The 57,671-nt window shown below is 66.2% G+C and carries 44 protein-coding genes (2 of these 44 only partly in view); 34 read left to right on the top strand and 10 right to left on the bottom strand.

Annotated features, from left to right (window positions below; all coding sequences use genetic code 11):
* Window positions 1–734 carry the 3' portion of an eCIS core domain-containing protein gene (locus tag ACY65G_RS04405; protein WP_464996139.1) on the top strand. 259 nt of this gene lie to the left of the window's left edge, so 734 of the gene's 993 nt are visible here — the last part of the coding sequence; the start codon falls outside the window, past its left edge; the stop codon is at window positions 732–734.
* A 9-nt stretch (window positions 735–743) separates the two neighbouring features.
* Here the strand turns inward: ACY65G_RS04405 and ACY65G_RS04400 are convergent, their stop codons facing one another.
* Entirely contained in the window at window positions 744–1,778 is a 1,035-nt protein-coding gene (locus ACY65G_RS04400; protein ID WP_464996138.1) for a sigma-54 interaction domain-containing protein, read from the bottom strand.
* A 349-nt stretch (window positions 1,779–2,127) separates the two neighbouring features.
* Here ACY65G_RS04400 and ACY65G_RS04395 point away from each other — a divergent pair, with 349 nt between their 5' ends.
* The 19 genes from ACY65G_RS04395 (at window position 2,128) to ACY65G_RS04305 (ending at window position 27,652) form a co-directional block, all read left to right on the top strand.
* Window positions 2,128–4,146, top strand: coding sequence for a phage tail sheath C-terminal domain-containing protein (locus ACY65G_RS04395; RefSeq protein ID WP_464996137.1), 2,019 nt, complete (start codon window positions 2,128–2,130; stop codon window positions 4,144–4,146).
* 10 nt (window positions 4,147–4,156) lie between these two features.
* A complete protein-coding gene (locus ACY65G_RS04390) occupies window positions 4,157–4,675 on the top strand; it encodes a phage tail protein (protein ID WP_130189606.1) in 519 nt (172 codons plus the stop codon).
* Window positions 4,672–5,430 carry a hypothetical protein gene (locus tag ACY65G_RS04385; RefSeq protein WP_464996136.1) on the top strand — a complete coding sequence of 253 codons (759 nt, stop codon included), beginning with the start codon at window positions 4,672–4,674 and terminating at the stop codon, window positions 5,428–5,430. The genes ACY65G_RS04390 and ACY65G_RS04385 overlap by 4 nt, the downstream gene beginning before the upstream one ends.
* The gene (locus ACY65G_RS04380; RefSeq protein WP_464996135.1) at window positions 5,427–6,257 is read left to right on the top strand and encodes a hypothetical protein; all 831 of its coding nucleotides are present in this window, start codon (window positions 5,427–5,429) and stop codon (window positions 6,255–6,257) included. Before ACY65G_RS04385 ends, ACY65G_RS04380 begins: the two co-directional genes overlap by 4 nt.
* Window position 6,258: 1 nt before the next feature.
* The gene (locus ACY65G_RS04375; protein ID WP_464996134.1) at window positions 6,259–7,413 is read left to right on the top strand and encodes a Pvc16 family protein; all 1,155 of its coding nucleotides are present in this window, start codon (window positions 6,259–6,261) and stop codon (window positions 7,411–7,413) included.
* Entirely contained in the window at window positions 7,410–9,647 is a 2,238-nt protein-coding gene (locus ACY65G_RS04370; RefSeq protein WP_464996133.1) for an ATP-binding protein, read from the top strand. Before ACY65G_RS04375 ends, ACY65G_RS04370 begins: the two co-directional genes overlap by 4 nt.
* Window positions 9,644–9,910, top strand: coding sequence for a hypothetical protein (locus tag ACY65G_RS04365; RefSeq protein WP_464996132.1), 267 nt, complete (start codon window positions 9,644–9,646; stop codon window positions 9,908–9,910). Before ACY65G_RS04370 ends, ACY65G_RS04365 begins: the two co-directional genes overlap by 4 nt.
* Window positions 9,907–10,575, top strand: a complete 669-nt coding sequence (locus ACY65G_RS04360) for a hypothetical protein (RefSeq protein WP_464996131.1) — start codon at window positions 9,907–9,909, stop codon at window positions 10,573–10,575. Before ACY65G_RS04365 ends, ACY65G_RS04360 begins: the two co-directional genes overlap by 4 nt.
* Before the next feature lie 34 nt (window positions 10,576–10,609).
* Window positions 10,610–10,882, top strand: a complete 273-nt coding sequence (locus ACY65G_RS04355; RefSeq protein WP_464996130.1) for a LysM domain-containing protein — start codon at window positions 10,610–10,612, stop codon at window positions 10,880–10,882.
* Between the two features lies 1 nt (window position 10,883).
* Complete coding sequence (locus ACY65G_RS04350) at window positions 10,884–12,032, top strand: hypothetical protein (protein WP_464996129.1); 1,149 nt, start codon at window positions 10,884–10,886, stop codon at window positions 12,030–12,032.
* The gene (locus tag ACY65G_RS04345) at window positions 12,032–12,607 is read left to right on the top strand and encodes a phage baseplate assembly protein V (RefSeq protein ID WP_464996128.1); all 576 of its coding nucleotides are present in this window, start codon (window positions 12,032–12,034) and stop codon (window positions 12,605–12,607) included. The genes ACY65G_RS04350 and ACY65G_RS04345 overlap by 1 nt, the downstream gene beginning before the upstream one ends.
* Complete coding sequence (locus ACY65G_RS04340; RefSeq protein ID WP_130189616.1) at window positions 12,604–12,930, top strand: hypothetical protein; 327 nt, start codon at window positions 12,604–12,606, stop codon at window positions 12,928–12,930. Before ACY65G_RS04345 ends, ACY65G_RS04340 begins: the two co-directional genes overlap by 4 nt.
* A gap of 2 nt (window positions 12,931–12,932) precedes the next feature.
* On the top strand, window positions 12,933–13,328 hold the full coding sequence (locus tag ACY65G_RS04335) for a GPW/gp25 family protein (protein WP_464996127.1): 396 nt from the start codon (window positions 12,933–12,935) through the stop codon (window positions 13,326–13,328).
* Window positions 13,329–13,333: 5 nt separating this feature from the next.
* Entirely contained in the window at window positions 13,334–15,895 is a 2,562-nt protein-coding gene (locus ACY65G_RS04330) for a baseplate J/gp47 family protein (RefSeq protein WP_464996126.1), read from the top strand.
* Complete coding sequence (locus ACY65G_RS04325) at window positions 15,892–18,549, top strand: baseplate J/gp47 family protein (RefSeq protein WP_464996125.1); 2,658 nt, start codon at window positions 15,892–15,894, stop codon at window positions 18,547–18,549. The genes ACY65G_RS04330 and ACY65G_RS04325 overlap by 4 nt, the downstream gene beginning before the upstream one ends.
* Window positions 18,546–20,909 (top strand): phage tail protein, encoded by a 2,364-nt coding sequence (locus ACY65G_RS04320; RefSeq protein WP_464996124.1) that lies wholly within the window; start codon window positions 18,546–18,548, stop codon window positions 20,907–20,909. The genes ACY65G_RS04325 and ACY65G_RS04320 overlap by 4 nt, the downstream gene beginning before the upstream one ends.
* Before the next feature lie 116 nt (window positions 20,910–21,025).
* Window positions 21,026–25,513 carry a hypothetical protein gene (locus ACY65G_RS04315; RefSeq protein WP_464996123.1) on the top strand — a complete coding sequence of 1,496 codons (4,488 nt, stop codon included), beginning with the start codon at window positions 21,026–21,028 and terminating at the stop codon, window positions 25,511–25,513.
* A gap of 362 nt (window positions 25,514–25,875) precedes the next feature.
* Window positions 25,876–26,886, top strand: a complete 1,011-nt coding sequence (locus tag ACY65G_RS04310) for a fatty acid desaturase (protein WP_464996122.1) — start codon at window positions 25,876–25,878, stop codon at window positions 26,884–26,886.
* A complete protein-coding gene (locus ACY65G_RS04305; RefSeq protein WP_464996121.1) occupies window positions 26,879–27,652 on the top strand; it encodes a phosphate/phosphite/phosphonate ABC transporter substrate-binding protein in 774 nt (257 codons plus the stop codon). Before ACY65G_RS04310 ends, ACY65G_RS04305 begins: the two co-directional genes overlap by 8 nt.
* A 51-nt stretch (window positions 27,653–27,703) precedes the next feature.
* On the opposite strand, the gene ACY65G_RS04300 is transcribed toward ACY65G_RS04305, so the two are convergent.
* The 5 genes from ACY65G_RS04300 to ACY65G_RS04280 form a co-directional block, all read right to left on the bottom strand.
* Entirely contained in the window at window positions 27,704–28,885 is a 1,182-nt protein-coding gene (locus ACY65G_RS04300; RefSeq protein ID WP_464996120.1) for a tyrosine-type recombinase/integrase, read from the bottom strand.
* Between the two features lie 54 nt (window positions 28,886–28,939).
* The gene (locus ACY65G_RS04295) at window positions 28,940–29,311 is read right to left on the bottom strand and encodes a DUF2784 domain-containing protein (protein WP_464996119.1); all 372 of its coding nucleotides are present in this window, start codon (window positions 29,309–29,311) and stop codon (window positions 28,940–28,942) included.
* Between the two features lie 34 nt (window positions 29,312–29,345).
* The gene (locus ACY65G_RS04290; protein WP_464996118.1) at window positions 29,346–30,698 is read right to left on the bottom strand and encodes an acetylxylan esterase; all 1,353 of its coding nucleotides are present in this window, start codon (window positions 30,696–30,698) and stop codon (window positions 29,346–29,348) included.
* Window positions 30,699–31,062: 364 nt separating this feature from the next.
* Window positions 31,063–33,633: a cyanophycin synthetase gene (gene cphA / locus ACY65G_RS04285; RefSeq protein WP_464996117.1), complete on the bottom strand. Its 2,571-nt coding sequence runs from the start codon at window positions 33,631–33,633 to the stop codon at window positions 31,063–31,065.
* 60 nt (window positions 33,634–33,693) lie between these two features.
* On the bottom strand, window positions 33,694–35,871 hold the full coding sequence (locus ACY65G_RS04280; protein ID WP_464996116.1) for a cyanophycin synthetase: 2,178 nt from the start codon (window positions 35,869–35,871) through the stop codon (window positions 33,694–33,696).
* A 261-nt stretch (window positions 35,872–36,132) separates the two neighbouring features.
* Between ACY65G_RS04280 and ACY65G_RS04275 the strand changes: the two genes are divergently transcribed.
* Complete coding sequence (locus ACY65G_RS04275) at window positions 36,133–38,415, top strand: cyanophycin metabolism-associated ABC transporter (RefSeq protein WP_464996115.1); 2,283 nt, start codon at window positions 36,133–36,135, stop codon at window positions 38,413–38,415.
* Complete coding sequence (locus tag ACY65G_RS04270; RefSeq protein ID WP_464996114.1) at window positions 38,402–38,872, top strand: cyanophycin metabolism-associated DUF1854 family protein; 471 nt, start codon at window positions 38,402–38,404, stop codon at window positions 38,870–38,872. Before ACY65G_RS04275 ends, ACY65G_RS04270 begins: the two co-directional genes overlap by 14 nt.
* A gap of 76 nt (window positions 38,873–38,948) precedes the next feature.
* Here ACY65G_RS04270 and ACY65G_RS04265 read toward each other — a convergent pair whose 3' ends face one another.
* Window positions 38,949–39,659 (bottom strand): hypothetical protein, encoded by a 711-nt coding sequence (locus ACY65G_RS04265; protein WP_464996113.1) that lies wholly within the window; start codon window positions 39,657–39,659, stop codon window positions 38,949–38,951.
* Window positions 39,660–39,776: 117 nt separating this feature from the next.
* Between ACY65G_RS04265 and ACY65G_RS04260 the strand changes: the two genes are divergently transcribed.
* Both ACY65G_RS04260 and ACY65G_RS04255 read left to right on the top strand, forming a co-directional pair.
* A complete protein-coding gene (locus tag ACY65G_RS04260) occupies window positions 39,777–42,071 on the top strand; it encodes an FdhF/YdeP family oxidoreductase (protein ID WP_464996112.1) in 2,295 nt (764 codons plus the stop codon).
* Window positions 42,072–42,448: 377 nt separating this feature from the next.
* On the top strand, window positions 42,449–43,027 hold the full coding sequence (locus ACY65G_RS04255; RefSeq protein ID WP_464996111.1) for an FxDxF family PEP-CTERM protein: 579 nt from the start codon (window positions 42,449–42,451) through the stop codon (window positions 43,025–43,027).
* 136 nt (window positions 43,028–43,163) lie between these two features.
* Here ACY65G_RS04255 and ACY65G_RS04250 read toward each other — a convergent pair whose 3' ends face one another.
* From ACY65G_RS04250 to ACY65G_RS04240, 3 genes are all read right to left on the bottom strand, one after another.
* Window positions 43,164–43,859: a hypothetical protein gene (locus ACY65G_RS04250; protein ID WP_464996110.1), complete on the bottom strand. Its 696-nt coding sequence runs from the start codon at window positions 43,857–43,859 to the stop codon at window positions 43,164–43,166.
* A gap of 284 nt (window positions 43,860–44,143) precedes the next feature.
* Window positions 44,144–45,139, bottom strand: coding sequence for an aldo/keto reductase (locus tag ACY65G_RS04245; protein ID WP_464996109.1), 996 nt, complete (start codon window positions 45,137–45,139; stop codon window positions 44,144–44,146).
* A 145-nt stretch (window positions 45,140–45,284) separates the two neighbouring features.
* The gene (locus tag ACY65G_RS04240) at window positions 45,285–46,223 is read right to left on the bottom strand and encodes a site-specific integrase (RefSeq protein WP_464996108.1); all 939 of its coding nucleotides are present in this window, start codon (window positions 46,221–46,223) and stop codon (window positions 45,285–45,287) included.
* A 1,542-nt stretch (window positions 46,224–47,765) separates the two neighbouring features.
* Here ACY65G_RS04240 and ACY65G_RS04235 point away from each other — a divergent pair.
* The 10 genes from ACY65G_RS04235 to ACY65G_RS04190 all read left to right on the top strand — a co-directional run.
* On the top strand, window positions 47,766–48,056 hold the full coding sequence (locus ACY65G_RS04235; protein WP_464996107.1) for a Flp family type IVb pilin: 291 nt from the start codon (window positions 47,766–47,768) through the stop codon (window positions 48,054–48,056).
* A 211-nt stretch (window positions 48,057–48,267) separates the two neighbouring features.
* The gene (locus ACY65G_RS04230; protein ID WP_464996106.1) at window positions 48,268–49,773 is read left to right on the top strand and encodes a pilus assembly protein TadG-related protein; all 1,506 of its coding nucleotides are present in this window, start codon (window positions 48,268–48,270) and stop codon (window positions 49,771–49,773) included.
* A 26-nt stretch (window positions 49,774–49,799) separates the two neighbouring features.
* Entirely contained in the window at window positions 49,800–50,597 is a 798-nt protein-coding gene (locus ACY65G_RS04225; RefSeq protein WP_464996105.1) for a hypothetical protein, read from the top strand.
* 18 nt (window positions 50,598–50,615) lie between these two features.
* The gene (locus ACY65G_RS04220; protein ID WP_464996104.1) at window positions 50,616–51,611 is read left to right on the top strand and encodes an OmpA family protein; all 996 of its coding nucleotides are present in this window, start codon (window positions 50,616–50,618) and stop codon (window positions 51,609–51,611) included.
* Window positions 51,608–52,384, top strand: coding sequence for a hypothetical protein (locus ACY65G_RS04215; RefSeq protein ID WP_464996103.1), 777 nt, complete (start codon window positions 51,608–51,610; stop codon window positions 52,382–52,384). Before ACY65G_RS04220 ends, ACY65G_RS04215 begins: the two co-directional genes overlap by 4 nt.
* Before the next feature lie 4 nt (window positions 52,385–52,388).
* Complete coding sequence (locus tag ACY65G_RS04210) at window positions 52,389–53,060, top strand: hypothetical protein (protein ID WP_464996102.1); 672 nt, start codon at window positions 52,389–52,391, stop codon at window positions 53,058–53,060.
* Between the two features lie 187 nt (window positions 53,061–53,247).
* A complete protein-coding gene (cpaB, locus tag ACY65G_RS04205; RefSeq protein WP_464996101.1) occupies window positions 53,248–54,324 on the top strand; it encodes a Flp pilus assembly protein CpaB in 1,077 nt (358 codons plus the stop codon).
* 30 nt (window positions 54,325–54,354) lie between these two features.
* Complete coding sequence (locus ACY65G_RS04200; RefSeq protein WP_464996100.1) at window positions 54,355–55,848, top strand: type II and III secretion system protein family protein; 1,494 nt, start codon at window positions 54,355–54,357, stop codon at window positions 55,846–55,848.
* Window positions 55,845–57,548 carry an ATPase, T2SS/T4P/T4SS family gene (locus ACY65G_RS04195; RefSeq protein WP_464996099.1) on the top strand — a complete coding sequence of 568 codons (1,704 nt, stop codon included), beginning with the start codon at window positions 55,845–55,847 and terminating at the stop codon, window positions 57,546–57,548. Before ACY65G_RS04200 ends, ACY65G_RS04195 begins: the two co-directional genes overlap by 4 nt.
* On the top strand, window positions 57,548–57,671 hold the beginning of the coding sequence (locus ACY65G_RS04190) for a type II secretion system F family protein (protein ID WP_464996098.1). Its footprint extends 731 nt past the window's final position; 124 of the gene's 855 nt are visible here — the first part of the coding sequence; its start codon is at window positions 57,548–57,550; its stop codon lies beyond the right edge, outside the window. The genes ACY65G_RS04195 and ACY65G_RS04190 overlap by 1 nt, the downstream gene beginning before the upstream one ends.

Below are 57,671 nucleotides of genomic sequence, written 5' to 3'. Positions count from 1 at the left end.
TCGTGTTCGACAGCGGCCAGCTGGCACCGCACACGCCTGCGGGCCGGCAACTGCTGGCGCACGAGCTGGCGCACGTAGTGCAGCAATCCGCCGTGGGTCCGGGCGCCGCGCGCGTGCAGCGGCGCGTGCGGCGCGAGAACGTGAGCTGCCAGGCCACGGGGCTCACGAATCCCGACCTGACGGGCGACGAAGTGGTCGCGGCGCTCGAAGCGGCGGACACGGAAGCCATCGGGCTGGCACAGCTTGCCGAGGACGAGCTGACGGCGCAGCTGGCCAGTGTCCAGGGCGGCGCCGCACCGGATGCGGCTTTCGACACCATCCTGCAGGAAGAACTCGGGCTGACGCTATCGAACCCGGCCCATTTCCCGCTCGTGCGGCAGATGGCCAGCCGCTATCGCCGTGTCCGCGAAACGCTGGAAAGCGGCTTCCTGCGCTACATGTGCCGGGGCGGCACCAGTACGAAACTGGTAGGTTGCACGGCGGGCGACTGCACGAACAATTTCGCCTTCACGTGCCCGGGGAATCGTCTGATGGTGCTGTGCCAGGCCTTCTGGGACAGCCCGGGGGACCGCGGGCTCACACTGCTGCATGAACCTTTCCACATCTGGTTCCATATGCCGCAGCATGCGCCGAATGCCCTGCGTCGTGCCGATGCGCTGTGCTACGAGTCCTTCGTGCTGCGCGTGGCCGGGCAGGCAGCGCCCAACTCCTGCGCGGGGCATACGGCTGGGTGACCTTGCGCCTCAGTGGATACTGCCCGTGGCGCCCTGGATGGCGCCGAGGGCGGAGAATTCGCCGCTGCGGTATTTCTTGGCCATCCGGCTGAGCGTGGCCCGCTCCATATTGCACAGCCGCGCTGCCTCGCTGATATTGCCGTTGGTCTGCGCCAGCGCGCTTTCCACGAAGCGCCGTTCCACTTCGCGCACCGCGCGCAGCTTCTCGTTGCGCAGCAGATTGCTGTCGATCTTCATGCCCTGCACGGGAACGCTACGCAACGCCGCGCAGCACCGGCGCAGGTCCTCCGCATCGATACAGGCGCCACTGCTGAGCAGGTGGGCGCGCAGCAGAACGTGCTCCAGCTCGCGCACGTTGCCGGGCCATGGGTGCGTGCACAGCAGGTCGAGAGCCGCGGCAGACAGGCCTTTCGGCTTGCCGCCCTCCCCGCGCGCCGCCTTGGCCAGCAGGTGCGGAACGAGGATGCCCAGGTCTTCCACCCGTTCGCGCAGCGGCGGCATGCGTACCGACAGCACGTCCAGCCGGAACAGCAGGTCGGGCCGGAAGCCGCCGCGCTCCACCAGCCGGCGCAGGTCCACGTTCGATGCCGCCACCACGCGCACGTTGCCGTGGCGGCGCTGCTCTTCTCCCACCGAGCGGAAGGAGGCGTCCTGCAGGAAGCGCAGCAGGATCACCTGGCCGCGCGCCGACAGCGCCTCGATCTCGTCCAGGAACAGCGTGCCCCCTTCCGAATCGCGCACCAGCCCGTGGCGCGCACGGCTGGCATCCGTGAACGCGCCCTTGGCATGGCCGAACAGTTCGCTTTCGATCAGCGCGTCCGGCAGCGCGCCGCAATTGACGGGAATGAAGGGGCCATCGCGGCGCTCGCTCAGCGTGTGCGCCGCGTGCGCGGCGAGCTCCTTGCCGGTGCCGCTTTCGCCCGTGATCAGGATGGGGGCCCGGGAACGGGCGAAGCGCCGGATCAGGGCGATCGCTTCCAGGAACGCGGGCGATGCGCCGACGAAGTTGCTCAGCAGCGCAGCACCATGGACGGAATCAGTCATGGGCATCGTTTGGCCTCCTTGCAGGGTCACATCGGGGGAACCAGCCAGTCATCCAACTTCGTGCGCAGCGTGCGATTCAGTATAGGGAGGGACGCCCGGCAGATCAAGCCGTGTGCGTTCGACGCACACCCGTGACGGCGCCGACACGGCCGGCAGGGGGATTGGGGCAGTCCCGCCGCCCGCGGTTGTGCCGGGCACGACACGCGCGACCGTAGCGCCCACAGCAGGCGCGCGTGGCATGGCTCTTGCAACCGGTGTTGGAGCACAAAGCCCGAGCGGGGCGCCCGCGTTGTCCGCGCGCCCACGTTGTCCGTACGCCCCCGTCCCGCATGCCCTGAAAGGACCGACCATGCCAAGTGCCCTGACTTACCCAGGCGTCTATATCGAGGAGCGGGCCAGCGGGGTTCGCACCATCACCGGCGTGGCCACGTCGATCGCCGCGTTCGTGGACAGCTTCCCGCGCGGCCCGCTGAACGAAGCGGTGCAATGCCTCGGCTATGCCGACTTCGAGCGCGAGTTCGGCGGCATTCATACCACCAGTGAAGCCAGTTACGGCGTCAAGCAGTTCTTCCAGAACGGCGGCGCCGAGTGCTGGGTCGTGCGCGTTGCCACGCTGGACTCGGCCACGGTGGCCGAGAACGCCATCGAAGCGCGCGCCATGGTCGAGGACAGCCTCGGCACCGCGATGTTCCGCGTGCTGGCCGGCCGACGTCTGCGCGGCGCCATCGCCACCGACCCCGGCGACTGGGGCAATCACGTGTTCCTCGAGGTCGACTACGACGCCAGTGCGCCGACCGAGACCTTCAACCTGTCGATCACCGAGCAGGTCATCGAGAACGGCCGGCGTCGGGTTCTGCGCAACGAGGTGTTCCGCAACCTGACGATGGAACTGGCCGCGCCGAACTATGCGGTCGACACCATCAACGAGACCTCGCGTATCGTCCAGCTCGACCGCTTCGATCTCACCGGCACCGCCCTGGCCGCCCTGCCGACCACCGCGCCGTTCCCGCGGCCGGCCGTCTCCGGCAGCGAAGGTGCGGACCTGCCGATGCCGCCCGCGATACCGCCCAATACGTCGACCTTCGATGTCACGGTGGCCAACGACACCGACCCGGCCGTGCCCCGTGCCACGCACACCGGGACGCTGAGCTACGCGGGCGCCGCGCCCCTCACGTACCAGGCGCTCCGGCCCTACCTCGAGGCGGCGATCCGCGCCCTGGCCTTGCCGGCGCTGGCCGAGACAGAACGCTCGCTGCTGGCCGGCGCCACGGTGCGCCTGCTGGGCAAGGGCACTACCGCCAGCCCGTACCGGTTCGTGGTGCAGGGCGGACGAGGCAGCCCGGACTATCTGGCCGGCTCCACCCTCACCATCGAGACGGCGATCGCACAGGACATGGGCTTCCCCACCGGCTCGATCGCCAACGTGCAGCAGTACCAGCTGGCCGATGGCCTCGACGGCCTGCTGCCCGTCGACGACGTGGCGCTGATCGGCAGCGCGGCGCCGAAGACCGGCATCCATGCGCTGGAAGACGTCGACCTCGTGAACATCCTGTGCATTCCCCACGCGGCCGACCTGGATGGTACCAACATGCGTGCCGTCTATGACCAGGCGGCCGTGTACATGGCGTCGCGGCGCGGCTTCCTGCTCATCGACATACCGCCGGCCACCGCCACGCTCGACGCGATGCAGACCTGGATGACGGAAAACGACTCGCTGCGCAGCCGCGACGCGGCCGTGTACTTCCCGCGCACCTTCGTGCCCGACCCGGCGAACGGCAACCGGCTGCGCAGCATCGGCGCCAGCGGCACGATCGCCGGCCTGTATGCCCGCACGGATGCGACGCGCGGCGTGTGGAAGGCACCGGCCGGTACGGACGCCAAGCTGGAAAACGTGCAGGCGCTGGCGTATGCACTGACCGACCTGCAGAACGGCGCACTGAACCCGCTGGGTGTGAACTGCCTGCGCACCTTCCCCGGCTACAGCCACATTTCCTGGGGCGCCCGCACACTCGAAGGGGCCGACACGCTGGCCAGCGAGTGGAAATACATCCCGATCCGGCGCCTCGCCCTGTATATCGAGGAAAGCCTGTTCCGCGGCACCAAGTGGGTCGTGTTCGAGCCCAACGACGAGCCGCTGTGGGCGCAGATCCGCCTGAACGTGGGCGTGTTCATGAATGGCCTGTTCCGCCAGGGCGCGTTCCAGGGCAGGACGCCGCAGGAAGCCTATTTCGTCAAGTGCGACAAGGAGACCACGACGCAGGCCGACCGCAACCTCGGCATCGTCAATATCCTGGTCGGATTCGCGCCGCTGAAACCGGCGGAATTCGTGGTGCTCACCATCCAGCAGATCGCCGGCGATCTGCAATAAGGAGTCGAATATGGCCCAGTTCGCCGTTAACACGCATCGCTTCGACCCGTACAAGAACTTCAAGTTCCGTATCAAGTGGGACGGCAGGTATGTGGCCGGCATCAGCAAGGTCGGCGCGCTCAAGCGCACCACCGAGGTCGTCGAGCATCGCGAAGGAGGCGACCCGTCCACTTCGCGCAAGTCACCGGGCCGGTCGAAGTACGAGGCCATCACGCTGGAGCGGGGCGTCACGCACGACCTCGAATTCGAGAACTGGGCCAACAAGATATGGCTCGGTGGCGCGGGGCTGGGGGCCGAAGTCAGCCTGAAGGACTTCCGCAAGGACCTGATCCTCGAAGTGTACAACGAGGCTGGCCAGGTGGTGCTGGCCTACAAGATACTGCGCTGCTGGGTTTCCGAGTTCCAGGCCATGCCGGACCTGGACGCGAATGCCAACGCGATCGCCATTCAGACATTGAAACTCGAGAACGAGGGATGGGAGCGCGACCGGGATGTCAGCGAACCGGCCGAACCGGTGCTGACGGCTTGACGCCGCGCGCCATGGGCCCCGCATCGCCACCCGCGCCGATGCGCCCGTTCGGCATGGCCCCCGACCTGGACGTGGATTTCACCCAGGCGGACCGCCCTGCCCTGGTCACCGGCGTGCTGGCGCAATGCTGCGCCCGGCCCGACCCGGCGTTCTGGTGGCACCAGCCGGTCGGCCTGCGTACCACGGCGCTGCTGCACCTGGTGGCGCTGACCGATGCGCGCGACCAGATGCCGATGAGCTCGACGTGCGCGGCGCCGGCCTGCGGGCAGGTCTTTGCATTCGACCTGCCACTATGCTCGCTGCCGGGCGACGCGCAGGATGCCGGGCCGCTGCGCGTGCAGTTGTCCGACGGGCGTACCGTCAGGCTGCGGCGGCCTACCGGCGACGACCTGCGCCACTGGCGCGCGGCACGCCCGGCTAACCGGACGGAAGCACTGCGTGCCATGCTCGATACGCTGCTGCTCGACGGCGCGGCGGGGCCGGAAGACGAAGCCGGGCTGTCGGCCGCTCTGGCCGACCTGGATCCAATGGTCGATTTCATCGTGGCCTGCGAGTGTCCGGCGTGCGGCGCGGCGAACCAGGTGGCGCTCGACCTGGAAACGCTGGCACTGGCCCGGCTGGCGGCGCGGCAACGGGCGCTGCTGCTGGAAGTGCATCGATGCGCCGCGCACTATGGCTGGACCGAAGCCGAGGTGCTGGCCATCCCGCCGGCACGCCGGGCCCGCTACCTGGCATTGATCGAGGAAGAACGATGAGCGGATACTTTGGCGCGTTGCTGCGAGCCAGTGGCCTGGACGCCGGCGCATCCCTGGCGCCGCGGCGCCCGGCGGCGCATGCGGCGCTGGCCCCATCCGGCCCGGAAACGGAAGCGCCGTCTGACGAGGAACTTCCGTCGCCAGCGCACGCGCGGGTGCCGCTGGCGCGCGCTGGCCCGGCGCGGGAGCAGGCAGGCAGCGTCACGATCGTCGACCTGGCCGGGGCGCCCGCCGCGCAAGCTGGCGAAGTTTCCAAGGAATGGCCGCCAGCAGCGCCGGTACCGGCGCCCGCGCACCAGGCGGCGCTTGCTGGCCCCTCCGCGATCAATCCCGTGCCCGAAGCCACCCTTCCCGCGACGACTAGCGAGGGCAGTGCCGCGCCCCATGGCGAAGCTGCCGCCGAATCCATCGTGCACGAGAAGGCACCGGCCACGCCGCTGCAGGCGGTCCTGCAATGGGTGGCCACCGACCCCGCGGCTGCGGTGGCCCCGGTGGCGCCGGCGCCCGCCGCGCGCGGCAAGGCAACTGTGGCATCGCCGCCGCGCGCCGAACCCCTGGTGGAACGCATCGCCAGCCCGGTTCCGGCGCCGGTCGCGCCGGAACCGGCCCGACCGGCGATGAGCCATGCCGTTCACCTTGCCGCCGCGGCGCCCTTTGCCGCGCCACCGGCGCGCCGTGACGACATCGTGGACATCTCGATCGGCACGATCCAGGTCCGGGTCGACGCGCCGGCCGCGCAGACCGTGGCGCTGCCGCAGGCGCCGGCGGCGCCGGTCGCCACGCCACCGCGCAGTGCCCTCGCGCGGCGCTCGCTGCGCAGGATCTGACATGTCGCTCGGCGAATCCCTCAGGGCGATCGGCGCCGTGACACGCCTGCTGCGCGAGCGGCTGGCCGCGGCCGGCTTCGGGGTCACGGTCGGCAAGCCGGAAGACGCCGCATCCAACGACGCCAACGCCAAGGTGAACCTGTTCCTGTACGAGACCGTCTTCGATCCCTACCTGCGCAATGTGCCGCTGCACGAAGGCGAACCGCCGCCCCTGTGGCTGGTGCTCCGGTATTTGCTGACGGCCTTCGATGCCGATGGCCGCAGCGACACGGCCGCGGCGCACGAACTGCTGGGCAGCGGCATGGCGGCCTTGCACCAGATGAGTTTCCTGACCATCCCGCCGGCCGTCGATCCCGCGCTGCGCTACAACCCGGAGCCGCTGAAGCTGAGCTTCGACGAATCCAGTCCCGACCTGCTGACCAAGCTCATGCAGGGCAACGAAGAACGCTTCCGCCTGTCGGTCGCGTTCCAGGTGCGCCCCGTCATGATCGTGCCGGGCAGCCTGCCGCGCAACGCGCTGCTGGTCGGCGTCGACTACAGCACGGTGCCGGAAACCATCATCGGCCAGGACGGCGTGCAGATCGACGTGCTGCCATCGCTGGGCGCGCGGCTCGACCGCATCGAACCGGCCCGCTTCGAACCGGGTACCACCATTAACATCTTCGGCACCGACCTGGGCGGCGACATCGAGGTCATGCTGGGCGACGTGATGCTGATACTGACTGAGCGCCACAACGATCACCTGGTGGTCACGGCGGAAGGCAGCCCCGGCACACCGATCGCGTCCGGCACCGCGCTGTCGGCCGGCGAAGTGCCGCTGGTCGTGCGCCGCCGCCTGTCCGCTTCGCACACCCGTGCCAGCAACCTGCTGGCGGCGCGGCTGCTGCCGCAGGTCGCCAGCGCGGCGCTGGTGGCAGGCGACCTGCGTCTCCAGGGCCTGCTGCTGGGCTCCGCCACGGATGACGTAATGGTGCTCATCGTGCGCGAAACCGACGGCATGTCGATCCACCTGTTCGATACCGTGACCGTCAGCGCGGACCAGCAGACGCTGACCGTGCCCGGCGCCCAGGCGGCGCTGCCGGCCGGCACCTATCGCGTGATCCTGCGGGTGAACAATCAGCAGGCCAAGGCTGCTCCCCTGGTGGTGGTGCCATGACGCTCCCACCGCCCGCCGCCGCCCGGCACGCCGCGCCGCCCGTCGATCCGGCTGGTGCGCGAGAAGTGGCGGCGGCCAAACCACCGGGCGAGCCAGCTGGCGCGGCTGCCGCGGGACCTGCCACCTTCACGCCCGGGCTGTCCGCGCAGGAGCCGTTCGCCGCCTGGTGGCTCGGCCAGGTCACGCTGCGGCTGCGCCGGGAAATCTGCTGGCTGTGGCGCGAGCGGGATCGGCAAGCTGCCACCGATCTTCCGGCATCCGCTCTGCCGCCATCGGTCGACCGGGCCCTCGCCGCGCTCGACCTGCTGCGCTACGAGCACGACAAGCAGGCGTTCTTCGCCGGCGACGTGACGGCGCGGCACCTGAGCGACCGGATCGGCACGACCGCGCCCCCGCGGCCGGACGGGCACGCCCGGCGCGGTTCGTTCGGCTGGGTTGCGCGCGAATTGGCGCTGGAACCGGTCGAATGCTTCGTGCTGGCCGTGGCCCTGCTGCCGGTCCTGGACAGCGCGGCGGGCCACGTCATCGCGTGCTGCCTCAACGAGCCGTCCCGCACCGCGCCCACTTTCGCCCTTGCGCAACGCCTGTGGGACGATCCGGGAGCCCTGGTGCGCTGCTTCGACCCGGCCCACAGCCTGTTGCGCCACGGCTTGCTGGCCGGCGCCGGCCCGATCGACTGGCAGGCGCCGTTGTCCGTGCCGCCGCTGGTGGCGCGCGAACTGCTGTTTGCCGGCGCACCGTTGCCGGCGGCGCTGGAAGCTATCCCTGCAGGGGACCTCCCCGAGTCGCCGGATGCCGCCGCCATGGCGCGCGCCGCGGCCCTGGTCACGAACAACCGAGCGCAGGCACCGCGCCGCGGCATGCGCATCGTGCCCGTCATCGGCGTGCGCGGTGCGCCGCTGGCGGAAGTCGCGGCGGCCTGCACGGAGCTCGCCGGCGTGCGGTCCGTGCAGCCGAGCCCCGCGCTGCCGCCCGAGCAGCTTGCGCAGGCCCTGAGTGCGGCCTGGCTGCGCGGCCACGCCGTCTACCTTCCCGCCAGCTTGCTGGCCGATCCTGCGGGACACGACGGCGCGCTGCGGCCGCTGCCGTTGCCTGGCCTGCCGCTGGCGGTGTTTATCGGCAGCCACGAACGCGCCGCGCTGCGTGGCCTGGGTGCCGATGGCCCGGCAGAAGTGATGCCGGCGCTCGCGGTGCCGGCGCTGGGCTATCGGGAACGGCTGGCGGCGTGGCAGCGCGCGCTGCCGCAGGCCGGCCCGCTGTTGCCGGAACTGGCGCGCCGCTTCCGCTACGAGCGCGCGGCCATCGCGAGGGTCGGGGCCGAGCTGGCTGCGCTGGAAAAGCCGCCCAGCGAGGCCGAGATGCTGGCTGCCGCGCGCGCCGACCTCGACCTAGGCACGCTGGCGCAGCCCGTGACGCCCCGCTTCAGCCGGGATGAACTGATGCTGGCCCCGCCGCAGGCCCGGCAGATCGACGAGATCGTCGCCGCCATGGCCGCCCTGACGCGCGTGCATTACGAGTGGGGCACGGCGCGGGCATGGAACGAAGGCGGTCTCACGGCGCTGTTCGCCGGGCCGCCCGGCACCGGCAAGACCATGGCCGCCGAAGCCATCGCCACCGCGCTGGACCTGCCCCTGTACCGGATCGACCTGTCCCAGGTCGTCGACAAGTACATCGGCGAAACGGAAAAAAACCTGCGCCGCCTGTTCGACGCCGCCGATTCGGCCGACGTGATCCTGTTCTTCGACGAGGCCGACGCGCTGTTCGGCAAGCGCACGGAAGTGAAGGATGCGCACGACCGCTACGCCAACCTGGAGATCAGCTACCTGCTGGAACGGATGGAGCGCTTCAAGGGACTGGCCCTGCTGGCCACCAACCGCAAGAAGGATGTCGACGAGGCGTTCCTGCGCCGGCTGCGCTTCGTCGTCGAGTTTCCGCTGCCGGAAGCGCCGGTGCGCGCGCACATCTGGCGCAGCGTCATCCCACCGGGCGTCGACGCCAGCGCGCTCGATATCGAATTCCTGGCGAAGCGCTTCGCGCTGGCCGGCGGCCATATCCGCGCGATCGTGTTCCAGGCATGCCTGCAAAGCGCCGCCAAGGGCGCGCCGCGCCGCCTCACGATGGAAGCGGTGGTGCTGGCCGTGCAGCGCGAATATGAAAAGCTCGACCGCGCCAACAGCCTGGACCAGTTCGGGCCCTATGCCGCCCTCGTGGCGGAGCAAAGGATCGTACGATGACACCCACCCGCTCGCGCCTGCGTATCGACCGCCTGGAACTGGACCTGCGGGGCATCGCGCCCGCCACGGCCAGCGCCATGGCGCATGCATTGGGGCCGGCCCTGGCCAAGGCCCTGGCCGTGAATGCGGGCGCGGCGCCGCCCGCGCCGGCCGGGCAACTCGACGCCGGTCGCATCGCCGCGCCCGCGTCGACCGATGCCGGCGGCCTGGCCGGCCGGATTGCCGCGCGCATCGCCACCACCGTGCGGGGAGAGTCGTCATGACCTTGCTGCGCGGCGCCCTGATCGAGTACGGCACGTCGCTGATCGGGCCGATCCCGAATGTGGTGATCTTCCAGTACAACCCGGAGTCCCTGGCGCGCACGCTCCAGATACCGGCGCGCCCGACCGGCAGCACGCGCCGCGAAACCACGCAGGCCGGCGAGAAGACCTTCGAGCGCATTGCCTTCAAGGCGCACTTCAGCGCGGCCAACATGCTGGACGAAGGCAAGGTGCTTGCCGACCTGTTCGGCATCGGTCCGCAGCTGGCCGCGCTGGAAAAGATGGTGCTGCCGAGCGCCAAGCTGGCGGGACTGATCGGCGCCGCGATCGATGCGATCGGCAGCGCGCTGGGCGGCGGCGACACGGCGGAGTCGGCCCAGCCGATTCCGCGCGAGACCTATCCGCGCATCCTGTTCATCTGGGGTCCCACACGGGTGCTGCCCGTCACGATCGACTCGATGAGCATCACGGAACTGGACTACGACGCGATCCTGAACCCGTTGCGTGCCGAGGTCGACATCGCCCTCAGCGTGATCGACGTGGACGACTGCTCCGACGACATTCTCGCCAAGGGCGCGCTCACCTATTCGACGATCGCCAAGGAAGCCCAGGCGATCGCCAACCTGGCCAATACGGCGGAACAGGCCGTGGACCTGATTCCCCTTTGATGCCGATTCCATCGACACGCTGCCCGGAGAGCCCATGTTCCTGCCCAATTCACGCTACGCCAAGGTCGCCACAGTCACGACGACGACATCGACCGGCGCCACGGTGGCGGCACTGAAGCTGCGCCACCTCACGCCGGCCGGCGGGCAGCCGCACACGGTGCACGCGGGCGACCGGCTGGACCTGTACGCGCAAGCCCGCAGCGGCGACGCCACGCAGTTCTGGCATATGGCCGATGCCAACACAGCCCTCGACAGCCGGACGCTCGTCGAACGGCCCGGCACCATCATCACCTTGCCGGAGACCTGACATGCCAGGACAACGCTTCCAGATATGGTTCGGCAAGGAGCCGGCCACGGCGGAACAGCTGCGGCGCATCGAGGAAATCGAGGTGACGCAGGAGATGGACGCCTTCTGGGAAGCGCGGCTGCGCATGGTCCTGTGCCTGGATGCACAAGGCACGTGGCAGCACTGGCCGGGCGACACCGCGACGCCGTTTTCGCGGGTACGTGTCGAAATCGACATCGGCGACGGCCGCTTTGCCGCGCTGATCGACGGCCCCCTCGTCAGCGTGGACGCCGAACTCGATTCGCAACCCGGCCGCAGCACGGCCACCATGGTGGTGCGCGACGACAGCGCCTTCCTCGACCGCGATGAAATGATCGATGCCACCTACGAAAACCGCAGCGCCAGCGACATCGCCGCGGCGATCTTCGACCAGTTCACCGATGTCATCCGGTCCGTCGACATCGAGGCCACGACCGGCAAGCCGCAGACCACCACGCGGCGCGGCACCGCACTGCAGTTCCTGAGGGAACTCGGCCGGGTCAACGACCGGCATGCCTACGTGCTGCCGGGCGAGCTGCCGGGCGCCAGCATTGGCTGCTTCCGTGCCGATCCGGAAGGACCGGCCGGCCTGCCGCCGCTGGTGCTGATCGGCAACGGGCGCAACCTGTCGAACGCGGAGATCACGCAGGATCCGCTGGGCGGCGAGCGCACGCAGGCGCAGGTGCTGCGCGTGAGCGACCAGGGCGTCACCACGCTGGAGACCAGCGCGGCCGACCTGGGGCTGATGCGCGCATTGCCGGCCCGGCCCGCCGACCTCACGCCGCGGCGCCTGCTGCATCCGGCGGACAACACGCGCGAGGATCCCGCAGCCGCCGCCACCGCCCAGGCACGCCGCAGCGGCTATGTGTACCGCCTGAGCAGCCACGTGGTGCCCGGCTGCTATGGGGCGGTGCTGGCCCCTTACCGCAAGGTGCGGGTGGACGCCGGCGCCACGGCGTACAGCGGCGACTACCTGATCACCCAGGTGGTCCACCGCATCACGCCGTCGCTCTATACGCAGGAGCTGGAAGCGAAGACGGACTCCGTGACCGAGATTTCCGGCGCGGCGGTGGCCGAGGCGCTGGGCGGGGGCCTCAAATTGTCGGTGTCCTTGAGCGGGGGGATCTTCTGATGGGCAATCCAACCGAAACACTGGTCGAGCGGCTGGTCGAGCGCGTCGGCGGCAGCTACTTCGGCAAGTACCGGGGGATCGTCACGGATGTCGACGATCCCGCCAACCAGTGCTGCATCCGCGCCAAGGTGCCGGCCGTGCTGGGCGACCAGCCGTGCGGCTGGGCCCTGCCGGTGGCCGCCTTCGCCGGCGACGGACATGGCGTGGTGCTGCTGCCGGAAGTGGGTGCCGGCGTGTGGATCGAGTTCGAGGCGGGCCAGCTGGACCGGCCACTATGGTCGGGCGCCTGGTGGGCCGAAGGCCAGCGGCCGAACCCGCAGGGCCCCGGCAAGCGGGTCTTCGTGTCGAAGAACGGCCACAAGCTGGTGATGGACGACGACAGCGACGAGCTGCTGCTGACGCACGGCACCGGCCCCGAGATCAAGATGACGGGCTCGGAAGTGACCATCACGTGCGGCGCCTGCGAAGTAAAGATCACCAGCAAGGAAATCTCGCTGAACAACGGCCTGATCAAGGTCGGGCTGGCCGGCGTGAGCCTCGTCAACGGCGCGATGGCGTTCGGGGTGCCGCCATGATCCCCATCCTGACCACGGCCAGCACGGTGATGTGCCCCCACGGCGGCCAGGCCCTGCTCATCACCAGCAACACGGATGCGGTGATCGCCGGTGCGCCGGCCCTGCTGCAGACGGACGTGCACCCGATCGTCGGCTGCCCGTTCACGCCGGTGGCGTATTCGCCGTGCCTGACGATCCAGTGGGTCACGGGCGCCACGCAGACCAGCGTGCGCGGCGTGCCGATGCTGTTGCAGAACAGCGTGGGGCTGTGCCTGAACGCCGCCCAGGCGCCGCAGGGCACGGCCATCGTGGTGCAGGTGCAGCAGCAGGCAAAGGGGATATGACGATGGCACAGCACACCCTGTCGAATGGCCGCCACCTGGCCTTCCCGTTCCGCATCGGCACGGATGGGCGCACGGTGGCACCGGCCAACGACGATACGCACTTGCGCGACGAGGTGCTGCAACTGCTGCTGACCAGCCCCGCCGAGCGGCTGTTCCTGCCCGAGTTCGGCGGCGGCGTGCGCCGGCTGGTGTTCGAACCGGCGTCCGAAACACTGCGCGGCGTCGTCAAGGCGCGCATCACGAATGCGCTCACGCGATGGCTGGGCCACCGGCTCACCGTGCAGCTGGTCGACGTGACGTGGGACGATGCGGGTGCCTCGCTGGAAGTCACGGTGAGCTACCTGCCGGCCGGCAGCGCCGACGCGCGCATCGTGCGCTTCCAGCGCAATTCGAGGTAAGCGCCATGACCGCCATCCTCTACCCCGACTACGTCGACGACCGGGCCGACGTGCTGGAAAGCCGTGGCTTGAACGGACTGAAGCTGGTCCTGGTGGCGTTGCCGCCCGGCGCCGATCCGCCCCATGCGGACCTGGAGCTGCATTTCTTCAACGATCTGCACCTGCCGGCGATCCTGGCCGACATCGGCGGCGACGCGGTGATGGCCCGGCAAATCTTCCGGATCCGCGGCGGCACGCGCATCGTGGCCGGCAGCGCGACCGGGCAGGTGCAGGTCATCGCCGCCTCCGCCATCGATGCCACCCGGCTCGCGGTGCGCGTGGCGCCGGTCGGCGACTATTCCACCTATACGCTGGAACTGGTGTGGGACGCCAGCGCGATCGACCCTTTTTTCAGCGCGATCGGCTTCAAGTTCCGGCCCGGCTGCTTTACGAACGACTGCGCTCCCGTGCCGGGGGGGCGGCCCGTGGCGGCCAGTCCCGCGATCGATTACCTGGCCAAGGACTACGATTCGTTCCGCCACGCCCTGATGGTGGCGATGGCCGCGCGGGTACCCGGCTGGGCCAGCACGAGCGAGGCGGACCACGACCAGGTGCTGATCGGCCTGTTCGCCGCGGCGGCCGACGAACTGAGCGACTTCCAGGACCGCGTGATGGCGGAAGCCTACCTGGGCACCACGCGCAAGCGCGTGTCGCTGGCGCGCCATGCCCGGCTGATGAACTATCACCTCCACGAAGGGAACCAGGCCAGCACCTGGCTTGCGCTGGACATCCTCGCCGGCCAGGCGCCCTTCACTTTGGCCAACCAGGAATTGCTGGTGTGGACCGGCAGCGAGCCGGCGCGGGAAGACGCAGTGTTCTTCGCCACGCGCCAGCGCCGCCTGCCGCCCGCGCAACGCCAGCGCTTCGATCCCCTGCTGAACCGGCTGCACCTGCACACGTGGCGCAATGCGCAGCCGGCGCTGGCGGCCGGCAGTACCAGCGCGGACCTCGTGCCACAAGCCGGACTGGGCTCGCAGGCGGATGCCGATGCGTTGCGCGACCTGGTGCGCGACGGCCTGTGGCGCGAAATGCTGGTCGCCGAGGTGCTGAACCCGTGGACCGGCAACCTGGCCGGCTACCGGCGCGGCCGGCGCCAGCTGCTGCGGCTGCTGCCGGGTACCGATGCCGCACGTGGCGCCGCGCAATCCGTGTTCGATCCGGTCACTGGCACCTGGCTGGTGCGCGTGCAATGGCGCCCGGAAGACGCGCTACGTTTCGATTTCAGCTTCACCACCTTCTGCCCCGGCCCGCCGCCGGCCACGGTCGAACATGTGTCGGTCTTCTATGGCAACCTCGTGATGGCGCATGAAGGGCGCCTGCTGGAGGTGCATTTCCAGGAACCGGGCAGCACGCTGCCCACCGGCAGCGCCAGCGTGCTGCATCGCCATTATTCCCGGCTGGACCGCTTCGGCAACGGCGCGGACTGGGCATTCGCCAGCCTGCCGGAGGAAGCGCCGCTGGCCTACCTGGCAGCGCCGCCAGGGATTCGCGCGCCTGGCGAGCTGGCGGCCCGTTCGACGCTGCACGTGGAAGTCGAGCCCCCTGGCGGCGTGCGCGACCGCTGGGATGAAGTGGAAAGCCTGGTGCACAGCGACGACTCGGCGGAGAACGGCGACCACTACATGGTGGAAACGGACGAACTGCGCCGCAGCGTACTGCGCTTCGGCAACGGCACCAACGGCCGTGGCCTGCCGTCCGGCGCCATCGTTCACGCCGAACTGCAGGTGGGCGGCGGCCATGCCGGCAATATCGGTGCGGACCAGCTGGTCAACAGCCGGGCGCTGACCGGGGCACTGACCGGCGCGGTGGTGGCCGTCACGAATCCGTTCGATGTCACCGATGGTCGCGATCCCGAGCCGGCCGAGCAGGTTCGCCGCAATGCGCCGGAAGCGTTCCGCGCCCGCCAGCTGCGCGCCGTGACGCTGGCGGATTATGTGCGCCGCGCCGAGGAAGTACCCGGCGTGGCCAGGGCCGTGGCCCGTTATGCGTGGACGGGCAGCTGGCGCACGGTGCGCATCGCGATCGATCCGGCCGGCTTCGCCGTGGCGGGCGACGAAGTGTCGGACATGCTGTGGGCGGAACTGTCGCCGCGCATCGCCAGCGACCTGGAGGCGGTACGGCTGATCGGCGAAGACCTGGAACTGCGGCCACCCCGCTACGTGCCGCTGGAAATCCTGGTGGTGGTGTGCGTGGCCGATACCTACTGGCGCGAGGATATCCGCGGGGTGCTGGAGCAGGAGTTCTCGGACACGTGGACGCCGGACGGCCGTCGCGGTTTCTTCCACCCGGACCAGTGGACCTTCGGCCAGGCCCTGCACCGCAGTGCCATCGAGGGCCGCATCGGGCGCATCGCCGGCATCCGCCATGTCGTGCGCATCACCATGAAGCGGTTCTCGGCGCCGCAGCCCGGCCTGCCGGGACGGGAGGTACTCGACATGGCGTTCGACGAAGTACTGCTTCTGGCGAACGATCCGGCCCACCTGGAGCGGGGCAGCATCCGCTTCGAGATCCAGGGCGGGAGGCAATGATGGCCTGCAATCCGCTGATCTTCGATCCCGTGCTGTTCCCGCGCCGCGCGTTCAACCGGCCCGGCCTGCCCCGCATCGACTACCGCATCGGCAGCTATCCCGATTTCCTGGCCGCGATGATCCGTGGCATCGACGCGGCACCCGAACTGGCCGCGTGGACCCATCGCGAAGCGGACGATCCCGCCATCGCGCTGCTGGAAGGCGCGGCGATCCTGGGCGATATCCTGACGTTCTACCAGGAGCACTATGCGAACGAGGCCTACCTGCGCACGGCGGCGTGGCGCGACAGCGTGGCCGAACTGGTGCGCCTGACCGGCTACCGGCTGTCGCCCGCCATCCGCGGCCGTGCCACGCTGGCCTTCGAGGCGCGCGGCGACAGGCCCGTGCCGATCGCCGCGGGGTTTCCCGTCAAGGTCGAACTGGAAGACCTGCCGGTTCCCGCCGACTTCCAGACCGATGCGGCGCTGGAGGCCTGGCCCCACCTGGGCCGCTTCCACCTGTACCGGCCGCGCGCCTACGCGGCCACGCTGGCCGCCGGCACGTTCACTTTTGAAGTGTCCAGCGTTGCCGGCGCCACCGATTCCGCCAGCCTGGCGGCCTTCGAACTGAAGCCGGGCGACCGGCTGATGTTGGTGCCGGCCGAGCCCTCATGGACATCGAACGGCGGCGTTCCCGCGAACCAGGCCAGCGCGCAGGTCGTGAAGGTGAAAACGGTCACGCGGCTGCTGGGCCGCCTGCTGGTCGAAGCGGAGACGCCCATCCTGCGCCAATGGACCGCGCCGGTGGCCGCCTACCGGATCAACCGCACGTTCCGCCACCTGGGCCACAATGCGCCGCCGAAAACGGTCAGCACCACGCCGTCCAGCGGCACCATTACCGGTGCGACGCAATACGATACCCGGTACCAGCGCCACCTGACGTGGGAGTGCAAGGATACCGAGGCATCGCTGGCCCTGCCGCCCGAGCTGCTCCCCCTCGACGTGGAAGTGGCGGACCTGCATCCCGGCGGCAGCCTGGTGATCCAGACGCGGATCAGCCGGGATGACGGCACACCGGTGGCCGTGAGCCTGCTGCGCGGCGTGACCGCGGTGACATTCCGCACGGTCGGCTTCGGCAACGTCAATGGTCCCGGCACGCTGCTGACGCTGGACCGCCCGCTCGTCGACGAAACGACCGCGTATTCCTATACCAGCGACGTGCGCGACTTCCGGCTGCATGAAGTCACCAGCCCCGCGCTGCGCCTGCAACCGGTGGCGCATGGCAGGAATGGCGGGTTCACGCCCACCTTCGATACCCTGCACTTCTACGGCACCGCGGCGCAGGCCCGCCTGCTGGCCGGCCGCCGGCTGTTCCTGGCGCACGCCGATGGCCGCAGCGTCGAACTGGCCTGCACCAGCGCGGCAAGCCAGTTCCCGACGCTGGCAGTCGACCCGCCGGCGATGTGGCCACTGGTGTTCGACCGCCTGCCCGCGCCGTTCCGGCACGCCGATTTCGACGAAACGGCGCCCGCCGTCACCGTGTTCGGCAACCTCGTCGACGCCTCGCAGGGCAAGGCCGAAGGCGACGTGGTGCTGGGCAATGGCGATGGCCGCCAGGGCTGGCAGACGTTCGCGATCCCCAAGGCGCCGCTGAGCTACTTCCTGTCGTCCGACGGCGTGCCGCCGTGGACGCCGTCGCTGGAGATTTATGTCGATGGCCGGCTGTGGCGCCGCGTCGACGCTTTCTTCGGCCATGGCCCGCAAGAACAGGTCTACATCGTGCGCGAGGATGCCGAAGGGCGCAGCTTCGTGCAATTCGGCGACGGCCAGGCTGGCGCGCGCCTGCCGTCGGGCCTGGGGAATGTCATGGCACGCTACCGCAGCGGCGCCGGCGCGCGCGGCCCGCTCAAGCCGGATACCAAGCCTACCACGGCCGAACGCCCGCCGGGCTTCGACAAGGTGACGCTGGCCGGCATCGTCTCGGGCGGCGCCGATGCCGAGGACGGCGACAAGGCCCGCGAGGCGGCGCCCGGCAAGGTGCAGAGCCTGGGGCGCCTGGTCAGCATCCGCGACTACGAGACCGAGACGCTGGGCGTGCCGGGCGTGGTCACCGCGGCGGCGGCGTGGGATTTGCACGTGGGCGTGCCGGCGCTGATCCTGCGCGTGCTGCTGGAAGCGGGCCGCGAAGGCGAGTTCGCGGCCGTGCGGGCCACGCTGGCCCACGCCCAACGCTGCCGCGGCCCGGACCGTTTCCCGCTGGTCGTGCAGCAGGCGCTGCTGCGCTACGTGTTCGTCGATGTCGGCTACGCGCGCGACCCTTCCTGGCGCCAGGAAGACGTCGAAGCCGCCCTGCGCGCGGCGCTGGGCCTGGCGGGCGATCCGGCGGCCGAGCGCACGGGGCTCTTCGGTTTGCGCGCGCGGCGCCTGGGCGAACGCGAATATGCCAGCCGCATCGAGGGCCGCTTGCAGAACGTCCCCGGTGTACTGTGGTGCAAGGTGACGGCGCTCGGCCGCTTCCCGCCCAACGCGGACAAGCCGGAAGCCCTGCCGCTGCCGCCCGCGCCGCGCCCGGCCGGGCTGGTCCTGCCTTGCGGCGCACGCGAGCTGTTGCAACTGGCGCCATCGCACCTGACATTGACGGCGCTGGCCGAACCTTCGGCGGGAGAATGCGCATGAGCACCACCTCGAACCCGCCCGTTCCCCTGTATGAACGCCTGCCGGAGATCTACCGCACGCGGGACGCCGAACAGGAGCCCGCCAACCAGCTGCGCGCCTACTTGGCCGCCGTCGAAGGCCCGTTCGGCGCGCTGCACGCCGACATCGCGCAGCTGTACGAAGACCTCTTCATCGATACCTGCGACGACTGGGTGATCCCGTACCTGGCCGACCTGCTGGGCACTTCCCACCTGCAGGGCGACCCGCGCACGCTGCGCGCGGACGTGGCCGATACCATCGCCCTGCGCCGGCGCAAGGGCACGCTGGGTGCCATCGAGCGGCTGGCCGCCAACCTCACAGGCTGGGCCTGCTGTTGCGTGGAGCTGCGGGAAAACCTGGGCTGGTCGCAGCACCTGAACCACCAGCGGCCCGATGCGGGCGGCCGGCCGCCGTATGCCGACCCGGCCCTGACCCGTTTCCACATCCCCCGTGGCGGCACGGCGCCGTTGCGCGATCCGGCCGCGCTGTCCCTGCTGGGCACGCCGTTCGACACCTTTGCCCACACCGCGGACGTGAAGGCGGCGCAAGCCGATGTCCGCCACGTGAACCTGCCGAATCTGGCCATCTTCCTGTGGCGCCTCGCCGCCTACCGCCTTCCACCGGTCCGGCCGCTCGCCCAACCGGTCGTCGACCTGACACCGGCGCCGCCCGGCACCGCCAGCTTCGCGCTGCGCTTCGACCTGCACCCGCTCGACCTGCCCGTACAGCTGTTCAATACGGCGCGTCCGGGGCCGGCGCTGTCGGGTGGCGTGGCGGCACCGCTCACCGCTCCCGATGCAGTGCCGGGCCCGATCCTGGCCGCGCGGCTCGACAGCGGCACGCCGGCCGGCCACCCGGAAGCCTACGTTGCCGTGGATTTCTTCAACGCCGCCGGCACGCCGCCGGACGGTTTCGACCTGGCCGACGTGGGCCTGCACCTGTTCATGCCGGAGACACTGGAAGCCCTGCTGGCGCCCGTGCCGCCGGCCACCGAATGGCGCTGGCTGGTCCGGGGCGACAACCTGTGCGCGTGGGAAACCGGCTTGCGGCGCCCGCTGCGGGGTGGCGAGATCGTCGTCGACCCGCGCATCGGCCGCGTGCTGGTCGGGCTGGACACCGCCACGCAGGCCGATGAATTGATCGTGCTGGATGGCGGCCAGGCCGTGTCGCGCATGTTCGCCAGCTTTACGTATGGCGCGGCGGGGCCGGTGGGAGCCCACCCGGTGCCGCGACGCGCCGCCCCTCCGCCGGCCCTGGCCGACCTGCGCACGGCCGGCGCCGTGCCCGGCGGAATCACGTTGCAGGCGGCGCTGGACAATCTCGACATCGCGACAGCGCCGGTGATCATCGAGATCGCGGACAGCCTGGTGCACGACATCGACCTGGCGCTGGTGCCCGGCACCGCGATCGACGGCACCGTGTCGCTGCGGCTGGCGAACGACCTGACGATCCGGGCCGCCAGCGGCCAGCGCCCCATCGTACGGCTGGCGCAGCCGCTATCGCTGCGGCCGGTGGCGGCAGGCGCCGCCACGCCCGATACGCCGGCCGTGCGGCTGGAGGGACTCTACCTGGCGCCGGGCGCCGCCTTCCCGGCCGGTGCCGCGCTGGTCGATCGCGCTGCCGTGGCGCGGCTGGAAATCCTCGGCTGCACGCTGGCGCCCGGCGGGCATGCACTGCGCGATGGCACACGGGCCGCCATGCAGCCCGCGCTGCGGCTGGAAAATGGCTACGGGTTCGCCGACCCGGACGACGAGGACGATTTCGTGCCGACACCCGACATCGTGATCCAGCGCTCGGTCACCGGCAGCATCGCCGTGGACGAGCGCTACCGGCTCACCATCGCCGACAGCATCGTCGATGCCGGCCTGGGCTTCGGCGATGCGCCGGCGGGCGTGCTGGCGATCGGTGCGGCGACCAATCCGGCCACCGGCTGGGGTGCGCGGCTCGACTTCGACGGGCTGACCTGCTTCGGTGCCGTGCGGGTGGCGGCGGTGGGTGGCCTCGGCGGCATCTTCAGCCAGCGCTTCGAAGTGCTCGACAACCAGCACGGCTGCATCAAGTGGACGGCATTTTCCGGCGATGCCGACCGCCTGCCGCCGCATCACTACTGCGTGCATGCGCCGGACGCGCGCATCGTCTTCACTTCCGAGCGGTTCAACGATCCCGGTTACGGCCAGCTGGCGCGCGCCACGGACCGGCGGGTGCGCGAACTGGGACCAGGCGACGACGCGATGGGGGCCTTCGGCTTCCTGCTGGAGGCGCACAAATGGGCCAACCTGCAGATCAGGTTGCGTGAATTCATGCCGGTGGGCGTGCGCCCGCTGGTTTTGCCGGTGACATGAGTTGCCGTCACATGACTTGCCGGCGATATGAGCCGTGACATGGGTAGTAACAAGACCGGACGACATGAGCGGTCACATGCGCGGCGACACCAGCGGCGCCAGAACAGGGGGATGCTATGCAAGGCGATTTCTCGGTATTGAACTTCGATCCCCACCAGCACGAGCGCGGCGTGGACGAACCGGCCGATGGCGTGCTGCGCAATCTCAGCGGCGTGCTGCACCAGCAGGGCCGCGTGATGTCCGACGCGGACCTGACGGAAGGCGAACTGCTGGAACTGGGCTGGAACGGCCAGGCCGGGCGCGACATCATCGGCGCCGGCATCTGCGCGGTGCCGGCCACGCAACCGCAAGGCTTCAGCGTGGCGTCCGCCGTCGTCAGCGGCGGCAACGTGCTGGTATCGCTGTTGCCGGGCCATGCGTGGGCCGACGGCATCCTGACCCGGCTGGCTGGCGAGGCGTCCGATCCGGCGGCACCGGTGCAGCGCCTGGCCAGCTATTTCGGTCCGCCGCTGACCACGCCGCTGCCCACGCCCGCGTCGATCGACGACGGCGTGCGCGATGCGGTGATCCTGGAAGTGTCGGAAGAATCCATCCATGGCTTCCAGTATCCGCAGCGGCTGATCGAGCCGGCGCTGGGCGGGCCCGACACGTCGGAACGCTCGTTCGTGAATTTCCGCATCCGGCTGCTGCGCCTGGCGCCCGGCGAGGATTGCCTGTCGATCCGTGGCCGGCTGGCGGACGACCCGGCATCGAAAGGCCGGCTGACGGCTTCGCTGGCCCCGGTAGTCGCCATCGCCGGCGACTGCCCGGTGGTGGGCGGCGGCGGCTACACGGGCTTCGAGCACAACCTGTATCGCATCGAAGTGGCGGACGTGCCGCCCGCCACGCCGGCCCGCTTCAAGTGGAGCCAGTGGAACGGCGGCCTGGTGGGCCGCGGCAGGTTCGAGACGGGCACCAACCCCGATCGCATCATCCTCGACGCGGGCCGGGCCCCGATCGTGCATTCCGGGTTGACCGAGTTTTACCTGGAAGCGCTGGAATACGATGAACTGATCGGCGCCTGGCAGGTCGTCTACGGCACGTTGGCCACGCTGAACACGGACCACGACCTGGAGCTGGCCGCGCCGGCCACCTTCGGCACCTTGCCGGCCACCACGGAACCGGTGTTCATCCGGCTGTGGAACGGCATCGCCAACATCGCCGATTTCCCCGACGTGGCCAACCCGGCCGAGCTGCGCGACGGTATCCGCCTCGCGTTCGACGCGCCTGCGGCGGGCAATTACCGGCCCGGCGACTACTGGACCTTCACGGTGCGCGCCGGCGAGATCGCCAACCCGCAGGTGCTGGTCGACGACGCCCCGCCCACCGGCATCGTCTACCACCGCGTGCCGCTGGCCGAACTGAACTGGACTGGCCCGCGCAACAACTTCGTGCCTGTCATCGAAGACTGCCGCCACCCCTTCGGCGCGCTGACCCGCAAGACCTGCTGCACCTTCCTGATCGGCGACGGCGTGCGCACCTTCGGCGACTTCAATTCGCTGGAGGTGGCGGCCATGCACCTGCCGGCGGCCGGCGGCGAACTGTGCTTGCTGCCCGGCCTGCACCGCGCCAACCTGCGCCTGGAGGGCCGCCGCGACATCACGATCCACGGCTGTTCGCGCCGCACGGCGATCCTGCCGCGCACGGAAACACGGTTCCAGCCGATCTTCCACTTCGTCGACTGCAGCGGCATCCGCGTGCACACCGTCGACCTGCTCACCCTGGACGGTATCGACATCCTGATCGACGCCAGCCGCGACGTGCGGATCGACGCCACGCGCATGCTGGGCCGGCTGCACTGCATCCGCGCCAATGCCTCGGCCGGGCTCCACATCGACAACAACCGCCTGCACCTGCTCGATACCGCCGACGGTCTGACGACGATCTCGCTGGAAGCGGACGACAGCCTCGTCGAGCGCAACACGCTGGTGCTGCTGCCGTTTACGGACAGGCCGGACCGTCCGGACGGACCCGACGACGACCCAACCGGCGACCCCGCCGATCCCTGCGCCAGGCCGGAGGTGCTGTACCGCCACCCCCACCTGGTGCTGGCGTATGCCCAGGCGGCATGGACCTTCGTGCTCGCGCTGCTGGTGCTGCGCCAGCCTTACCGGGCGCTGGGCGGTATCCACCTGCGGGTCGGCTGCGAACGGGTGCGGCTGCTGGAGAACGACATCACCGGCGGTGCCGGCGATGGCATCGTGCTGGGCGGCGACCTCGATCCGCCTCCCCCGCCAAACCCGGAGCCGGTGCCGGACGACGATCCGCCGGTCGCTGTCGACGCGGGCGAGCGCGGTCAGTTCCGCGGCCTGGTGCAGGACGAAGCCGGGACGACCCTGGCCGGCGTCGCCGTGTATGTGGGGCCGACCGTTGACGAAGCCCGCCTGGCGCCGAGCGGCACGGACGGCCGGCTCGGCATCGCAACGAAGCCGGGCCCGAACCTGCTGGCTGTCGCGCCATCCTTCCGCATCGTCCGGGTGACCCCGGTGACAGAACGGAATGGCGTCCTGCACGTGATCGTCGTCGCACCGCGAACGCAGGACCGCGCGGCGCCGGCCCGCTTCCTGCACGAGATCACCATCGAAGCCAACAAGGTCACGCTGATGGGATTGTCCGGCATCGGCTTCGCGCTGCGCGCAGGGGCCAGGCTGGCGACGACCGGTGGCGCCGCGCCGACGGGAACGCCGAAGGAGAACCTGCTGGCCCAGGTCGACGCGGCCCTGTTCAATCTCGCACTGGCGCCGCTGCTGCGCGCCACCCATCCGGTGCGCGACCTGGTGATCCTGAATAACCGCTTGTACCGCAACCTGCGCAACCCCTTCACGGACGCGATGCTGGAGCAGGCCCAGGAAATCGGCCGCGGCGGCATTTCGCTGGCGATCGTCGATTCGCTGTTCATCGCGGGCAACCATGTCACCGAAAACGGCGCCAGCGCGGCCGACCCGGCATGCGGCGTGTTCGTCGGCTGGGGCAACGACGTGGAAATCACCGACAACACGCTGACCGCCAATGGCGCCACCACCGCCGGCTTCGAGGACAACCGCCGCGCCGGACTGCGCGGCGGCATCTACGTGCGCTTCGCGGGCGCGCTCAGCGAAAGACTGTCCGCCTCCAGCGGCCGCAAGCCGGCGCTGCGCGTGCACGACAACCGTGTCGACCAGCCAGCCGGGCGGGCCCTGACGGCGTTCGCGTTCGGTCCCGTGTCGGTCGCCAACAACCACTTCAGCAGCGAGTTCACGGGGCGCTTCGGCTTCATCGACGCGGCGTTCGGCTGCGTGCTGATCGTCAACCTGGGCGGCATCCACCGGCTGATCGCCCGGCTGCTGGGCGACCGGCTCGACAACCCGGACAGCTACAGCGTGCAGGCGGAACGGGCGCTGCCCGGCGGAGAAACGCTTTACGACGACAATTTCGCCCGGCTCGATACCGTCAACCGCTCGCTGATGTCACAGGCCATCCTTTGCATGGATGACGTGAGCTATGCCAGCAACACCAGTTCCGTCATGCGGCGCGAACCCTTCTTCTGCAATACGGTGCTGATCGGCGACACGGTGCGCGCCACCGGCGGGCGCCTGCGCGAGGAGGCGGCACGCACGCTGTCGATGCTGAGCCTGGGCTTGCGGGGCAACATGACGGCGTTGAACCAGGCCGACCATTGCATCTTCGCCTTCCCGCCCAGGACCGGCCCGCACGTGCCACAGACGGTCGATGCGCCGAACCACATTTTCGATCCCTCCTTCTGCCGCAATGCCACCGGTGGCCAGACCACGGTGGGCACGTTCGCTGCGCCGGCGCTGGCGTCGCATGCCGGTCAACTGGGCGGCACGATCGAGGCCGATGCCTTGCCGGAACGGGAACTGGCGCCGCTGGCCCGGCGTTATACGGTGGAGTCGGTCACCCATGTCGCCACCACGCAAGCGGCGCTGACACGCGCCTACCAGGCCGAAACGCTGCACCTGCAGGCCAAGCTGGGCGCCGACCACCCGAAGGTGCTGGAGGTGAAGGCGCAGACCGAGGCATCGATGACGACGCTGCGGGTGCTGGCCATCTCGTCCGACGCCGTGTCGCCACAGGCACCGCCGGACGGCAAAGGCTCGTCGCTGGGCGGCCAACTGGTGGATGCAGCGGGCCAGGGCCAGCCCGGCCACGTCATCGAGCTGGCCGACGCCAACGGCGCGAAGGCGGCAGGGGTCGGTGCCACCGATGGCAACGGCAATTTCGCCACGACCTTCGATGGCGAGGAAACCGCCCGGCTGGAGCAACTCGGCAAGCTGCTGCCGCGCGTGCTGGACGACACGGGCAAGGTCGTGTTGACGAGCCAGGACAGCGTCGTGCTATCTCCCGGCGCGGATGTGCGCATCACGCTGGTGCTGCCACGGCAGCCCGGGCGTACGCCGCTGGCCAAGCTGAAGCTCGACGCCGCCCTGGAACAGCAACTGCGCAAGGGCGGCATCGACGACGTGGAGGAAATCCTGGAAACCGACAAGGACGTGCTGGCCGAACTGGCGGGCGGCGTGGACGCGGCGGAACAGCTGACGGCGTTGGCGCGCCGGGTGCTGGGGTGAAGCACCCGGGCAAGCCGGAAGCCGGGGAAAGCTGACTGAATCGCCCGGCAGGCGCCCTTGCCGCCAGCAGCGGAACAGCCAGCAGCTTTCGTCGTGCGCCTGCCGGTCGCATGGTATCGGGCGCGGCGGGTGCTCTGGCCGGCACGGCGATCGTGGGCGGGATGCTGGCGCTGCCCTGGCCGCAAAACGCATAAGCACGCACGTTAATCTTCGTGTTCAAGGAGGACACCGGTTACTTATACTTTTTCCACACATGGCGGTGGTCGCCACATTTGGAAAACGCATAAGGAAATTCGGATGAAGCCGCACTTGCCCGGCACTCGTCGGACGCCGCATAGCCCCTGCAGCCTCTCGGGAGTATCTTGAGCGCCGGCCCACAGCGCGCGGAATACCTGGACGACGCACAGCGGCGCCAGGTGGCGGCGGAACGCGCCCGCACGCTGTGGATAGCCGAATGGCCGACCTGGCTGCTGATCGCAGCCATCTACGGCGGCTGGTTCGCTACGCTGGCGCATTGGCGGGAACTCGGCGCACCGCTGGGCACGGCCCTGATGGTGTGGTGGTGCGCGTGGTACATGTCGCTGCAGCATGAACTGATCCATGGGCACCCGACCCGCAAGCCCTGGCTCAACCGGCTGTTCGGCCAGGCGCCGCTGGCCGTCTGGTATCCGTATCGCCTGTACCGCGACAGCCACCTGGCGCACCACGTGGATGCCCACCTGACAGTGCCGGCGCTGGATACGGAAAGCTATTACGTGGCGCCCGCCGCGTGGGCCGGCATGAGCGCGCCGCTGCGCCGGCTGTACTGGTTCAACAAGACATTCGCCGGGCGCCTGCTGGTGGGGCCGGCGATCTCGATCGTCACGATGCTGGCCGAAGCGGTGCGCCAACCGCTGCGGGGCGACTGGCGCTACGTGCCGATGTGGCTGGGCCACCTCGCCATGCTGGCCGCCTTGCTGTGGTGGATCGACAGCCGGTTCGGCGTTGCGCCGCTGTATTACCTGCTGGCGATCGCCTACCCGGCCCAGTCGCTGGCGATGGTGCGCTCGTACTACGAGCACCGGCCGGTGGCCCAGCACAAGCAGCGCATCGTGCTGAACGAAGCGGGGCCCGTGCTGCGGCTGCTGTTCCTGAACAATAACCTGCACCTGGTGCATCACGACCTGCCTTCGCTGCCGTGGTACCTGCTGCCGCGCGTGTATGCGGCGCGCCGCGGCGCCTACAATGTCCGCAGCGGTGGCTTTCACCTGCAGGGGTATGGCGCGCTGCTGCGCCGGTATGCGCTGCGGCCGGTGGATGCGCCGGTGCATCCACACACTTTTTCCGAGACGACCGATAACAATGACCTGGAAAGCCGCACTGCCCATGTATAACGTGTCACCGCGCTTGCGGCAAGGCTACGATGCCCTGCTGGAAGCGCTGCTGGCCGAGGCCGGCGTCACAGCGGCGGTCGAACTGGTGGACGACCCGGGACCGTTGCCGGACTTCTGGCGGCAGCCGGACCTGCTGCTCGCGCAAACCTGCGGTTATCCCTACGTGACGACGCTGCGCGCGCACGTGACACTGCTGGCCACGCCATGCTTCGACGTGCCGGGTTGCGCCGGCAGCGATTATTCCAGCGTGCTCGTGGCGCGGCGCGACAGCGGCATCCGCGTGCTGGCCGACGCGCGCGGCCGCGTGGCCGCCGTCAACGAAGCGCATTCGAACAGCGGCATGAACGCCTTGCGGCACGCGGTGGCCCCGCTGGCCCGCGATGGCACATTCTTTGGCGGCGTGGCCTGGTCGGGCAGCCATGCCGCCAGCCTGCGCATGGTGCGCGAGGGCGCGGCGGACGTGGCGGCGATCGATTGTGTCACCCATGCCTACCTGCGGCGCGAAGATCCGGCCGCCCTGGCAGACGTGGTATCGCTGGGCTTCACGGCCGCTTCGCCCGGCCTGCCGCTCATTGCCGGCAAGGCCGTGCCGGACGCGGTGGTGCGGCGCCTGCGCGGTGCGCTGCTGGACCCGGGCAGCGGGCTGCGGGCCGCGATGGCACCACTGCGGATACGGGGCTTTGCCCAATGCGACGAGCAGGAATACGGCCGGATCGGCGACCTGGAGCGGCACGCGGTGCGCCTGGGCTATCCCGTGGTACGCTGATCCGGCTTTCGTCTACAGCACGGGTCTACAGCACGGGTCTACAGCACGGGTCTACAGCACATTCCTGCCGCTGACAGACGCCATGATCTCGTCATGGCGCTCGTCGTCCGTCTTGTGCAGGTAGGCCGCCGTGGTGGAAATGTTCGCGTGGCCCGCCGTTTCCTGCAGCGTCTTCAACTGCACGCCATTGTTGGCATGGTTCGTGAGCATGCTGTGGCGCAGCCAGTGCGTGGACGCCTGACGCAGCGTCGCGGCGGTGTCGCTGTCGCCCTGCGCGGCCGCCGCGGATGCCGCAGCCGCGAAGACCGCCTTCAGGGCCTCGGATGCCGCTTCGTCGGTAATGCGGTTCAAGCCCTTGCCGCGGCTCGACAGCACCAGCGGCGTGCTGTCGGTGCGGCCCGTTTGCGGCAGCAGGCCGAACGCCACCCGGTAGCGGCGCAGGGCATCGAGCATGTCCGGCGGCACCGGCAGCCGGCGCGGCTTGCTGCCCTTGCCGACCACGTCGATCCACCAGCGGCCATTGCCCTCCGTGTAGATGGACCCCATGCTGGCGCCGACGATCTCGTTCAGCCGCGCCCCCGTGTGCGAATAGGCCACCAGCAGGAAGCGGTCGCGTTCGCGGCGGCGCAGCGCAGCCGGCGTTCCGGCCGCACGCGTTTCCACGGTGGCGAGGGCCAGGCGGATCGCATCCTGCGTGAGGTAGCGCGTGATGCGGCTGGCCCCGGGAATGCGCACCTGCTTGACGAGCGCGCCCGGGTCGCGGCGCAGGTAGCCGGTCTGCTCGGCAAACGCGAGCAAGCCTTTCACCGCAATCATCGCCTGGCGCCGGCTGGCATCGGACAGCGGTCCGGAAAACGGGCGATAGCGTTCGTCCGTGCGCGGCCACTTGGTTGTCGAAACCCAGTCGGCGGGCGGCGCCTTCAGGAATTCCTTGTAGGCGTTCAGGTCGGATACGCCCAGCTGGCGCAGCGACTTGCCGGCCTCTTCGCGGCACCACGTGAGGAAGCGGTAGAGCTCCTTTTGCGTATTGGCCACCGACTTCGGCCGCAACTCGCCGTGGCTGATGTACTCGCGCGCGATTTCACTGTCCGTGCGCGCATCCGTCATGGCATCGTCGGGAACGTCGCGCCATGCATCGGGATCGATGTCGCGCAGGGCCAGGCCGCCAGCGCCGCGCGAAGAACGCGAGCCCTGGTCGAACGGTTGCAGGTCGATTGGCGCGAATTTGCTCATGAAGCGAAATACTGTTCGGATAGACAGTATTGTACAGTATTCCATACAGTGGTTTCAGCGCTTCCGCGTCCTGAGACGCCGGATGACCCACGCATAGACGAGCACGTTGAGAAGGACGACCGCGCCGGCCAGCGCGAGCTGCGTCTCCCGGTTCAGTCCGTCGGGATAGATGAGCGACACCAGCCACCGTTCGATGAAATCGCCTTCGTAGCGGGACATGCCGGCACGTGCGCGCAGGTCGTTTTCCAGCGACGTCAACGGACAGCCGGCGCCCATGGCTTCTACCAGGAATCCCCACGCGGCGGCGGGCAGGTGGATGGCAGCCATCCAGCGGCGCCGCAGGGCCAGCATGCCGCCGAACAGCACGAACGCGATGAAGCCGAGGTGAAGCACCAATACTGCCGTGGCTGCCAATGCGTAGAACACGATACCCTGCCCTGCGTGGAGTCGCTGGCGGAGGTCAGCGCCTGCCCGCCTGCCGCAGGATCCATTGCTGCTGGGTCGCTCCGTGCGCCTTGGAAGTCAGGTGCACCTGTTCGGGCTCGATCACGATCTCGCGCGGCGCGGCAATCACGTTATACACGGCGAACGTGGAAGTGGGCGGCGTGACCGTGTCGTTGTAGCCGGCATAGAACAGCACCGGCGCGCGCAGCCGTTTCGCGAAGTTCACGGTGTCGTAGTAGCCGGTGGTCTTTACTTTCGCGGCGATGGGCTGGTCCTTCACGTTGCCGGCATCGTCCTTCCGGAACAGGCCCGGCCAGCCACCGGCGCGTCCGCTCAGGTAGCCGGTCACATCGGAATAGGCGGGGTACGAGGCCACGGTGGCCGTCACGCGCGGGTCGAGCGCCGCCGTGGTGATGGCCAGTTGACCGCCCTGGCTGCCCCCTTGCGTGACGAGCGTCTTGCCGTCCCATTTCGGGTGCTGCACGAGGTAGTCGAGCCCGCGCAGCGCGCCCAGGTACACGCGGCGGTAGTAATAGGTATCGCGGTCGTCCAGGTTGTAGCGGTTGTAGCTGTCCAGCGCGCCGTAGCGCAGCTGTTCATACAGTTCGTCCGGCAGGTTGACGGGAATGCCGTGGATGCCGATCTGCAGGGTGATCGCGCCCTGTTCGGCCAGGTCGACGGCGCCCTTGTAGCCGCGCACGCCGGCCCCCGGCACTTGCAGCACGGCCGGATACCTGCCTTCGGCGCGCGGCACGGCCAGCACGCCATAGATGCGGGTTGGCCGGCCGCCCTGGCCCACGTTCTGGTAATGAAGATACGACACTTCGACGGCCGCAGTCGACAGGTCCGGTGCGGGTGCGAGCGTCCACTGCGGCTCGACCTTTGCAAGCTGTTCTTTCTGGGCGGCCCAGAAAGCGTCGAAATCGGCCGGTTCCGCTTGCACCGGGCGGATGTCGAGCGGACTGAACGCCGCCGTGGCGCTGGCTTTTACCTGCTTGCCATCGACCGTGGCTTCGACGATCGCGCGCACGAAGCCAGGCTGTGCCTGAGCCGGCATCGGCAGGGACACACCTTCCTTCGGCACCACGATTGTGCGTTCCGGTCCTTCCAGCATGTCCGGGCCCAGGCGGTAGCGGACCAGGATGCCTTGGGCGGGATACGGCTGCACGTCCAGCCGGATGCGCACGGTGGCACGGTCGCCGGCCTTGTAGGTCCAGTCGGCGCGGTCCAGCGTGACGGCCAGCGGACTCGCCGCAGGTGCCGCGTTCAGCAGGCGGACTTCGGACGACGCCGCGGCGACGGTGAGAGGAACGTGGCTGGCCGCAACCAGTGCGGCGATGGCCAGCAGGCGGAAGGAATGACGGGTCATGAATCACCTTGGGGAATCGGAAAGGTGATCGTAGGAGCGGAGCGCTGCAGCGTCAATGCCGAGCCTTTAAATAGTCAGAGGGCTGCGCGCCGCATGTTTGCGCTCAAAGCAAAGATCCGGGGCAAATGGCTGTTGAGCCGCGGGGGTCTGTCCCCGGTAAGTGGTCCCCTGATGCCCGGTTGTTAGCGTATCGAGGGGACTGACCCCGGTTGTTAGCCAGCGCAATCGACATGGCGACGAAAAACCGGGGTCAGTCCCCTGGCCACGCAACTGGCAAGCACTAACGCTGACACTTACCGGGGACAGACCCCAGTGACTCTGGCGCCGTTTGCAACTTCCAATGCCGGCCCATGAACTTGAACCGTCAGCCCGCAGCGACCCGCTTGGCGATGTGCGCCAGCGCTTCTTCGACCTGGTCGATGAGCACGAGGCACAGATCGCCTTCGCCCAGCCGGTCCAGCGCCGTGTCGATGGCGATGAACTCGCCGTTGATCTCGTCCACGTTGCGGGTACGGGGCGCATCCTTCAGGCCCTGGCGCAGCAGCGCGATGACTTCGCCGCTGGCGCGGCCGCGCTGGCACTGGTCTTCATACAGCACCACGTCGTCGAAGGCCTTGCCGAGGATTTCCGTCTGCTGGCTGATGTCCTCGTCGCGGCGGTCGCCGGCACCGGAAATCACGACCGAGCGGCGTTTCGCCGGCATCGATTCGACGGCCTGTACCAGTGCCAGCATCGCATCGGGGTTGTGGCCATAGTCGGCGATCACGGTGGCGCCGCGATAGTCGAACACATTGAAGCGGCCCGGCGCATTGTGGCTGTCGGTCGTGAAGGTCTTCAGGCCCAGGCGGATCGATTGCCAGTCGATACCCGCGCCCCACGCCGCGGCCACGGCCGCCATCGCATTCTCGACCTGGAAGCCGATCGCGCCGCCACGGGTCAGCGGCACGTCCGCCAGCGCGATGCGCTGCACGAACTTGCCCTCGACGGCAACCAGGTCGCCCTTGTCGACGTACACGGTACGGCGGCCCTGGGCCACGTGGGTGGCCACGACCGGGTGGTAGCGGTCGGCGCCAAAGAACATGACCTTGCCTTTCGACGCCGCGGCCATCGCGGCCACGATCGGATCGGTGGCGTTCAGCACCGCCCAGCCGTTCTCGTCGACGTTCTGCACGATCACGCGCTTGAGGACCGCGAGATCCTCGACGGTGGTGATGTAATTCAGGCCGAGGTGGTCGCCGGCGCCGATGTTGGTGACGACGGCCACCTTGCAGCGGTCGAACGCGAGGCCCTCGCGCAGGATCCCGCCGCGCGCCGTTTCGAACACGGCGGCATCCACGTCCGGGTGCTGCAGCACGTTGCGCGCGCTGCGCGGGCCGGAGCAGTCGCCGCTGTCGATCTGGCGGCCGTTGACGTACACGCCATCGGTGTTGGTCATGCCCACGCGCAGGCCTGACGAGGCGATCAGGTGCGCGATCAGGCGCACGGTCGTGGTCTTGCCGTTCGTGCCGGTGACGGCGACGACGGGAATACGGCCATCCTCGCCCTCGGCGAACAGCGTGCCCACGATCGCCTCGCCGATCGGGCGGCCCTTGCCGTACGAAGGCGACAGATGCATGCGCAGGCCCGGCGCGGCATTCACTTCGACCACGCCGCCGTTCTGTTCCTCGATCGGACTGAGCACGGAGTCGACGACGACGTCCACGCCGCAGATATCGAGGCCGATCATCTGCGCCGCTTCCACGGCGCGCGCGGCCACTTCGGGGTGCACGTCGTCGGTGACGTCCATCGCGCTGCCGCCGGTGGACAGGTTGGCGTTGTTGCGCAGGATGACGCGCTGGCCCTGGGCCGGCACCGAATCGGCATCCAGGTCCTGCATTTTCAGGCGCGCCAGCGCGATGTCGTCGAAGCGGATCTTGGTCAGCGACGTCGAATGGCCGCTGCCGCGGCGCGGGTCGGCGTTGACGATGTCGACCAGCTCGCGCACCGAATGCACGCCATCGCCCACCACGTGCGGCGGATCGCGCCGCGCTGCCGCCACGAGCTTGTTGCCGATGACGAGCAGGCGGTAGTCATGGCCGGGCAGGAAGCGCTCGACCATGATGTCGTCGCGGAACTCGCGTGCCGTATTGAAAGCCGCGTGTGCCTGTTCCTCGGTGGTGATGTTGACGGTGACCCCCTTGCCCTGGTTGCCGTCCTTCGGCTTGATCACCACGGGCAGGCCGATCAGCTGGGCCACCTGCCATGCCTCCTCGGCGCTGTCGACAGTGCGGCCGACCGGCACCGGCACGCCTGCGGCATCGAGCAGTTTTTTCGTCAGTTCCTTGTCCTGCGCGATATTTTCAGCGATCGCGCTGGTCGAATCGATCTCGGCGGCCTGGATGCGGCGCTGCTTGCTGCCCCAGCCGAACGCCACCATGGAGCCGGAAGTCATGCGGCGGTAGGGGATCTTGCGGGCCACGGCGGCATGCACGATCGCGCCGGTGCTCGGGCCCAGGCGCACGTCCTCGTCCAGGTCGCGCAGCTCCGCCAGCGCAGTGGCCAGGTCGAACGGCGTATCCTGCAACGCGGCGTTGATCAGTTTTTCGGCCAGTTCCACAGCCAGCCTGCCGACTTCTTCCTCGGTGTATTCCACCACCATCTGGAAGATGCCTTGTTCCACCGTGGGCGTGGTGCGGCTGAACGTGACGGGGCACCCGGCTTCGGCCTGCAATGCCAGCGCCGTGAGTTCCAGCACGTGTGCCAGCGGCACCGCGTCGGCATGCCCGTGCGGCTGGAACTGGCCGATGCGGGGAAAGCGCGCGCGCAGTTTCACTTCGAAGCCGGGCAGCTTGTCGACCGCCAGCTCTTCCGGCGTGCACGAAACGATGGCTTCGATCGCGGTATGGTGGCTCCAGAGGTTCGGGCCGCGCAGCGCGCGGGTGCGGATCACTTCCATGTACTATTCCTGTGTGGTGTTCTTCTTAGCGGGCAGCCGACTGTGCAATGACACGTGCAGTCACGCGGCCCGGTTCTTCCATTCGAACGTGCGCAGCGCGGCGGCGACCAGGTCCGGCGACAGGCCGAGCGCCCAGCCGGTACCGATCGCGGCCAGCACGGCTTCGCGGCATTCGTCGGCGTCGTTCGGCAGGCAGCTTGCCGGCAGTTCGGCCACTTCGTCCGCGCCGATCGCCATCACGAACGAGCCGCCACGGCCGAATACGACACGGCCGCCTTCGCTGCGGTGCGCCACGAGTGCCGGCGCATCTTCGTGGACGGCGTAGAACAGCACGCCGCCATCGCACAGCCGGGCCATGTCGGCAACCTGCTCGTCGCCGGCATTGAGCACGGCCATGCCATCGGGCAGCACCACGTCGACCTGCGTGCGCAGCACGCGGAACATCTGCTCCGGATCGTCGATATAGAACTCGCCCAGCCTGTCGTGGCCGCGCGTGTCGGTAACGACGCCGACCGTGCAGCGGTCGTAGGCCAGGCCTTCGGTAAGGACCATGCGGTTGCCGTTGGCGAACACTGCCGTTTCGACGTTCTTGTTCAACAGCAGGCGCTGGCCGGATTCCCATTCGGTCAACGGGCCGCGCGCGATCTTGCGGCCGTTCAGGTAGACGCCTTCTTCGCAGGCCACGCCCACGTAGCGGCCGGAGACCTGCAACTGCCATGCCGTGAGCCGCGCGATCAGCGCCGTATGGCACGTGCCGGCCACGCCGACGATCGGGATGCGCCCGGTTTCGCCCGGGGCGAACATTTCCTCGACGATCGCCGCACCCACGGGCCGCGGCGTGCCGCCCGGTGCCGGCTTCAGGTGGGCCAGCAGGCCCGGGCTGGCGTTCACTTCGATGATCGCGCCACCCTGCTCTTCCAGCGGGCGGGAGATATCCTGCGCCACCAGGTCGATGCCGGCGATATCCAGGCCCACCGCGCGCGCCGCCAGCGCCGCCATCTCGGCGACGGCCGGATGCACGAGGTCGGTCACGTCGTTGGCGACATTGCCGTTGATCGCGATGAGCACCTTGCGGCCCGCTTCCGGCACGGTATCGGGCGCGAGGCCCTGGCCTTGCAGGACCAGTTGCACTTCCGGCGACTTTTCCGGTTCGACGGGGTTCAGCGGATGTTCCTCGTTCGGCCCGCGGCGCGGGTCGGAATTGATCTGCGCATCGACCAGCTGCGTGATCGTGGACTGGCCGTCGGCCGTGATCCACACGGATTCGCCGCGCGAGGCGGCCACGACTTTGCGGCCGACCACGAGCAGGCGGTGTTCGTCGCCCAGCACATAGCGCTCGACGATCACCGACGAGCTGTCGCCCCGTTCGAGCGCGATATGGAAGGCCTTGCGGACGTCGGCTTCGTTGGTGAGGTTCAGCGTCACGCCGCGGCCATGGTTGGCGTCGGACGGCTTGACCACCACGGGCAAGCCGATATCCTGCGCTTCTTCCCAAGCTTCGTCCTCAGTGTCGACCAGCGCGCCCTCGGGCACGGGAACGCCGCAGGAAGCCAGGATGCTCTTGGTCATGTCCTTGTCGCTGGCGATCCCTTCGGCGATCGCGCTGGTGTTGTCCGTTTCCGCCGTCCAGATGCGGCGCTGGCGGGCGCCATGGCCCAGTTGCACCAGGTTGCCGTCGGTGAGGCGGATGTGCGGCACGCCGCGATCGGTGGCGGCGTCGACGATGCTGTTCGTCGACGGACCCAGGCACAGGCGCTCGACCATGTCCGTCAGCCGGGCGACCGTGGCCTGCAGGTCGTAGGGGCGGTCTTCGATACAGGCCATCAGCAGGTCGCGGCCGGCGGCCAGCGCGGCGCGGCCCACGTTTTCCTGGCGGGTGCGGAACGCCATCTTGTAGATACCGCTGCCCTCGGCCGTCTGGCGCGTCTGGCCGAAACCGGTGCGCATGCCGGCCAGGTTCTGCAGCTCCAGCACGATGTGCTCGAGGATGTGGCCGGCATAAGTGCCGTCGCGCAGGCGCTCGAAGAAGCCGCCATGTCCGCCGACGCCGCAACGATGCTCGACCATGCCCGGGAGCAGCGTGGTCAATCTTTCGTAAAGGCCAGGGATAGTGTTGGAAGGGAAGTTTTCAAGCTCGCCGATATCGAGCCAGGCTTCGATGACGGGGCGGTAGGTCCAGATGTTCGGGCCGCGCAGGTAAGTCACGCGGAGAACGTCGATATCTTTCTTTTTTGTCATATTTTTGCTCTAGTACCTCTTACGGTATACTCAACCCTACTCGACTGCGTCGCGCCACCAGGGTGTTCACGAGAAACGGCTTCCTCTTCCGAATCGTCCCTGAAGAATACAATAAATACAATGCGGGCTTACTCTTCCGTGTGCTAATCGTGTCAGCGCACTGATAGCCTGAACCGTTACATCCTGATATTTTCCCATCTATTTTACTTTCTTGCCAAACGGCAAAGCCGCACGACAGGAATTCACGGAGCAATCCAGACAATGACAAGAACCGATCTTCCCCCTGGGCTGGCCCGCATCGAACTACCGGAACACTGGCGTTCGGACACGCAATTGCAGCTTGCTCCTGGGGAAAACGTGCAAAGTGCCCTGGAGGTTGACCTCGATTTCAAACTGCATTTCGCCAAGGGCATCGTCGTACTGACGGATCGCCGCATCCTGACCCGCGCGCCGAACGAAGACTGGCAAGCCTGGCCTTACCGGCACGGCATGGCGCTGAAGCTGCACGACCATGCCGGCGTGGGCCACCTCGAACTGTTCGACGAGCATGGCCGGCTGGCAGCCTGGCGCTTCACGCTCGGCCAGAACCTGCAGGCCATCAAGCTTTCCGAACAATTCGCCCCGCTGGTCGACGCGGCGCTGACGGGACAGCCCGTGGTGCGGGCCGACGAACATGCCTGCCCCACATGCAAGGCCCCGCTCGAGCCGGACCAGGACGAATGCCCGATCTGCACGAAGGTCGTGCATACGCCTCCCTCGACCTGGACACTGTTCCGCCTGTGGCGGTTCGCGCATCCGTATCGCTGGCCCCTGGCGGGCGGCTTCACGCTGATGCTGCTGTCGACGGCCGCGCACATGATTCCGCCATACATCAGCATGCCGTTGATGGACAATGTGCTGATTCCCTACCAGAACGGCCAGCCGGTCGACACCGACCTCGTGACGATGTACATGTCCGCGCTGTTCGGCGCGGCGATCCTGGCCTGGCTGCTCGGCTGGGGCAAGACCTACGTGCTGGCGCTCGTGTCCGAACGCATCGGCGCGGATTTGCGTACTTCCACCTATGAACACCTGCTCCGGCTGTCGCTCGAGTACTTCGGCGGCAAGCGTACCGGCGACCTGATGGCGCGGATCGGCAGCGAGAGCGACCGCATCTGCGTGTTCCTGTCGCTGCACCTGCTCGATTTCGCGTCCGACTGCCTGATGATCATCATGACGGGCGTGATCCTGTTCACGATCGACCCGTGGCTGGCCATGGTGACGCTGGTACCGCTGCCATTCATCGCGTGGCTGATCCACCTGGTGCGCGACCGCCTGCGTACGGGCTTCGAGAAGATCGACCGCGTGTGGGGCGAGGTGACGAACGTGCTGGCCGATACGATTCCCGGCATCCGCGTCGTCAAGGCCTTTGCCCAGGAGGCACGGGAAGCGCATCGCTTCCGCGTCGCGAACAAGCACAACCTGGCCGTCAACGACAAGCTGAACAAGGTGTGGTCGCTGTTCTCGCCCACCGTGTCGTTCCTGACCGAGATCGGCCTGCTGGTCATCTATGTGTTCGGCATCTGGCAGGTATCGCAATCGCACGTGACGGTCGGCGTGCTGACGGCGTTCCTCACGTATTCGACCCGCTTCTACAGCCGCCTCGATTCGATGAGCCGCATCGTGTCGGTCACGCAGAAATCCGCGTCGGCCGCCAAGCGCATCTTCGACATCCTCGACCATGTGTCGTCCGTCCCGGAACCGGCCAATCCGGTCAAGCTGCCGAAGGTGGAAGGCAACATCACGCTGCGCGAGGTGGGCTTCCGCTACGGTAACAGGGCCGTCAACCGCGGCGTGAACCTGGAGATCAAGGCGGGCGAGATGATCGGCCTGGTCGGCCATTCCGGTTCGGGCAAGTCGACGCTGGTGAACCTGATCTGCCGCTTCTACGACGTGGCCGAGGGCGCGATCCTGCTCGATGGCGTGGATATCCGTTCGCTGGCCGTCTCCGACTACCGCCGCAATATCGGCCTGGTGCTGCAGGAGCCTTTCCTGTTCTTCGGCACGATCGCCGAGAACATCGCCTACGGCAAGCCCGATGCGACGCGTGCCCAGATCATGGCCGCGGCGCGCGCCGCGCATGCGCACGACTTCATCCTGCGCCTGCCGCAAGGCTACGACTCGATGGTCGGCGAACGGGGCCAGGGCCTGTCGGGTGGCGAACGCCAGCGCATCTCGATCGCCCGCGCGCTGCTGATCGATCCGCGCATCCTGATCCTGGACGAGGCCACGGCATCGGTGGATTCCGAGACCGAGAAGGAAATCCAGAAAGCGCTGGACAACCTGGTGGCCGGCCGCACCACGATCGCCATCGCGCACCGCCTGTCGACGCTGCAGCGCGCCAACCGGCTCGTGGTGATGGACCGCGGCAAGGTGGTCGAGGAAGGACCGCACGAAGAACTGATGGCGCAGGAAGGCGCCTATTACCGCCTGTACCAGGCGCAGGCCCGCAACGTCGATACCGACCTGGATGACAAAGGCACGCAACGCGATGACGACAATTGATTTTACGCTCCGGCGCGACCCGTTCGGCCGCCTGACCCTTACCGATGCGAACGGCACGGTGCACGACAACGTGGCGCCGGTGCGCGCCTTCCCGATCCAGGCGCCGGACGAAGGCCTGGCGTTGGTGAACACGGATGGCAAGGAAGTGATCTGGATCGACCGGGTCGACGACCTGCCGGCCGAGACGGCGACACTGATCCGCGAGGAACTGGCGGGCCGGGAATTCATGCCGGAGATCCGGCGCATCGTCGATGTGACGAGCTTTGCCACGCCTTGCACGTGGACAGTCGACACGGACCGGGGCACCGCCGATTTCGTGCTGCGCGGCGAGGAAGACATCCGGCGCATCGGCACGGAAGCCCTCCTCATCTCGGATACGCACGGTATCCAGTTCCTGGTGCGGAACCAGGCCACGCTGGACAAGCACAGCAAAAAGATCCTCGACCGCTTCATGTGAAGCGCCCGGCTGCCGCTCATACCCTTCGCTTCACCACCTTATCGTTCCGCCGACGTTCGCAGCTTTACTTGCAGCGTCACTTCAGGTAGGGCGCGCAGGCGGCCAGCTTCTTCGCCGCGCCGTCGCACACGGCGCGCCGGCATTCGACGGCGCCCGATTGGCCGGGGCCCGGGCAGCGTTTGAACACGGCGCCATAACCGTCGGAACGGGCCTGCCGCGCGGGCGCCTGCTGCATCGCCGGGGCGGGCCCGGGCACGGCTGCGGAGGAAGCTGCGGGGGAAGCCGACTCGTCGCCGGATCCGCCGGACGTCTCCACCGTTCCCATTTCCGCAGCGACCCATTCCGGCAAGTCGCGCAGCACTGCCGCCGGCACGGGCTGGCCGGGCAGAACCAGGGCCGGCAGGCGATCCGCGGACACCGGGGCCGGCGCTGCCGCCACATCGGGTGCACGCTCGGGCACTACCGTCACCGGGGCATTGCCCGGCATTGCACTCCCCGGTACGGCGGGCAGCGACCTGGCGGCAATCGAACTTTCCACGTTGGCCATGGCGCGGTTCGTCTGCCATGCCTTGACGGCCCAGACCGAGGCGCCGATGGTGGCGGCCAGCAACAGGGTTGCACCTGCCCAGGCGAATTTGCGGTAACCGGCGGATTGTGCGAGTCCCGTGCGGCCGTCCGGCGCACCCGGCATGAAATCGCTTGCGGGCCGTTCGTCGTCGTATCCGCCATCGTGGCGGCTGTCGCGCCCCGCTTCGCGGGGGGTATCGGGTCGGGTGTCGGATTGCATCGCGCGAGCATACCTCAACTTCGGCGACTTGGCACGTGGCGAGGATGGTCATTGTGCGGCTACGCACCGACCGCCCGGCGATTGGGCGCTACCGTTCGGCATCATCGAGGAGATACCATGAGCGAAAACGTCAAGGTGGAACCGGCGAACATGCCGGCGGGTGGCTGGGGGTCGGTCAAGGAAGTCACCAATATACTGTTCCATGAGCACGTGCCGCTGAAGGATAGCTGGCTGCTGCTCAAGCAAAACAAGCCCGACGGCTATGCCTGCGTGAGCTGCGCGTGGGCCAAGCCCGCGAACCCGCATCCGTTCGAATTCTGCGAAAGCGGCGCCAAGGCGACCGCATGGGAAACCACCAGCAAGGCCATCGGCGCCGAATTCTTCGACCGCCATACGGTCACCGAGCTGGAACGCTGGAGCGACCATGCGCTGGAGGACCAGGGCCGGCTAACCGTTCCGCTGCGCTGGGACGCCGCCAGCGACAAGTACCGCCCCATCGACTGGGATACGGCCTTCGCCGAGATCGGTACGGCCCTGCAAGGCTGCGACCGCGACGGCGTGGTGTTCTACTCTTCCGGACGGGCCTCGCTGGAGACCTCGTACATGTACCAGCTGTTCGCCCGCATGTATGGCAACAACAACCTGCCGGACAGCTCGAACATGTGCCATGAGAGCACGTCGGTAGGGCTGAAGAAGACGATCGGGGTCGCTGTCGGCACCGTGGGCCTGAACGATTTCGAGCATACCGACTGCATCTTCTTCTTTGGCCAGAACGTGGGTGTGAACAGTCCGCGCATGCTGCACCAGCTGCAGGAGGCGCGCAAGCGTGGCGTGCAGATCATTACGTTCAACCCGCTGCGCGAACGCGGGCTCGTCAGCTTTACCAACCCGCAATCCCCCATCGAAATGCTGACGGGCCAGGAAACGCCGATCAGCACCCAGTACCACCAGTTGAAGCCCGGCGGCGACACGGCCGCCCTGATGGGCCTGTGCAAGGCCGTGCTGGCGCAGGACGACGAAGCCCATGCCGGCGGCGCACAGCGGGTGCTCGACATGCCGTTCCTGCAGGAGCATACGCATGGCTTCACGGAATTCGAACAGGCCGTGCGCGACTGTTCCTGGGCGTCGATCGAGGCCGAAGCGGGACTCACCCGCGCCGCGATCGAGGCGGCGGCCGACGTGTATTGCAAATCGGCGGCCGTGATGGGTGTCTACGGCATGGGCCTGACGCAGCACCGCCATGGCGTGCAGAACGTGACGATGCTGGTCAACTTCCTGCTGATGCGCGGGAATATCGGCAAGCCCGGTGCCGGCATCTGCCCCGTGCGCGGGCATTCGAACGTGCAGGGCCAGCGCACGGTGGGCATCACGGAAAAGCCGGAGCTGGCGCCGCTGGACAAGCTGAAGGAACAGTACGGCTTCGAGCCGCCCCGCGAGCCCGGCATGAACACGGTGGAAGCATGCGAAGCGATCTTGGCCGGCAAGGTGCCCGCTTTCGTGGCACTCGGCGGCAACTTTATCCGCGCAGTGCCCGATACGGTGCGGATGGAGGCGGCCTGGCGCCAGTTGCCGCTGACGGTACAGGTATCCACAAAGCTCAACCGCAACCACGTCATCCACGGCAAGGCATCGTATGTGCTGCCTTGCCTGGGCCGCATCGAAATCGACCGCCAGCACGGCATTCCCCAATCCGTGTCGGTGGAAGACAGCACCGCATGCATGCACGGTTCGCGCGGAATGGCCGAACCAGCCGCAACCACCCTGCTGTCCGAACCGGCCATCGTCGCGGGGCTGGCGAAGGCGACGCTGGCGCCGCATCCCAAAGTGGATTGGGATGCGTGGGTCGCCGACTACAGCCGGGTTCGGGATGCGATCGAAACCACCTACCCCGCCATCTTCAAGGATTTCAATGAGCGCATGTGGACGCCGGGCGGCTTCCGCAAGCCGCTCGCGGCCGCCGAGCGCGTCTGGGACACGCCCAGCAAGCGTGCCGAATTCACGGTGCCGCAAACGCTGCAGGTCGACGCCGATGCCGACAGCCGCGATCCGGCCGCGCTGCGCCTGTTCACGGTGCGCAGCGATGGCCAGTTCAACACGACCATCTACAGCAACGAGGACCGTTTCCGCGGCGTGAGCGGCAGCCGCATGGTGCTGTTCATGGCACGTGCCGACATGGCGCGACAGGGCTTCGCGGAGGGCGACCTGGTGGACCTGGCCACTGCGGTCAGCGATGACGCGCCGCGCCATGTGCATGGATTACGCGTGGTGGCGTACGACGTGCCGGAGGGCAGCGTGGCGGGGTACTACCCGGAGTGCAACCCGCTGGTGCCGCTCTGGCACCATGCGCTGGAAAGCAAGGTGCCGGCCGTGAAATCGGTCGACGTGCTGGTGCGGCGGGCGGCAGCGCATTGATCTCCGTCCGCTGCACGATGCATGCATGTTGAGTTTCCTCATGATTACTGCGGGTTTGCCAGGTTGACAAACGATGCGTGGGGTCTAGTCTGGAGTGTAGCGTGGCGTGACTATCAGATCGGGTTCGAGCCTGGGTTGATCCTGGGTTGATCCTGGGTTGATCCTGGGTTGATCCTGCATTGATCCTGGGTTGATGCTGCATTGATCCTGGGTTGATGCTGCATTGATCCTGCATTGATCCTGGGCCGATCCTGAAATGATCCTGGGCTGATTCCGAGCAGGTCCGGTCCCGAGCAGGCTCGGTCCCGAACGGGTGCCAGGCAGTCCTGTCCAGGCTTTCTTCCTCCGACTTCCCACCCTGACAACCTGGAGTGATCATGCTTGCACCTGTGCTGACCGGATTCTTCACGCGAAGGCTCGCAACAAGGGCCGGGGCCACGGCGCTTGCCGCGCTGCTGGCCGGGCCGGCGTTCGCCGCCACCGAATACGTCTTCTACGGCAACTTGATGGGCAGTGCCGTCGTCGCGCAGCCGCTCGAGCCCGGCGACAACCTGTTTGTCGACACCTTCGTCAGCGGCCAGGGGCTGCTGACCCAAAACACCACCTTCACACTGAACGACTATGCCGACTTCAATGGCCTGGCAGGATGGATCATCGATACCGCCGATGGCCAGGGCCCGCGCCTGGTCGGCGTGAATATCGATATTCTCGACAACGCGTCGAACGTGGTCGCCAGCGACGATTTCGCCGGCGTATTGGGCGGCTTTGCGCACTCGAGCTTCCTGGGCAGCCTGGGCCCGGGCACGTACACATTGGTCGCAACCGGGAATGCGGTGCGTGATGCTTCACTCGACATATCGCTGTCGTTCACGCAGGCGGTTCCGGAACCGGCAACGTACGGGATGCTGATTGGAGGCCTGGGCGTGCTGGCCGTGCTGGCGCGCCGACGGCGCTGAGCCGCCAGGCAACTCCAGCCGATGAGGCGTGCCGGCGCGTGCAAGGTGCGGCGAACCTGACTGGCAGCGGCCTCCTCTGGACAGCCAAATGTGCAGTATGGCGCGATGGCCTCAGGGGGGCCATCGCGTCCGGACATCAAGGCCTGCGCTCGAGGTAGGGCCGGCACGCGGGTTCCTTGCCGGCGGCGCCGTTACAGATGTGCCAACGGCACATCACGGCACCTTCCCTGCCAAGCGGCGGGCAACGCTTGAAGGTGGTGTCTGCCCGGGCGGTGCGCTTTGCAACGGCACGGTTCTCGGAAGACGCGTTCCGCTTGCTTGCCCCTGCCCTGCTTTCGCGCTTTTCAGGTTTCGAGCGGGCCGGCGTGGCGGCAAGGTTGTCCTGCGGCGAGCCGGTCCCGCGCTCTTGCGGGCCTTGGTCGGCTCGTTTCTGCCCGGGTACAACGCTCGCGACCTCGCCTGCCAAGCCAACGCCCTCGCCCACATTTGCCGCTGAGTTGGCTGTCGCTTCGTCGAGGCCGGATCTGGAAGCCATGCTTGGCGGGGCGGGAGGATCCGCACGCGCCATCGGTGGTTCAATGCTCGCCTGGCTTTCTGTCGGCAGCGGCAGAGCGCCGGCCGTCATCGCCGGTGGCTGGCCCGCACGATCGCGCGCCTGCATGGACGATTGTTCCTGCCCTGCCACGGGAACGGTCGCCACGCGTGTAATGGCCTGCAATGCCTGGGTGGAACGATAGTCACGTACGAGGGCGGTTGCCGCTACCCCGATGAGTACGACTGTCAGCAAGACGAGCACGCCGACCAGGCCGTATCGCAATCGTGCCTGCGACATGGCGTTCGCGGTGGCGTCGCCCGGCGGCCGCTCGCCGCCGCCTGGTATGCCAGGCGCATCCTGGCTGGCGAAATCCGGACCGGGGAAGCCAGCCGACGGGTTTGCCGCCTCGCTGGCAGGTGCGGGCGGAACGGCGGTCGCGGGTGGGTCGGCAGGTGGAAAATGTTCACGCATACTGAAGAGTACGACGTTTGCGGGAATGATGGCGCGGCTTGTGCAAGGACGCAAACGATTCCGGGATCGACGATCCGGGCCGTCGCGGCCGCCCTTCTACCGCCCGCCCGTTATTGGGCGGTGCGTGGCGGTATCGGCGCTTCCGGCGGCACCAGGCCTTCAGCAAGCAGCTCTTGCCAGAACGCTTCCGGTATCTCGATGGTCAGCAGGCTGGCATTGCGCCGCAGATGCTCGGGGCTGCTCGCGCCGGGAATCGTGGCCACGACGACCGGGTGGGCCAGGCCGAATTGCAGCGCCGCCGCGGCCAGGTCGACATTGTGGCGCGCCGCCACCTTCCGCAGGCGGTCCCGGTGCTCCTGCTGCTCCTGGCTGGCCGGACCATAGTCATAGTTCCTGCCGCCGGCAAGGAAACCGGAATTGAATGGACCGCCCTGTACCACCTGCGCACCGCGCTCGGCGCACAGCGGAAACAGCGCCTCCAGCGGGGTGGTTTCCATCAGCGTGTAACGCCCTGCCAGCAGGAAGATGTCCGGATCGGAGTCCCGGAGCGCGCGCATGCATGGCTCGATCGTATTGACGCCCAGCCCCCAGCCTTTGATCAGGCCTTCTTCGCGCATCTTCACGAGGCCTTCGAAAGCACCGCCCGGGCCGGCGGCAATCCTGTAGCAGTGATCGAACTCGCCACCCAGCGCGTCGGGCGACAGGTCGTGCACATACACGATATCCATGCTGCCGATGGCGAGGCGCTGCAGGCTGTCCTCGACGGAGCGCCTGGCGCCGGCCGCCGTGTAGTCGAGCACGCGCCGGAACGGCAGGGATGAAACGAAGGGGCTCTGGATGTCGCCAGCCACGTCGGGAACCAGCACGCGGCCGACTTTTGTCGACAGCGTGTAGTCGGAACGTGCGCGCCGGCGCAGCGCCTGCCCGAAGCGCAGTTCGGACAAGCCGGTGCCGTAGTGCGGCGCCGTATCGAAGTAGCGGATGCCCGCTTCCCAGGCCGCGTCGACGGTGGCATGGGCCGCTTCATCGCTGGTCGCATGGTACATGTCCCCGAGCCCGGTGCCACCCAGGCCGAGGCGCGTGATCGGTCGATAACGCTGGTTCACGTTGCATCCCTTCTGTGGTTGATGGCGTAGCGGCGACATTGCCGCGGGCTCATGCTACACCGCCGGCACGCGCGCACGGTTGAAGCTGCAGTGCCCGATGACGGTCACGATGGCCGCGGGGCGCCATGCGACCGCGCCGGGCCGGCTAACCGCGCTGTTTGCGGGCGGCGCTCAGGTACGATTGCAGTGCATGCGCGCGCGCCAGGCCGAGCCGCTTGCGCATGGCTTCTTCGGGTACGCCGGCATTCAGTTCGCCTACGGCAAAGCCATTGCGCAAGGTGCGTCCACCCACGTGCGAAATGGCCACGCCGGCTTCCTTCATCGCGCTGCGCGCCTGGCGGTAGACAGTGCTCTTGTGGAGGGGCCCGCCCTCGCCGTCCGCCGGGAACGCCAGCGCGCCGGGAATGCCGAGACGTTCGCGCGTGGCGAGCCACTCCAGGACTTCGTCTACCGCCGGCCCTTGCAGGAATGTCTCGTGCGGCCAGCTGGTGGGCTGCTTGCTTGCGGGCGTCAGCGTGATGCGCAGGGTTCCGTCTTCTTCCGGGCGGGCGGCCACCTCGCCGACAAGAAGCCCGATCGCCTCCGCCACGCGCAAGCCGGCACACAGCATCACGAGTTGCATGGCACGGTCGCGCTGGCGTTTCCACGACGTCTGTTCCGGCTTGCTGGCAATGATCCGGCTCGCCTGCTCCGGCGACAGCGCGACCATTTCACGATCGTGCGCCGGCCGGTCAGCCGCGAGCATGGCGATCGCGCCGCTCGCTGGATTGGGCACCAGGTTGAGGTGGTCGTAGCAGCGTTCGAGCAGCCGCAGGTACCGGTAGGCAATCTTGCTGTCCAGCGGCCGGCCGCGCGCATCGCGGGTCGCCAGGAACTCGAGCAGCTCCCCCGGCCGCAGCTTGCTCAGCGACGCGCCGCGCTCGCGCAGCCATTTCGCGAAGCGGCCGAACATGAAGGTATAGACCGCCGCCGAGGCGGTGGACAACGGCGGCGCCGCGCGCTTTGCCGTGTGCGCGAAATCGGCACTGTGCAGGAACTGCTCGAAGGCAGCGACGGGATTGCGATCCCAGGCTGAGATGTTCATGATGAGGTGATTTTAGCACTGGCCCGCTTCATTTCCGGCCGCGCTGTGTCTCTGCTGGCGCGCGCCTTTTGCTGTAGACAGGAGCTTGAGTAGCTGTGTAGTTCGATGTTGAGGGTTTGGTGATATCTTTCGGTTAGTTGCATTATAGTTCGTTTCTGGAACCCTGATAGAAGTCCGTTTGATGCTGAGGTGTCGATCGATTGTCTTTTGACGTCATGCCGGGCGCCCGATTGCCGCAGACGATGGCGGCGGTTGGCTATTCGCCCAGGATGTAATCGCATTGCCGCTTCGGGCGCTGTACCCGATGCATGCAGCGTGTACTTCGCGGAACCATTGGCGATGCGGCGCCAATGACGGCGGCCGCAAGCAGACTGTCTTCCCCTCCCTTCCCGGGCCACGGCGCTGCCTCCCGTTTCCTGCCCGCCTCGCTCGATGTCTGTCCAATGCCAAACGGGCTTTTTCCTGGAAATGCACGGGTTCCAGTGACGTGCCATTGGGATCCATGCGTTGCCCCCGCCCCCTGCGGCTTACGTACCATTGTCCGGAAACGCGTCGATCGCGCGAAGCAGCCACAGTTCTCACTTGCCGGCGGGTGCATGGGACGACCTGCCGTGTGGGGATATCGCCATAGGACAACATCGATGCTTCTTCGGCGGGAATGCCCTGCTTCAGACAGACGCGCAGCGAACGCCAGTCCAGCACGGCCACAGAGATGAATCCTGGCCTTCGAACATCTGCTTCCATCGCTCTTCAGCCAAGAGCACAAGCACACATCGCTCTTTGTCCTTAGGGACCAGTAAAAAACAGCGACAGACCGGTCATCCCGCCCCGCTTCGGCCCGGGTGTTACCCGGTTGTGCAGGAATCCACGATCCGGCGCCATGTCGAGCCATCGAAGCCCATCAGGGATTGATACTGGCGATCCCGAGTATCCCATCGGCGACGTCCATATGGGCTGAAATCGGAACCGTTCCCCCTGCGCTCGACGGCTTCCGCACGTTGGCGTTCGGCTGGCGGAACTGGGCATCGGATGCCAGTCAAAGCTCGTAATGGCGCCACAGCGCATCGTTCCACAGCGCGCGGTCGCCACCAGGGTAAATCCGCGTCCAGGCAGAGTTTCGGCTTGCGGAGTATTTCCATCAGTGAAAACTGGAAATTAAATTGAACTAACGAAATAGTGCATTAATGCAGGGCAAATATTTCAGAAACTAAATGCAAGATGAGCAAATGCAATTATATATAAATAGACGGGTTTCATGCGCCAATCATTAAATTCCTATTCACAATAATCACATATAACAATATCACACATAATCACCATTCAGCTCAGCAGGAAAAGTCACACAAAATAACTCCTACACATCTTGTAGGCGAAAATCCTACATTTTCGTTGACACCCGTTTTTCGACTCGATAAGATTCGCTTGCATTTTTATATGTGGTCATCTCAAATGGTTCGCTTATCCGGCGGTGCAGCGTAGTCTGCCTCCGCGCAATGTTACGTAGCCCCTGGTGAGCTTTTTAAATCTGACTGGAGAATCGGCATGTCGAGAAATAGTATGCGAGTGTTTGCTTTGAAGCAAAAAGGCCAAGGAATGATGGAATACGTCATTATTGTGGCCATGATTGCTGTTGCTGCGATCGGTGTTTATTCGCAGTTCGGCGAAACCATCCGTAACCAGACCGCAGGTCTGGCGCAAGAGGTGGCGGGTGTCGCGTCGGAAGACACCATTTCTGATGCGCAGACCACCGCTGGGATCGCTCAGACGCGTGCTACCGCCCAAAAAGGCATGGGTAACTACGACGACGACAACAACGCTGCCTCGGGCGAATAAGTCGTACAGGCATGGCTTCTTCGGGCGCCATGCCTTCTCGCAGCGAAACAGCCGAATATGCCGGTTTCGCTCTCATTCTATTTGCAATCTTCTTTTCCCGATTTAACAGGGTGGATGCTGTTCGTCCCGGAAAATGCGCCATTACACTCGCCATCACGTCCAGAGCCAGGCATTCCTGCCATCTACATTTAAAAGATGCGGCGGGCAGGCTATGGTCTTCACGTTTGCCTTCGGCATTGCGACGGCGCTGGTCGCATTAGTTCTGTTCAACAGCGGCATGTTAGCGAATGCAAAAGGTAAATTGCAGAACGCGGCGGATGCCGGGGCTTATAGTGCAGGCGTGATTCAAGCACGCGACCATAACTTCGCCTCGTACATGAACCGCGCAATGGTGGCGAATCAAGCTGCCGTTGCCCAGATGGCCAGCATCAAATCCTATCTCCAGGACGCTGCCGACACACGTGAGCGAATGGACGGTTTGTTGTTGGGGACCGAATCAGAAATTCACCCCATGGACAAGCCGATGTGGGACCTGGCCGAGTCGCTGCATATCGACTCCATCGAATCTGCTTACCGGTCGGCAGCGCCGACTGTCGTTAGCGCTTTGGATGCCCTGATCCGTGCCTTCCAGATCGCCCAGGAAGCCCATCATGTCGCCACGGTGGTGAATATCCCCACAATCGCAGACGAGGTGATCAAGAGGAATGACCCTTCCGCAAAACTGTCGAGCGGAATTTTTACGACAAGCAATATGGCTGTCTATATCCAGGAATGGCATGGATCGACCAAGAAACACGACGCCGTCGGGACATCGCAGGAGTCGGATCGTTTTGCCGACGTCGTGGTGAGCGATAAAACGACAGACCGTTTCACACGGGAGCGAGGTTCGGTCCCGCTGCCAAGCTGGGCACTTACTCAGGCACTAAGCTGTATCGTTTTAACGAACGTGCTATACCACAGCTCCGACACGTCGTTCGCATTCCTTCACCGAGGCGGCAGCATCCTAAGCAGCGACAAGAAGCGTTGGTTGTCGCTGGACGCGACGATCGGAGGAGGTATCGTCATCTGCAATTTCTGGGGTACCTGTGGCTTTCCGCCGGTTCCGTGCGTCCTGACAACAACGACGCCTATTGCCGACGACAACCTGATCGGCGGGTCCGGTGGGGCTGTCGTCGGGGCCGGGGGCGACTACGAAGAGCGCGACGGTTATGCGGGTAACCCGTCCCATGCGAAAGATTACGGCGACGCGCTTTCGTGGGCATCCCCCACCATCCTGGCGGCGCTCGATCGGTATGAAGACAAAGGGCCCGGCACGAGTCTGGATAGCAACGGTGGCCTGCAGGATTATTACCGTGACGTTAAGGATCCGATCGAATCGAAGCCGGAGAATCAATCGGCCGAACTCAACGGCGCCGGCTTCGGCGTAACGATCGAAGTGGAGCGCACTGCAGACACGATTCGCACGTCTCGCACTATTTTGCCGGGCAGCGACCGCCTACGTCTGACGGACAGCTTGAAGGGCGACACCATGCGTGCTCTCGCCGCAGGCCAATCGTATTTCTATCGACCGCGGGGTCCGGCTGGGGCATTTACGCATGGCGGGTACGGGCGGTCGGACAACAGGACAGAGCTGGCGAATCTCTTCAGCCCTTATTGGCAGGCCCGTCTGGCCGATCGAAGCACAGACGATCGGGCGGCTTCATGGCTGGCCCAATGAGCCGGAAGTCTACCCGCGGCCAAGCCATGGTGGAATTCCTGGTCGCCGCACTGTTCGTGCTCGTTCCACTGTTCCTGGCGATAACCGCGCTGGGCAAGTTCAACGATGTGCAACGTACAGCTGACCTTGCTGCGCGCTATGCGACGTGGGAGCGAACCGTCTGGTACCCGGAGGGCGTGGATGACTTCACTACCATTCATGAACCGAATCAGAAAACGGCGGCGCAGATTCAAAGCGAGATCGCAATGCGGCTGATTAACGACCGCTCGGGTAATGCGTCGATCATCCTTTCGACCGACAAGAACGCCGGTGGGTTCGACAACGGGATCGATCCTATGTGGAAAGATAATGCCGGCGTGCGTTATCTCGACAGTTATGACCGCCTTACTGCCACGAGCGGACGCTCGTCGCCTGACACCGATGTATCCGGCGAGGTGGTGGACACTCTCGGCGGCGTAGGCGTATCGGGAATAGCGGAGTTTGTCCCGCCCTTGCCCACCGACACACTGGCGACGGCTGAATTCGCTCTGGCCGACATAGCGGCCGACAGTGAGGCGTATCGACGGCTTTGGGCACGTGCTGGCGCTGGGTGGTCGGGACTTACCTTCCGTTCCGGGGGCGCCATTCTTTCGAACACTTGGGCGGCCAACGGGAGCGGGAGCACACATGAAATGGTGAAGCGAACCGTTCCTACCGCAGGTCCGGCTGGCGCAATCATCAATGCGGCACGAAACGGGCTTCGGCCTTGGGACCCGGTTCAGTACGACAGGATCGAGGTGGGAAAGATCGACGTAGACGTCGTTCCGGAAGATCGCCTTGACTAACGACTTAGAGGAACAGCTTTGAAATTCCAGCATTGCATCGGACTGTTTTTGGCGCTCACAACCGTCGCGGCCGCCGCCAGACCTCGTGATCCTGTCGACGTCGACAGGACTGGTGGCACCGATCATCCGCTTGTTTCGAGGTATGCAGGATCGACCCTTTACCAGTACGGCAGTGCGTCGTTCGGGTCCGTAAGTATGCTCGAGCCAAATAATGGGAAGGCCGCTGCGACGACCTACCAAGGCAAGGTCGCGAACAAGATGTACTTCGGCCCGCCAGGCGTGTCGTCGGTCGAAGTGTTCAGAAACTTTCAGATTGCCCTGCGTAATGCAGGCTACACGACCGTGTACCAGTGCGAGGAAAGGGTCTGTAACGATGAAAAGGCTCGCACGAAGATGATTAACTGGCCCTTTCGCTCGATCTGGGCGAACGACGGCAAGTCGAACGGCTATCTCATCGGCTTCTTCCGGACCTCTTCCGGCTTCAGGTACCTGCACGTCAAGAAGGACGGCCCCGGCGGGCCGACCCATATCCATGTCGCCACACGTGATGGCGCGACGGAAGGAGAAGCTGCGGGACGTGTGCAGCAACTTGTTCAGATCGTCGAGCCTGCCGGCATAGAATTGGGCAAGGTCACGGTGGACGCCAAGGCCATCAATGAGTCCATTCGCTCAACCGGCAGGATTGCTTTGTACGGCGTATTGTTCGACACAAACGAGGCCGTCCTGAAGCCTGAATCAGGAGAGACCCTGGCTGAGATGGCAAAGGCGCTGCAGGATGAAAAAGCCCTGAACGTCTACATCGTCGGCCATACGGACAACGTGGGCTCCCTCGACGCCAACATGGCCCTGTCGAAGCGCCGTGCGCAAGCCGTGGTCGACGCGCTGACTGCGCAGTATGGGATCGCTAAACCGAGGCTGGCCGCATACGGCGTCGGAAGTCTGGCCCCCAGTTCCCAGAACACGATTGATGAAGGTCGGGCCAAGAATCGACGCGTTGAAATGGTGGCGCGATGATCAAGCTTGCTACGGCGACAGTCGTGTCCCTCTTCTGCGCTACCCCCGTATCGGCCAAGACGCCATTCATCTGGATGGCGCCAGGGCTTTATCAGATCGATTCCGTTGGCGAGCTGACCCACTTTCAGGGGAACGCGAAGACAAGGCAAACCGAGAACGGTCGTACAGGCGATATCTCCATGTCTCGCCAAATGGGAGCGGACGGTTACACCCGCTCATATTCTGGCAATGGCCCGGTCACGGTCTGCGTGAACCCCATAGTTCCTGGAAAGATACCTGCCCTGCCAGTGCCGTCAGCCGCAATGACCACCGATTGCACCGTACAGTCTACAACGCCTACCGCGGACGGTTTCGTCCATACATCCGTCTGCAAGAGCGCCAGGACGACCATAACGGCCCGGCGCCTCGACAACGAGACCTGGGAGATGGAGCATACGTTCCAGGTGGCGCAAACAGCCGGCTCGATGGATATGGGCAAAGTGCGCCTCGAACTTGAAAGCGCTGCGCAGAATGGCACCGCCGAACAACGCGAGCGAGCTGCCACGGCGTTAGCGAACCTCCCGGCAATCCAGCAGAGAGCCGAGGAGAAGCGCGCAGCGGCCATCGCGTCGCTGATCAGGTCACGCGATAGGGCAAAGAGTCCCGCCGAGCTGGCAAGGATCGATAAATCGATACAAGTGCTGCAGGCCAGAACAGATGGCGACAGGATGCAGGGGAGCAAACGGGAGCGCTGGACAAGAGTTGCTCACACCTGCGGTAACCAGCCAGGATAGCGCCATGAAGCAGATTCTCGTGAAGATCGCGCTCTGCTGCGTCCACACACTATGCGTGGCAGCCCCATGTCCAGAAAAGGTCCCCGAAGGGCTCAGCCCGGTACATGTAGGCAGCGATGTGATCACCAATGGCCTTGCGATGGCGATTACCCAGGTGAGCGGCAAGGGGAAAGCCGACAGCGTTCTTGACCGCGTGGAAAGCGACTGGAGCACCGCCGGATACGACGTCCGGCGTAATGTGGCCGCCGGGTGGAAGGTGGTCTCGGCCAGGGGCAAAGGTTGCCTCGTGACCCTTCAACTGGTGAACCGCGATGGCGTTTTCGGATATCTCACCCGCAGCAAAAGCGCCACGACTGTCATTACGCCGGCAAAGATGGGTGTGGTACTCCCTCGCGACGCCACTGTCACCTCGTCAGTAGCCAGTGAGGATGATGGGCGCCGGGGCCTCACCCTTTCTCTCACGTCGAGCTCGGACGTCGACAAGATCAGGGACTTCTTCACTTCAAAGCTGGTTGACCAGGACTGGAAAGCGGTACGCGCACACAGAATTGACGATGGCCGCAGCGGGAAATCAATGCAGTTCGTTTCAGCACAGCGCGGCAGGCAGCAAGTGGAAATCGTGATCTGGCGCGAGCAGTCAAGCCAGATCGTCATGACGGTATCGGACGCACTATGACTGAAATAAAGCGGTCTCATCGGCACGGCGGGCAAGCCATGACCGAATACACGGTCTTGCTGGTGTTCCTCGTCATTGCGCTGATAGCAAGCACGATGGAGCCCTCCCCGATCGTTGAATTGGTGGAGGCAATCAAGAAGGCCTATTCCGCGTATTCGTTCGTGATTTCGTTAAGTGTTTAACAATAATGGTAAAAAACTCAAAACTACTTGCCCGCCTCACCAATCCGGTAGCGCTCCTGGTCATTGCGGCTTTGCTTGCTGCAGGCGTATCGTTTTTGGCCTTTTCCTTTTTCAAGAAGCGCGAGGAGCAAATTCGCGCAGAGGTTGCCGCGAAGTCCCAGAAGAAGGCCGAGAAACGTGTCGCAGTCGTCGTTCCTGCGAAGGATGCCAAAGCCAATACCACGCTCAACACCGTCAACTTCGTGTCGCGGCCAGTCCCGGAGGACCTTATCTATCCAGATACCATTCTCGCCGCCGACTTTTCGACGATGGAAGGCATGCGGCTTGCGCGTCCTGTCTTGAAGGGACGCCCGCTGCGGCTGACTGACTTGCAGCAGCCCGAAGTCAAAGATGTTGCGGGCGTGGTACCCGAAGGCCGTCGGGCAATGACAATCGACATCGACAACCTCAACTCGATTGCGCAAACGCTCCGCCCCAATCATAGGGTAGACATCTTCCTGATCTCCAGAGCACCCCGCCCTGTTCGAGCAACCGCAGGAATGGATGATCGCGCCCTGGAGCAAGCCATGCTCTTTATGCAGGACATGACTGTATTAGCCACAGGGAAGGAATTCCAGGATGTGAATAGTCCCAACGTTGAGCAGACCACAAAGATGGTCCGGCAAGGCGAGGTTGAGGGATCGCGAGACGAGAAGTTCGACACCGTGACATTGCTTGTCACGCCTAAGGAAGCGGCGCGATTGATGGTCGGGCAGCGCCTTGGTGCTTATCGCGTAGTGCTGCGTGGAAAGCAGGACCGGACAACGTTGGCAATGAAGCCGCTGCGCGGGTCCGAGGTGATGCCACTGGGCGCGGCCGGGAATGATGGGGTGGAAATGATCGCCGGCGGACGAGGCGGGAATATCGTTTCGCAACTCGCCACCCTGCCATCGCAGCAACCGCCATCGGTGACGCCGCTGGCGCCAGCGGCGTCGCCTGCGAGAACTGATTCGCCATCGGCGTCGAGCAACGCCGGGACAATCACGGACGAATCTCCTGCAAACCAGCCTGTTCCCGCGGTGCGTAGCCGCTCGGCTCCATAACGACTATCAATGAAATCGACGAGACCATTATTGCTCCTGCTCGCCATGGCCGGCGCCGCATCCGCGGTGCGTGCCGACGCTATTACCGAGGAAACCAGGGCTCGCGCCCGAGCGCATGTGAACGCGCAGACCCAGTCGTCGACGTCGGCGGCGGATCATGCGAGCGACGATTCACCACGCAAGGCGGCCCCTGTCGCGAAACCCAGGAAAGCTGGGGGCAAGCCACCGCTGACCTATTTGCCCACTAAAGAAATCGCGATTCCGGATGGCGAGATCAAGCTGCTCCCGATTCCAGGAAAAATCGTTCGGGTTGCGATCGGCAACGCAGCAATCATCAGCAACACGACCGTCGATGACAATCTATTGGTCATTGCCGAAAATGTCGGAAACACCAGTCTCCTTATCTGGACCAACACGGACGTTTACTCGTACCGTGTCCAGGTCGTGCCGAAAGGAATGATGGAGCTCAAGAAGCGAGTCGCTGTACTGACTGAAGGGCTTACCGGGGTGACCGTGGAAGAGCTCGGCACAGAGCTGGTGATCGGTGGCGTTGCCCACAAAGACGCTTTGAGGCGACTGGCGGCGGCACTGGCGAACACGCCGAATTTGATCTTCAACGTTCGCGAGGATCAGGGCGCAGCGTACACCCAATCAGTCCTTTTCAAGCTGCATTTCCTCGAAGTCAAGCGCTCCCTGATTGAGCAAATTGGCGTTCAATGGGCAAAGGAAGCCGCCGGTCCTGTACTTGGCGCTATCGGAATCGGGCCACGATCCGGTCTGTATAGCGAGTTCCGTCAAGCTGAACGCGGCGACAACCTGCTCGACCCGAACCCGCCGTTTGTTCAAAAAGGAACCCGCAGCAGCGGCTACATGTTCGGTCTGGCGACCAGCATCACGTCCCGCTTGCGGTTCGGCATTGCAAATGGCGACGTGCGAGTACTGTCGTCTCCGGAGCTCACGGCCAAGAGCGGCGGCAAGGCGCGATTCCAGGTCGGCGGCGAAATTCCTATCCCAATCGCAGGCACGCTCGGCACTCAGACGGTCGAGTTCAAAAGCTACGGCATTATTTTCGCCTTCGAACCTGTGATCGACGCCAACAACGTTATTACGGCAAAGATCTCAACAGAAATGTCGCAAATCGATGCTTCGGTTTCGGTGAATGGCCTGCCTGGTTTCCTGAATCGAAGCACTTCCACCGAAGTCAGTCTGAAGCGCGGCGAGATGATCGCACTCTCGGGCCTGATCAACAGTGAGCTGTCAAACGCCGTCGACCGGGTGCCGGCCATTAGCCGCATCCCTATTCTCGGGCGACTCTTCCGCTCCGACGACTTCCGCAACAACCGTTCCGATCTCGTCGTACTCCTGGAGCCGGAAATCATACAGCCTGGCCAAGGCATGGCTGAAGACCTTAAACAGCGCGGTATCGAGCATCGCGAAGAGTTCGACAAGAAAGCTGAAGAGCTTGCCAAGGGAGTACTGGTTCAGCCACCACCTGTGGCGCCCATCACGGAGGTTGCACAATGATCAGAGTTCAGGTGTTTCGCAAGGATGACCTGATTGGCGAAGCCATCAGCAAGGATGCGCATTGCTTCATCGGCACAGGCAAGGATAGCCTGGTACCAGTGCGGGGATTCAAGATCGGCAGTCGCCACGTTGAATTGTCGATCGACGAAAATGGAATTTTCCTGAAAGACGGCGGGGGGTATGCCGCCGTCAAGGTCAACGGAACGGCCGTGCTCAATTACGGGCCGGTTGCAAAGACCGATACGATTGAAGTGGGGGATTACGCGATTCGCGTTAATCCGACGCCTGAGGCTGAGCAACATTGGGCCAGGGAGCATGCGGCAAAGGCGCCGAAATTGGCCCGCACGCAGCCGAATCCAGGAGCGGGCAGCACGCTTGGGAGGGTTTCGGCCAATCGTCTCGAGCAGGACGAGGGTATGGCAATTCGTGCAGTCCTGCACAAAAAGCTTATCGAGATGATGGACATCCGTCGTGTGAACGTGGCTCGCATGGCCGACGACGAGCTTCGCACGAAAGTACAGGGGATGATTAACGACATCATCGAATCGGATATGTTGTTCGCGCCATACCGTGAACAAAAAGATGAACTAATCGAGATCGTTCTCAACGAGGTAGTCGGGCTCGGGCCGCTCGAAGCACTGCTCGCTGACGACAATATTACCGAGGTGATGGTCAATCGGCATAACGAGTTGTTTATCGAGCGCAAGGGTCGCCTCGAGCGGTCGGACATATCGTTCTCGAACGATACAGCCGTACTTCAAGCGATCGAGCGCATCGTCTCGCCACTCGGTCGCCGCATTGACGAAAGCTCGCCGATGGTCGATGCACGCTTGAAGGACGGTTCCCGCGTCAACGCAATCATCCCTCCCCTCGCTATTCGCGGGCCATCGGTCACGATCCGGAAGTTCGCCAAGAAGAAACTGACCGCGGAAGATTTGATCGGGTACGGCGCGATCAGCGCTCAAATGGTGCAGTTCCTGCAGGTGGCAGTGCAAATGCGGGCGAACATCGTGGTATCCGGCGGCACGGGTTCCGGGAAGACGACATTGCTCAACGTGCTCTCCAATTTTATTCCGGATGACGAACGCATCGTCACTGTCGAGGATGCGGCGGAACTGAAATTGAACCAGCCTAACCTGGTTTCGCTGGAGGCGCGTCCCGCGAACATCGAGGGAAAGGGAGCGATCGCCATTCGTGATCTGGTCCGAAACTGCCTGAGGATGCGCCCCGACCGGATCATTGTCGGTGAGTGCCGCGGGGGTGAGGCGCTGGACATGCTCCAGGCAATGAATACGGGACACGACGGCTCCTTGACTACGGCCCACGCGAATAGCCCTCGAGATTGCCTTTCTCGCCTGGAGGTGATGGTGCTCCTGAGCGGCCTCGAGATCCCCGTGCAGGCAATCCGGGAACAGGTGGCGTCCGCTGTGCATTTGATCGTACAGCAGACGCGTTTCTCGTGCGGTAGCCGCAAGGTCACCTTCATCAGCGAAATTACGGGGATTGAAGGATCGCAGATTCAGATGCAGGACATCTTCAAATACGAGCAGGAAGGATATGACGCCGAAGGTCGAACCAAAGGGCGCTTCGTTGCAACCGGCCATATGCCGGACTTCTATCAAGACCTCGTGCGACGCGGACTCGAGGTCGACAGGTCGATCTTCGAGCCTCCCGAGTCCTATCTGAAGCGCGCAAGCTGATGGAATCCGATGCGCTGATCTTTATGGGGGGGGTATTTTGCTTCTCCTTCCTGGGGCTGTGGGTGGCACTTCACTTCGGCACCAAATGGTTCGCTGCACGCCAGGGTCAGGCAGCAGCCGACG

Source organism: Pseudoduganella sp. jia 12 (assembly GCF_055502675.1).
Note: the sequence above shows the minus strand (reverse complement) of the source record. Positions and strands in the feature narration are given on the sequence as shown.

What these genes read in the sequence shown, in the direction of transcription:
- ACY65G_RS04400 (WP_464996138.1), bottom strand. Translation starts at nt 1,778, where the DNA reads ATGACTGATTCCGTCCATGGTGCTGCGCTGCTGAGCAACTTCGTCGGC.
- ACY65G_RS04395 (WP_464996137.1), top strand. Translation starts at nt 2,128, where the DNA reads ATGCCAAGTGCCCTGACTTACCCAGGCGTCTATATCGAGGAGCGGGCC.
- ACY65G_RS04390 (WP_130189606.1), top strand. Translation starts at nt 4,157, where the DNA reads ATGGCCCAGTTCGCCGTTAACACGCATCGCTTCGACCCGTACAAGAAC.
- ACY65G_RS04380 (WP_464996135.1), top strand. Translation starts at nt 5,427, where the DNA reads ATGAGCGGATACTTTGGCGCGTTGCTGCGAGCCAGTGGCCTGGACGCC.
- ACY65G_RS04375 (WP_464996134.1), top strand. Translation starts at nt 6,259, where the DNA reads ATGTCGCTCGGCGAATCCCTCAGGGCGATCGGCGCCGTGACACGCCTG.
- ACY65G_RS04370 (WP_464996133.1), top strand. Translation starts at nt 7,410, where the DNA reads ATGACGCTCCCACCGCCCGCCGCCGCCCGGCACGCCGCGCCGCCCGTC.
- ACY65G_RS04365 (WP_464996132.1), top strand. Translation starts at nt 9,644, where the DNA reads ATGACACCCACCCGCTCGCGCCTGCGTATCGACCGCCTGGAACTGGAC.
- ACY65G_RS04360 (WP_464996131.1), top strand. Translation starts at nt 9,907, where the DNA reads ATGACCTTGCTGCGCGGCGCCCTGATCGAGTACGGCACGTCGCTGATC.
- ACY65G_RS04355 (WP_464996130.1), top strand. Translation starts at nt 10,610, where the DNA reads ATGTTCCTGCCCAATTCACGCTACGCCAAGGTCGCCACAGTCACGACG.
- ACY65G_RS04350 (WP_464996129.1), top strand. Translation starts at nt 10,884, where the DNA reads ATGCCAGGACAACGCTTCCAGATATGGTTCGGCAAGGAGCCGGCCACG.
- ACY65G_RS04345 (WP_464996128.1), top strand. Translation starts at nt 12,032, where the DNA reads ATGGGCAATCCAACCGAAACACTGGTCGAGCGGCTGGTCGAGCGCGTC.
- ACY65G_RS04340 (WP_130189616.1), top strand. Translation starts at nt 12,604, where the DNA reads ATGATCCCCATCCTGACCACGGCCAGCACGGTGATGTGCCCCCACGGC.
- ACY65G_RS04335 (WP_464996127.1), top strand. Translation starts at nt 12,933, where the DNA reads ATGGCACAGCACACCCTGTCGAATGGCCGCCACCTGGCCTTCCCGTTC.
- ACY65G_RS04330 (WP_464996126.1), top strand. Translation starts at nt 13,334, where the DNA reads ATGACCGCCATCCTCTACCCCGACTACGTCGACGACCGGGCCGACGTG.
- ACY65G_RS04325 (WP_464996125.1), top strand. Translation starts at nt 15,892, where the DNA reads ATGATGGCCTGCAATCCGCTGATCTTCGATCCCGTGCTGTTCCCGCGC.
- ACY65G_RS04320 (WP_464996124.1), top strand. Translation starts at nt 18,546, where the DNA reads ATGAGCACCACCTCGAACCCGCCCGTTCCCCTGTATGAACGCCTGCCG.
- ACY65G_RS04315 (WP_464996123.1), top strand. Translation starts at nt 21,026, where the DNA reads ATGCAAGGCGATTTCTCGGTATTGAACTTCGATCCCCACCAGCACGAG.
- ACY65G_RS04305 (WP_464996121.1), top strand. Translation starts at nt 26,879, where the DNA reads ATGTATAACGTGTCACCGCGCTTGCGGCAAGGCTACGATGCCCTGCTG.
- ACY65G_RS04300 (WP_464996120.1), bottom strand. Translation starts at nt 28,885, where the DNA reads ATGAGCAAATTCGCGCCAATCGACCTGCAACCGTTCGACCAGGGCTCG.
- ACY65G_RS04290 (WP_464996118.1), bottom strand. Translation starts at nt 30,698, where the DNA reads ATGACCCGTCATTCCTTCCGCCTGCTGGCCATCGCCGCACTGGTTGCG.
- cphA (WP_464996117.1), bottom strand. Translation starts at nt 33,633, where the DNA reads ATGGAAGTGATCCGCACCCGCGCGCTGCGCGGCCCGAACCTCTGGAGC.
- ACY65G_RS04280 (WP_464996116.1), bottom strand. Translation starts at nt 35,871, where the DNA reads ATGACAAAAAAGAAAGATATCGACGTTCTCCGCGTGACTTACCTGCGC.
- ACY65G_RS04275 (WP_464996115.1), top strand. Translation starts at nt 36,133, where the DNA reads ATGACAAGAACCGATCTTCCCCCTGGGCTGGCCCGCATCGAACTACCG.
- ACY65G_RS04270 (WP_464996114.1), top strand. Translation starts at nt 38,402, where the DNA reads ATGACGACAATTGATTTTACGCTCCGGCGCGACCCGTTCGGCCGCCTG.
- ACY65G_RS04265 (WP_464996113.1), bottom strand. Translation starts at nt 39,659, where the DNA reads ATGCAATCCGACACCCGACCCGATACCCCCCGCGAAGCGGGGCGCGAC.
- ACY65G_RS04260 (WP_464996112.1), top strand. Translation starts at nt 39,777, where the DNA reads ATGAGCGAAAACGTCAAGGTGGAACCGGCGAACATGCCGGCGGGTGGC.
- ACY65G_RS04255 (WP_464996111.1), top strand. Translation starts at nt 42,449, where the DNA reads ATGCTTGCACCTGTGCTGACCGGATTCTTCACGCGAAGGCTCGCAACA.
- ACY65G_RS04250 (WP_464996110.1), bottom strand. Translation starts at nt 43,859, where the DNA reads ATGTCGCAGGCACGATTGCGATACGGCCTGGTCGGCGTGCTCGTCTTG.
- ACY65G_RS04240 (WP_464996108.1), bottom strand. Translation starts at nt 46,223, where the DNA reads ATGAACATCTCAGCCTGGGATCGCAATCCCGTCGCTGCCTTCGAGCAG.
- ACY65G_RS04235 (WP_464996107.1), top strand. Translation starts at nt 47,766, where the DNA reads ATGTCGAGAAATAGTATGCGAGTGTTTGCTTTGAAGCAAAAAGGCCAA.
- ACY65G_RS04230 (WP_464996106.1), top strand. Translation starts at nt 48,268, where the DNA reads ATGGTCTTCACGTTTGCCTTCGGCATTGCGACGGCGCTGGTCGCATTA.
- ACY65G_RS04225 (WP_464996105.1), top strand. Translation starts at nt 49,800, where the DNA reads ATGGTGGAATTCCTGGTCGCCGCACTGTTCGTGCTCGTTCCACTGTTC.
- ACY65G_RS04215 (WP_464996103.1), top strand. Translation starts at nt 51,608, where the DNA reads ATGATCAAGCTTGCTACGGCGACAGTCGTGTCCCTCTTCTGCGCTACC.
- ACY65G_RS04210 (WP_464996102.1), top strand. Translation starts at nt 52,389, where the DNA reads ATGAAGCAGATTCTCGTGAAGATCGCGCTCTGCTGCGTCCACACACTA.
- cpaB (WP_464996101.1), top strand. Translation starts at nt 53,248, where the DNA reads ATGGTAAAAAACTCAAAACTACTTGCCCGCCTCACCAATCCGGTAGCG.
- ACY65G_RS04195 (WP_464996099.1), top strand. Translation starts at nt 55,845, where the DNA reads ATGATCAGAGTTCAGGTGTTTCGCAAGGATGACCTGATTGGCGAAGCC.